This window comes from Actinomadura craniellae, from assembly GCF_003289645.1.
Lineage (GTDB): Bacteria > Actinomycetota > Actinomycetes > Streptosporangiales > Streptosporangiaceae > Actinomadura_D > Actinomadura_D craniellae.
Genome location: NZ_QLYX01000009.1, coordinates 109710 through 165911, shown reverse-complemented (window position 1 = coordinate 165911; position 56202 = coordinate 109710). Strand labels below are relative to the sequence as shown.

Annotated in this window: 52 protein-coding genes and 1 pseudogene (2 of these 53 running past the window's edge); 21 read left to right on the top strand and 32 right to left on the bottom strand. The window is 73.2% G+C overall.

Annotated features, from left to right (window positions below):
• Positions 1–144, top strand: partial view of a M28 family metallopeptidase gene (locus DPM19_RS20265; RefSeq protein WP_233510521.1) — the final stretch only. It extends 1365 nt beyond the left edge of the window; the window shows 144 of its 1509 coding nt (coding positions 1366–1509); its start codon lies off the left edge, out of view; its stop codon occupies positions 142–144.
• Positions 145–189: 45 nt separating this feature from the next.
• On the opposite strand, the gene DPM19_RS20260 is transcribed toward DPM19_RS20265, so the two are convergent.
• Together DPM19_RS20260 and DPM19_RS20255 are read right to left on the bottom strand one after the other, a co-directional pair.
• Complete coding sequence (locus DPM19_RS20260; protein ID WP_111869526.1) at positions 190–750, bottom strand: HdeD family acid-resistance protein; 561 nt, start codon at positions 748–750, stop codon at positions 190–192.
• Positions 751–804: 54 nt separating this feature from the next.
• The gene (locus tag DPM19_RS20255) at positions 805–2454 is read right to left on the bottom strand and encodes an AMP-binding protein (RefSeq protein WP_111869525.1); all 1650 of its coding nucleotides are present in this window, start codon (positions 2452–2454) and stop codon (positions 805–807) included.
• Positions 2455–3106: 652 nt separating this feature from the next.
• Between DPM19_RS20255 and DPM19_RS35360 the strand changes: the two genes are divergently transcribed.
• Together DPM19_RS35360 and DPM19_RS20235 are read left to right on the top strand one after the other, a co-directional pair.
• Positions 3107–4513: a DUF6801 domain-containing protein gene (locus tag DPM19_RS35360; protein ID WP_158566839.1), complete on the top strand. Its 1407-nt coding sequence runs from the start codon at positions 3107–3109 to the stop codon at positions 4511–4513.
• A gap of 185 nt (positions 4514–4698) precedes the next feature.
• Positions 4699–5556 carry a patatin-like phospholipase family protein gene (locus tag DPM19_RS20235; RefSeq protein WP_111869522.1) on the top strand — a complete coding sequence of 286 codons (858 nt, stop codon included), beginning with the start codon at positions 4699–4701 and terminating at the stop codon, positions 5554–5556.
• Positions 5557–5604: 48 nt separating this feature from the next.
• Here the strand turns inward: DPM19_RS20235 and DPM19_RS20230 are convergent, their stop codons facing one another.
• The 12 genes from DPM19_RS20230 to DPM19_RS20175 form a co-directional block, all read right to left on the bottom strand.
• Entirely contained in the window at positions 5605–6222 is a 618-nt protein-coding gene (locus tag DPM19_RS20230) for a class F sortase (protein ID WP_233510520.1), read from the bottom strand.
• A gap of 35 nt (positions 6223–6257) precedes the next feature.
• Positions 6258–6788: a hypothetical protein gene (locus tag DPM19_RS20225; protein ID WP_146778926.1), complete on the bottom strand. Its 531-nt coding sequence runs from the start codon at positions 6786–6788 to the stop codon at positions 6258–6260.
• 121 nt (positions 6789–6909) lie between these two features.
• Entirely contained in the window at positions 6910–7569 is a 660-nt protein-coding gene (locus DPM19_RS20220) for a response regulator transcription factor (RefSeq protein WP_111869519.1), read from the bottom strand.
• Entirely contained in the window at positions 7566–8930 is a 1365-nt protein-coding gene (locus tag DPM19_RS20215; protein ID WP_199485190.1) for a sensor histidine kinase, read from the bottom strand. Before DPM19_RS20215 ends, DPM19_RS20220 begins: the two co-directional genes overlap by 4 nt.
• Before the next feature lie 9 nt (positions 8931–8939).
• Positions 8940–9245: a hypothetical protein gene (locus DPM19_RS20210; RefSeq protein WP_111869518.1), complete on the bottom strand. Its 306-nt coding sequence runs from the start codon at positions 9243–9245 to the stop codon at positions 8940–8942.
• Positions 9246–9329: 84 nt separating this feature from the next.
• Positions 9330–10766 (bottom strand): ATP-binding protein, encoded by a 1437-nt coding sequence (locus tag DPM19_RS20205; protein ID WP_199485189.1) that lies wholly within the window; start codon positions 10764–10766, stop codon positions 9330–9332.
• The gene (locus DPM19_RS36970; RefSeq protein ID WP_111869658.1) at positions 10763–12421 is read right to left on the bottom strand and encodes an FAD-dependent oxidoreductase; all 1659 of its coding nucleotides are present in this window, start codon (positions 12419–12421) and stop codon (positions 10763–10765) included. The genes DPM19_RS20205 and DPM19_RS36970 overlap by 4 nt, the downstream gene beginning before the upstream one ends.
• A gap of 128 nt (positions 12422–12549) precedes the next feature.
• The gene (locus DPM19_RS20195) at positions 12550–13401 is read right to left on the bottom strand and encodes a universal stress protein (protein WP_111869517.1); all 852 of its coding nucleotides are present in this window, start codon (positions 13399–13401) and stop codon (positions 12550–12552) included.
• Positions 13402–13471: 70 nt separating this feature from the next.
• The gene (locus tag DPM19_RS20190; protein ID WP_111869516.1) at positions 13472–15853 is read right to left on the bottom strand and encodes a phosphoketolase family protein; all 2382 of its coding nucleotides are present in this window, start codon (positions 15851–15853) and stop codon (positions 13472–13474) included.
• A 71-nt stretch (positions 15854–15924) separates the two neighbouring features.
• Complete coding sequence (locus tag DPM19_RS20185) at positions 15925–16872, bottom strand: Acg family FMN-binding oxidoreductase (RefSeq protein ID WP_233510519.1); 948 nt, start codon at positions 16870–16872, stop codon at positions 15925–15927.
• Between the two features lie 111 nt (positions 16873–16983).
• Positions 16984–17253, bottom strand: coding sequence for a hypothetical protein (locus tag DPM19_RS20180; RefSeq protein ID WP_146778925.1), 270 nt, complete (start codon positions 17251–17253; stop codon positions 16984–16986).
• A gap of 67 nt (positions 17254–17320) precedes the next feature.
• Entirely contained in the window at positions 17321–18004 is a 684-nt protein-coding gene (locus DPM19_RS20175; protein ID WP_111869514.1) for a nitroreductase family protein, read from the bottom strand.
• Between the two features lie 95 nt (positions 18005–18099).
• Between DPM19_RS20175 and DPM19_RS20170 the strand changes: the two genes are divergently transcribed.
• The 3 genes and pseudogenes from DPM19_RS20170 (at position 18100) to DPM19_RS37115 (ending at position 26182) form a co-directional block, all read left to right on the top strand.
• Entirely contained in the window at positions 18100–19803 is a 1704-nt protein-coding gene (locus DPM19_RS20170) for a proline--tRNA ligase (protein WP_111869513.1), read from the top strand.
• Between the two features lie 196 nt (positions 19804–19999).
• A pseudogene (locus DPM19_RS37120) lies at positions 20000–20950 on the top strand (Clp protease N-terminal domain-containing protein); the annotation flags it as partial.
• On the top strand, positions 20927–26182 hold the full coding sequence (locus tag DPM19_RS37115; protein WP_456049249.1) for a Clp protease N-terminal domain-containing protein: 5256 nt from the start codon (positions 20927–20929) through the stop codon (positions 26180–26182). The pseudogene DPM19_RS37120 and the gene DPM19_RS37115, both read left to right, overlap by 24 nt.
• A gap of 3 nt (positions 26183–26185) precedes the next feature.
• Here the strand turns inward: DPM19_RS37115 and DPM19_RS20160 are convergent, their stop codons facing one another.
• Complete coding sequence (locus DPM19_RS20160; protein WP_111869511.1) at positions 26186–27262, bottom strand: LLM class flavin-dependent oxidoreductase; 1077 nt, start codon at positions 27260–27262, stop codon at positions 26186–26188.
• A 140-nt stretch (positions 27263–27402) separates the two neighbouring features.
• Between DPM19_RS20160 and DPM19_RS20155 the strand changes: the two genes are divergently transcribed.
• Complete coding sequence (locus tag DPM19_RS20155) at positions 27403–28254, top strand: enoyl-CoA hydratase (RefSeq protein ID WP_111869510.1); 852 nt, start codon at positions 27403–27405, stop codon at positions 28252–28254.
• 21 nt (positions 28255–28275) lie between these two features.
• On the opposite strand, the gene DPM19_RS20150 is transcribed toward DPM19_RS20155, so the two are convergent.
• Complete coding sequence (locus DPM19_RS20150; RefSeq protein ID WP_111869509.1) at positions 28276–29838, bottom strand: FadD3 family acyl-CoA ligase; 1563 nt, start codon at positions 29836–29838, stop codon at positions 28276–28278.
• A 109-nt stretch (positions 29839–29947) separates the two neighbouring features.
• On the opposite strand from DPM19_RS20150, the gene DPM19_RS20145 reads away from it, so the two are divergent.
• A complete protein-coding gene (locus DPM19_RS20145; protein WP_158566838.1) occupies positions 29948–31027 on the top strand; it encodes a winged helix DNA-binding domain-containing protein in 1080 nt (359 codons plus the stop codon).
• A 99-nt stretch (positions 31028–31126) separates the two neighbouring features.
• The gene (locus DPM19_RS20140; RefSeq protein ID WP_111869507.1) at positions 31127–31924 is read left to right on the top strand and encodes an SDR family oxidoreductase; all 798 of its coding nucleotides are present in this window, start codon (positions 31127–31129) and stop codon (positions 31922–31924) included.
• A gap of 117 nt (positions 31925–32041) precedes the next feature.
• Here the strand turns inward: DPM19_RS20140 and DPM19_RS20135 are convergent, their stop codons facing one another.
• The 8 genes from DPM19_RS20135 to DPM19_RS20100 form a co-directional block, all read right to left on the bottom strand.
• Complete coding sequence (locus DPM19_RS20135; RefSeq protein ID WP_111869506.1) at positions 32042–32851, bottom strand: MaoC/PaaZ C-terminal domain-containing protein; 810 nt, start codon at positions 32849–32851, stop codon at positions 32042–32044.
• Between the two features lie 97 nt (positions 32852–32948).
• Positions 32949–33374 (bottom strand): MaoC family dehydratase, encoded by a 426-nt coding sequence (locus DPM19_RS20130; RefSeq protein ID WP_111869505.1) that lies wholly within the window; start codon positions 33372–33374, stop codon positions 32949–32951.
• Positions 33371–34465, bottom strand: a complete 1095-nt coding sequence (locus tag DPM19_RS20125; RefSeq protein ID WP_111869504.1) for an acyl-CoA dehydrogenase family protein — start codon at positions 34463–34465, stop codon at positions 33371–33373. The genes DPM19_RS20130 and DPM19_RS20125 overlap by 4 nt, the downstream gene beginning before the upstream one ends.
• Positions 34465–34995: an FAS1-like dehydratase domain-containing protein gene (locus DPM19_RS20120; RefSeq protein ID WP_111869503.1), complete on the bottom strand. Its 531-nt coding sequence runs from the start codon at positions 34993–34995 to the stop codon at positions 34465–34467. The genes DPM19_RS20125 and DPM19_RS20120 overlap by 1 nt, the downstream gene beginning before the upstream one ends.
• Positions 34992–36155: an acyl-CoA dehydrogenase family protein gene (locus tag DPM19_RS20115; protein ID WP_111869502.1), complete on the bottom strand. Its 1164-nt coding sequence runs from the start codon at positions 36153–36155 to the stop codon at positions 34992–34994. The genes DPM19_RS20120 and DPM19_RS20115 overlap by 4 nt, the downstream gene beginning before the upstream one ends.
• 29 nt (positions 36156–36184) lie before the next feature.
• Positions 36185–37840 carry an AMP-binding protein gene (locus tag DPM19_RS20110; RefSeq protein WP_111869501.1) on the bottom strand — a complete coding sequence of 552 codons (1656 nt, stop codon included), beginning with the start codon at positions 37838–37840 and terminating at the stop codon, positions 36185–36187.
• Between the two features lie 15 nt (positions 37841–37855).
• Positions 37856–39037 (bottom strand): NADH:flavin oxidoreductase, encoded by a 1182-nt coding sequence (locus DPM19_RS20105; protein ID WP_111869500.1) that lies wholly within the window; start codon positions 39035–39037, stop codon positions 37856–37858.
• 95 nt (positions 39038–39132) lie between these two features.
• A complete protein-coding gene (locus DPM19_RS20100; RefSeq protein WP_111869499.1) occupies positions 39133–39894 on the bottom strand; it encodes an SDR family NAD(P)-dependent oxidoreductase in 762 nt (253 codons plus the stop codon).
• A gap of 163 nt (positions 39895–40057) precedes the next feature.
• On the opposite strand from DPM19_RS20100, the gene DPM19_RS20095 reads away from it, so the two are divergent.
• From DPM19_RS20095 to DPM19_RS20085, 3 genes are all read left to right on the top strand, one after another.
• Complete coding sequence (locus DPM19_RS20095) at positions 40058–41707, top strand: class I adenylate-forming enzyme family protein (RefSeq protein WP_111869498.1); 1650 nt, start codon at positions 40058–40060, stop codon at positions 41705–41707.
• A gap of 105 nt (positions 41708–41812) precedes the next feature.
• Positions 41813–42742: a 3-oxoacyl-ACP reductase gene (locus DPM19_RS20090; protein WP_111869497.1), complete on the top strand. Its 930-nt coding sequence runs from the start codon at positions 41813–41815 to the stop codon at positions 42740–42742.
• A 140-nt stretch (positions 42743–42882) separates the two neighbouring features.
• On the top strand, positions 42883–44115 hold the full coding sequence (locus DPM19_RS20085) for a lipase family protein (RefSeq protein WP_111869496.1): 1233 nt from the start codon (positions 42883–42885) through the stop codon (positions 44113–44115).
• Between the two features lie 114 nt (positions 44116–44229).
• Here DPM19_RS20085 and DPM19_RS20080 read toward each other — a convergent pair whose 3' ends face one another.
• Positions 44230–44757, bottom strand: coding sequence for a hemerythrin domain-containing protein (locus DPM19_RS20080; RefSeq protein ID WP_111869495.1), 528 nt, complete (start codon positions 44755–44757; stop codon positions 44230–44232).
• Between the two features lie 367 nt (positions 44758–45124).
• Here DPM19_RS20080 and DPM19_RS20075 point away from each other — a divergent pair, with 367 nt between their 5' ends.
• The 4 genes from DPM19_RS20075 (at position 45125) to DPM19_RS20060 (ending at position 47161) form a co-directional block, all read left to right on the top strand.
• Positions 45125–45574: a MarR family winged helix-turn-helix transcriptional regulator gene (locus tag DPM19_RS20075; protein ID WP_111869494.1), complete on the top strand. Its 450-nt coding sequence runs from the start codon at positions 45125–45127 to the stop codon at positions 45572–45574.
• Between the two features lie 15 nt (positions 45575–45589).
• The gene (locus DPM19_RS20070) at positions 45590–46447 is read left to right on the top strand and encodes a haloalkane dehalogenase (RefSeq protein WP_111869493.1); all 858 of its coding nucleotides are present in this window, start codon (positions 45590–45592) and stop codon (positions 46445–46447) included.
• A gap of 139 nt (positions 46448–46586) precedes the next feature.
• Positions 46587–46826 carry a hypervirulence associated TUDOR domain-containing protein gene (locus tag DPM19_RS20065; RefSeq protein WP_111869492.1) on the top strand — a complete coding sequence of 80 codons (240 nt, stop codon included), beginning with the start codon at positions 46587–46589 and terminating at the stop codon, positions 46824–46826.
• 2 nt (positions 46827–46828) lie between these two features.
• Positions 46829–47161: a DUF3140 domain-containing protein gene (locus DPM19_RS20060; protein WP_111869491.1), complete on the top strand. Its 333-nt coding sequence runs from the start codon at positions 46829–46831 to the stop codon at positions 47159–47161.
• 9 nt (positions 47162–47170) lie between these two features.
• Here DPM19_RS20060 and DPM19_RS20055 read toward each other — a convergent pair whose 3' ends face one another.
• A complete protein-coding gene (locus DPM19_RS20055; protein WP_111869490.1) occupies positions 47171–47779 on the bottom strand; it encodes a TetR family transcriptional regulator in 609 nt (202 codons plus the stop codon).
• Between the two features lie 110 nt (positions 47780–47889).
• On the bottom strand, positions 47890–49056 hold the full coding sequence (hsaA, locus tag DPM19_RS20050) for a 3-hydroxy-9,10-secoandrosta-1,3,5(10)-triene-9,17-dione monooxygenase oxygenase subunit (RefSeq protein WP_111869489.1): 1167 nt from the start codon (positions 49054–49056) through the stop codon (positions 47890–47892).
• 158 nt (positions 49057–49214) lie between these two features.
• Here hsaA and DPM19_RS20045 point away from each other — a divergent pair, with 158 nt between their 5' ends.
• Together DPM19_RS20045 and DPM19_RS20040 are read left to right on the top strand one after the other, a co-directional pair.
• Positions 49215–50375, top strand: a complete 1161-nt coding sequence (locus tag DPM19_RS20045) for a Rieske 2Fe-2S domain-containing protein (protein WP_233510518.1) — start codon at positions 49215–49217, stop codon at positions 50373–50375.
• A 20-nt stretch (positions 50376–50395) separates the two neighbouring features.
• On the top strand, positions 50396–50674 hold the full coding sequence (locus DPM19_RS20040; protein WP_199485187.1) for a ferredoxin: 279 nt from the start codon (positions 50396–50398) through the stop codon (positions 50672–50674).
• 109 nt (positions 50675–50783) lie between these two features.
• On the opposite strand, the gene DPM19_RS20035 is transcribed toward DPM19_RS20040, so the two are convergent.
• From DPM19_RS20035 to DPM19_RS35355, 3 genes are all read right to left on the bottom strand, one after another.
• A complete protein-coding gene (locus DPM19_RS20035; protein ID WP_111869487.1) occupies positions 50784–51095 on the bottom strand; it encodes a hypothetical protein in 312 nt (103 codons plus the stop codon).
• Between the two features lie 501 nt (positions 51096–51596).
• Positions 51597–52052 (bottom strand): ATP-binding protein, encoded by a 456-nt coding sequence (locus tag DPM19_RS20025; RefSeq protein WP_158566837.1) that lies wholly within the window; start codon positions 52050–52052, stop codon positions 51597–51599.
• Complete coding sequence (locus DPM19_RS35355) at positions 52049–52333, bottom strand: hypothetical protein (RefSeq protein ID WP_158566836.1); 285 nt, start codon at positions 52331–52333, stop codon at positions 52049–52051. Before DPM19_RS35355 ends, DPM19_RS20025 begins: the two co-directional genes overlap by 4 nt.
• A 153-nt stretch (positions 52334–52486) precedes the next feature.
• On the opposite strand from DPM19_RS35355, the gene DPM19_RS20020 reads away from it, so the two are divergent.
• From DPM19_RS20020 to DPM19_RS20010, 3 genes are all read left to right on the top strand, one after another.
• Positions 52487–53284, top strand: a complete 798-nt coding sequence (locus tag DPM19_RS20020; RefSeq protein WP_111869655.1) for a helix-turn-helix domain-containing protein — start codon at positions 52487–52489, stop codon at positions 53282–53284.
• Complete coding sequence (locus tag DPM19_RS20015; RefSeq protein ID WP_111869484.1) at positions 53275–53463, top strand: DUF397 domain-containing protein; 189 nt, start codon at positions 53275–53277, stop codon at positions 53461–53463. The genes DPM19_RS20020 and DPM19_RS20015 overlap by 10 nt, the downstream gene beginning before the upstream one ends.
• Before the next feature lie 88 nt (positions 53464–53551).
• Positions 53552–53758 (top strand): DUF397 domain-containing protein, encoded by a 207-nt coding sequence (locus DPM19_RS20010; RefSeq protein WP_111869483.1) that lies wholly within the window; start codon positions 53552–53554, stop codon positions 53756–53758.
• Positions 53759–54404: 646 nt separating this feature from the next.
• Here the strand turns inward: DPM19_RS20010 and DPM19_RS20005 are convergent.
• Together DPM19_RS20005 and DPM19_RS20000 are read right to left on the bottom strand one after the other, a co-directional pair.
• Entirely contained in the window at positions 54405–55571 is a 1167-nt protein-coding gene (locus tag DPM19_RS20005) for a hypothetical protein (protein ID WP_111869482.1), read from the bottom strand.
• Positions 55572–56192: 621 nt separating this feature from the next.
• Positions 56193–56202, bottom strand: partial view of an FAD-dependent oxidoreductase gene (locus DPM19_RS20000; RefSeq protein WP_111869481.1) — the end only. 1460 nt of this gene lie beyond the right edge of the window; only the last 10 of its 1470 coding nucleotides appear in the window; its start codon lies beyond the right edge, outside the window; the stop codon is at positions 56193–56195.

Genomic DNA, 56202 nt, shown 5'->3' with positions numbered 1-56202 from the left:
ACGCTCGCCAACGTCAACACCACGGCCCTGGACGTGAACGCGGATGCGATCGCCACCGCGACGGTCACCTTCGCCTTCAACACCGCCCAGATCCCGCCCCGCACCACCGGGTCGGGCCGGACGGCCACCACGGCCGCCCGCTGAGCCGAACGGCCATGACCCCGCGTCCGCACCCGTGCGGGCGCGGGGTCACCCGGCGGGCCCGGCCGGACCAACGGTGGACGCGAGCCGGCGTAGCCGGAACGCGCTGGCGAGCAGCACCGCCCCGTACACGATCGAGAAGAAGCCGATCATCCAGACCACCGCGATCGCCCCGCTGACCGGCCAGACGAACAGCAGGAAGCCGAGCAGCACGGAGAGCGCGCCGCCCAGGATCCACAGCCACTCGTCGGTGATCTCCTGGCGCAGGTAGATCCCGGCGGCGATCTCGAAGACGCCGGTGATCACCGCCCAGATGGCGATCAGGAAGAGCAGCACCAGCGCGGTGACGCCCGGCCAGACCAGCGCGAGCACCCCCAGCAGCACCCCCGCCGCCCCGGTGACCGCCAGCCACGGCCGGGACTGCCGGGTCCCGCCACGGATGGCCATGACCAGCGCGAACACCCCGTCGACCAGTGCGTACAGGCCGAACACGATGACCAGCGCCAGCACCGTGATGCCGGGCCAGATCCAGGCGACGAGGCCGAAGAGGATGGCGAGCGCCCCGCGCAGCGCGAGGACCCACCAGTGCCGGCCGAGCTGATCGAACATGGTCGAACGCTTCCCCGCCGCCGGGACGACAACCCCAGCGGGGGGCAAAACCGGTCACTCCACGATCGTGGCGCCCGGCATCCGGCCGGCCTGGAGCAGCTCCCACATGTAGCGGCGGCGGGGCTTGCCGCTGGAGGTCCGCTGGATCAGCCCGCTGCCGACGACGATCGTGACCGCGACATCCTGGCCGAGCCGCCGCCCAAGCACCCGCCGGACGTCGCCGGCCCAGGGCGCGTCGCCGGTCTCGGCGAACAGCGCGATCCCCCGGGAGCCGACACCCGGCACGCTGACGACCACGATGCGGCCCCTGCCCAGCCGGGTGACCTCGGCGATCTTCGACTCCAGGTCCTCCACGTACACGCTGCGGCCGCGGACCTTGATGCTGTCGCCCATCCGGCCGAGTACGAACAGCTGCCCGTCGTGGAAGAACCCGGCGTCGCCGGTGTAGACCTTGCCGTCGATGAAGCGGGTGGACTTGGCCTCGGCCCCGGCGTAGTAACCGGGGCAGCAGGACTCGCCGCCGACGACGATCTCGCCGAGGTGCCCCGCGGGCAGTTCCCGGCCGCCGTCGTCGACGATCGTCACCGGCACGTCGTCCTCGGGGGTGCCGGTGCCGACCACCCAGCCGGTCTTGACGTCCAGCGCCTCCGGGCCCAGCGGGCGCTGCTCCAGGATGCGGACGGGTTCACCGAAGGACAGCGACTCGTTGTCGGGCTGGACGGCGAGCGGGTCGCGGGCCACCTGGTCCATGGTGACCAGCAGGGTGGTCTCGGCCATCCCGAAGGCGGGTTTGAAGGCGTGCCGGGAGAACCCGAACGGCTCCAGCAGCCGGGCGAACTGTTCGAGCGAGCGCGGGTCGATCGGCTCGGCGCCGACCAGCGCGGTCTTCCACCCCGACAGGTCGAGCCCGTCGAGTTGCTCGGGCTTGACCCGGCGCGCGGTGTAGGCGTACGCGAACGGCGGGGCGGCGGTGTGCCGGGCGGTGTCGAAGCACCGGATCCACCGGGCGGGGTTCCGGATGAACTGGTCGGGGCGCATCAGCCGGATGTCGGTCTGCCGGGAGGCCGGGGTGAGGAACGTTCCGATCAGCCCCATGTCGTGGTAGAGCGGCAGCCAGGTGGCGATCTCCTCGCCCTCCTCGAAGCCGGCGCTGCGGGCGATCAGGTCCGCGTTGGCCGCCAGGTTCGGCCAGGTCACCATGACCCCGCGCGGGTCGCCGCTGGAACCGGAGGTGAACTGGAGCAGCGCCAGTTCACCGGCCGGGCGTACCTCGATCTCCTCGTCGGCCTGGCGGGGCAGCCAGGGCCGGTCGGGCAGGCCCGCGGCGGCCAGCGCCCGGGACGTCAGGTCCGCCAGATCCGCGGAGGCGATGGTCAGCTTGGGCCGGGCCTGCCGCAGGATGGCGGCGACGTGCGCCACGTAGTCGTCGCCGTCCTGGAAGAGCGGCGGGGTGATCAGGCAGGTGGTGGCGCCCGCGGCCCAGACCCCGAAGTAGGTCTCGGCGAGGGTGAAGTCGGTGGGCAGGACCATGCAGACGACGTCGCCCGGCTCGATCCCCTCGGCCACCAGCGCTCCGGCGGTGCGGCGCGCGGCCGCGGCCAGGTCGGTGTACTCGCGGAATTCCCAGCCGCCGTCGTCTCCGGCCAGGTGGATTCCGCGGCCCGCCCGTGGCTTGTCGAGCCAGTCCCGCAGTCCAGATGTCATCGCCCGTCCCTTCACCGCCGGCCGGATGTATGCGCGAAGAAGCGTTCACCGCGCGTACGTGACTGATGAGTAACTTCACCAGCGAAGGCGTGACTACGTCAACTGGACGTTTCATACAACAATGGCCAGCGCTTTTGGCCGATTCCGGACAACGGGCCGATCTTCGCAGTGGAACACACGGTACGGACCGGCGCCTTGTCACAGCGTTGACAAGGCGCGCCCCGACCACCCCAGACGGCCCGGATCCTTGGCGCCACCGGACGAGAAGCCCCCTGGAATTTGTCACCCGACCGCAATTCATGACACCCGGTCGACACTTCTTGATTCCAACGGTTCTTATCATCGAGTGATAAGAAAAAACACACCCTCCGCACGCTCGTCTAATGTTAGAGCAGAGCCTTGACCCTAGGGATACTGGTGAGTAGTTTACGGCACCGAAACATAGTCGATAGCTCCTCTGACCGGCGGTGATACCGGCCAGTCCATCCGTGCAGGCGATCGCGGTTTCACACCAGCGCACCCACCCAGGCATTTCTGGAACACCACCAGAAGAACCATTCCGGAGGTGACCGCAATTTTCTGGAAGTGGCTGCGGCACTGGCACCGGCCGTGATGCGCCAGGACCCCGGTTCCGTAACACGAGAGGTAAACGGTGAGAACCAAGACAGGCAAGATCAAAACTGCCCTGGTGGCGGCCGCCGCCGCCGGGCTCACGGCGGGCGGGATCGGCGTACTCGGTGCCGGTACCGCTGCGGCCGACCCGGTGTCGCTGACGCTGAACTACACCTGCCCGTTCCCGCTGATCGGAGTGCAGCAGGTGACGGTGAAGATCGACTCGGACTTCCCGACGTCGATCCCCGTCGGTCAGGCCACCCCGGCGATCGTGATCAACACGTCGTCGACGGTGCCCGAGACCGCCACCCAGGGCCTGACGCTGGTCGGCGCCAAGACCGTCGAGGGCAGCGCCCTGGCCGACTCGCAGGTGGCCGCCCCCGGCATCACCCTGCCGGTCAAGGTCCCGGCCCCGATCCCCTCCACCCCCGTCCCCGCCTCCGGTGCCTTCCAGGTGCCGGCCACCGGCAACGCCCCCAGCCTGACCTTCACCCAGCCGGGCACCGCCACGGTCACCGTGGGCAACATCCTGCTGACGCTGGCCCCCAAGGACGCCAACGGCAACCTGACCGGTCTCGGCGAGTTCGAGTCGCAGTGCACCCTGGTCCCCGGCCAGAACACCACGCTCGCCACCTTCGAGATCACCGGCGGGGACCCCAGCCCGACCACGAGCCCGAGCCCGAGCGAAAGCCCCAGCCCGAGCGAAAGCCCCACCCCCAGTGAGAGCCCCAGCCCGAGCGAAAGCCCCACGCCCAGTGAGAGCCCGAGCCCGAGCGAGAGCCCGACTCCGAGCGAAAGCCCGAGCCCGAGCGAAAGCCCCACTCCGAGCGAGAGCCCCACGCCCAGTGAGAGCCCCACTCCGAGTGAAAGCCCCAGCCCGAGCGAGAGCCCGACCCCCAGTGAGAGCCCGAGCCCGACGGCCAGCCCGACGAACCCGGGCACCGTCGACTACGGGTACACCCTGGACGGGACGACGACCATCAAGAAGCTGAAGAGCTCGCTGCCGGTCTCCGGTTCGATCGACGCCAAGCTCACCCTGGCCACCGGCAAGTTCACCGCCGACCTGGCGCTCGACCCGACCTCGGGCAGCTTCAAGGTCTTCGGGTTCCTGCCCGCCACGGCCGACGTCGCCTTCGCCCAGAAGGGCAAGACCACCGGCACCCTCAAGGACGGTGCGCTGACCTCGAAGTCCAAGACCACGGTCAAGCTGACCTCGGTCAAGGTGTTCGGGCTCGGCATCGCCGGCGGCGAGAAGTGCCAGACCGTCACCCCGGCGGACATCACGCTGAAGTCCGGCGCTGGCTTCGACCCGCTGGGCGGCGGCACCCTGTCCGGTAAGTACGCGCTGCCCGGTCTCAAGGGCTGCGGCTTCCTGGGCGGCCTCGTCAGCCTGCTGACGTCCGGCCCCGGCAACACCCTCTCGGTGAAGCTCACGCCCAAGGACTAGGGCACGGCCTCCCGTGCACAGATCGGCCCCCGCCGCGCTCCGCGGCGGGGGCCGTTCGACTTCCGGGCACCGTCGAGGTCCGGCTCGCGCCCTTGCACCAGGGGCTGCGCGGGGAGGTGCCGTCCAGCGGCGCGGACCGGCGTGATGCCATGGGGGAAGCACGATCTCGACGGAAGGGAACGGGAATGGCGGAGAAAGTCGGACGCGCGCTGGTCCTCGGCGGCGGCGGGATCGCCGGCATCGCGTGGGAGGCCGGGCTGATCGCCGGGCTGCAGGCGGCCGGGACGGACCTCACCACCGCCGATCTGTTCGTCGGCACGTCCGCCGGTTCGGTGGTCAGCACCTTCCTCTCCCAGGGCGCCGACCTGGAGGAGACGATCGAGGGCATCGCGGCCGACTCCGACACCGCGCCGACCCAGGCCGAAGAGGTCGACATGAACACGGTGATGGAGACGTTCGCGGTCCTGTTCGACCCCTCCCTCGACCCGCAGGAGGCGCGGGCCAGGGTCGGCCGGATCGCGCTGGAGACGCGGACCGCGGCGAACGCCCCCGCACGGCTGACCGAGATCGGGCGGCGGCTGCCCAGCCACGAGTGGCCCGACCGGCGGTTGCTGATCACCGCGGTGGACGCCGCGGACGGCGCCTTCGTCATCTGGGAGAAGTCCTCGGGCGTCCCCCTGCCCCTGGCCGTGGCGTCGAGCTGCGCGGTGCCCACGGTGTTCCCTCCGGTGGAGATCGGCGGGCGGCACTACATGGACGGCGGAATCCGCGCGACCACCAACGCCGACCTGGCCCGGGGGGCCACCGCCGTCGTCGTGTTCGACCCCCTCGCCCACCTGCTGCCGCGCACCACCCTGAAGCGGGAGATCGCCGAGCTCGGCGGCGTCCCGGTGGTCGCGATCGGCCCCGACCAGGCGACCGTCGAGGTGTTCGGCGTCAACGTCATGAACCCGGCGCTGTGGCGGCCCGCCTTCCGGGCCGGGCAGGCCCAGGCCGAGTCGGTGGCCCCCCGGGTCGCGGAGGTCTGGGAGACCTCGCGGTGACCCGGCGCCCGCCCGCGGCGGGGCGGGCGCCGGGAGCCGCCCGGGAACTCAGGTCGCCCGGGCGAAGACGATGATGTTGTCGCGGTAGCTGCGGCGGGAGCGGTCGAACGATCCGCCGCAGGTGATGAGGCGGAGTTCGGCGTTTCCCGTGGCGCCGTAGACCGCCTCGTTCGGGATCCGGTTCTTGGGGTGGCGGGCGAGCCGCCGCACCGTGAACTCAACCGTGCCGCCGCGGTGGTCGACCAGGATCCGGTCCCCCGCCCGCAGTTCACGCAGCCGGTAGAAGACCGCCGGCCCCGAGTGCGAGTCGACATGTCCGGCGATCACTGCGGTGCCCTGCTCGCCGGGTTCGGGCCCGGCCTGGTTCCAGCCCGTCTCGGTGAATCCCTTGGGCGCCACCAGGGTGCCGTTCCGGTCCAGCGGGAGCGGGACGACCGGGGCCGAGACCCGGATGGCCGGGATGCGCACCCGGACCGGGTCGGGGACCTGGGCGTCCGCGGCGGGGGCCCGCGAGCGGGCCGGGGAAGGGGCCTGGGAGGGAGCCGAGGTCGCGGGCGCGGCGGACCGGGCCGGCGGCTCGCCGGCCGGGCGGGCGGCCGGAGCGGGGTCGGCGCACGCGGCGCCGGTGAGCGCGAGGCCGAGGACGGCCGCGAGGGCAGGGCCCACGCGACCGCCTCGTCCCGAGGGGAACGGGGTCATCGTCAGCCGTTCCCGGCCCGGACCCGCCGGAGGGCGATCCCGCCGCCGACGACCAGCAGCAGGCCGCCGCCCGTCACCAGCAGCGGTAGCGCCAGGCCCGGTCCGCCGTCCCGTGCGGTGCCGCCCAGGCCGGTGCCGACCCCGCCCCGCGGACGGTCGTCATCGTCGTCGACGACCGTCCCGCCGAAACCTGCGCCGACCCCGCCGCGGGGCTTGTCGTCGTCATCGTCGACCACACCGCCCAGACCGGTCTGGATACCGCCGCGGGGCAGGTCGTCGTCGCCGCGGGGCTTGGCCGGGGGCTTGGCCGCGGGGGGCTTGGCGGCCGGGGGCTTGGCCCCGCCGCGGGGCTTGTCGTCGTCGTCATCGTCGTCGTCATCGTCGTCATCGTCATCGTCGTCGTCGGCATGGGCGGCCGACACGAGGACGGGGGCACCCGCCGGTCCCGGCGAGCCCGCGACGACGACACCCGCCGCGGACATCCCGAGGGCCAGTGCGAGCGCGAACAGCACCCGCTGGAGCAGCAAAGTCAACGCAACCTCCCTGGTGACCGCCCCGCGGCCGGTCCGCGGTGCGATGTCTCCAGGCTGTCGGTGCGGCGTGGCGCCACCATGAGGCCCGGATGAGAGGGCTCACATCCGGCATTTCCGGATATCAGGCCCGCATCCGGTAGCCGGTGCCGCGTACCGTCTCGATCCGGGCGGCGCCGAGCTTGCGGCGCAGGTAGCGCACGTACACGTCCACCACGTTGGAGCCCGGGTCGAAGTCGAACCCCCACACGTGGCCGAGCAGTTGCTCGCGGGTGAGGACGCGGTCGGGGTTCCGGCAAAAAAACTCGGCCAGCGCGAACTCCCGGGCCGACAGGTCCACCGTCCGGTCGCGCACCCGGGCCCGCCGGGTGCGCAGGTCCAGCGAGAGGTCACCGACCTTCAGCACGGTCGCCTCGGGCACCCGCTCCGGGCGCAGCCGCAGCCGCACCCGGGCCAGCAGTTCCTCGAACGCGAACGGCTTGGCGATGTAGTCGTCGGCGCCGCCCTCCAGCCCGGCGACGGTGTCGGCGACGCTGTCGCGGGCGGTGAGGATGATCACAGGCATCGTCACCCGTGCCTCGCGCAACTGCCGCAACACCGTGAACCCGTCGCGGACGGGCAGCCCCAGGTCGAGCACCAGCAGGTCGAACTCCCCCGTCCGGGCCAGCTCGTAGGCCAGCGCCCCATCGGCCGCCACCGTCGTCACGAAGCCGTGCCGGCGCAGCCCCTTGTCCAGGAAGGAGGCGATCCGCGTCTCGTCCTCGGCGATCAGGATCCGGTTCACTCCGCCCTCCAGGGCACCCGCAGGAAGAGTTCGAACAGCGCCCCGCCGCCCGGGGCGTCGCGCACCGCGGCCCGGCCGCCGTGCGCCTCGGCGATGGAGCCGACGATGGCCAGCCCGAGCCCGGCACCGGCCGTGTCGCCCCGGGCGAACCGGTCGAAGATCCGTTCCCGTTCGGCCGCCGGGACGCCGGGCCCGCCGTCGCGGACCCACAGCACCACCTCGCCGGCGCGGACGGCCGAGCCCACCGCGATCACGTCCCCGGCGCCGGTGTGCCGGACGGCGTTGGCGATGAGCTGCATCAGCGCCTGGGTGAGCCGCTGCCCGTCGGCGACGACGACGCCCTCGGCCACCTCGTCCAGCCGCCAGGTCCGCTCCCCCAGCGCCCGTGCCTTGGCGAGGACGTCCACGGTGAGGTCGGCCAGGACGACCTGCCCCAGGGCCAGGAACCCCGGCTGCCCGGACCGGGCCAGCAGCATCAGGTCGTCGACCATCCGCTTCATCCGGTCGAGCTCGTCGGTGACCAGGGCGAGCGTCTCCTCCCGGTCGGCGTCGCCCATCAGCTCCAGATGCCCCCGGACCACGGTGATCGGCGTGCGCAGCTCGTGGCCGACGTCGTCGAGGAACTGGCGCTGGGAGGTGAAGGCCCGGTCCAGCCGGTCGAGCATCCGGTTGAAGGTGCCGGCCAGCGCCGCGATGTCGTCGTCGCCGGTGACGGCCAGCCGCCGGGACAGGTCCGAGGAGCCGCCGATCCGCTCGGCCGTCAGCCGCACCAGCCGGACGGGGGCCAGCACCCGGCCGGCGACCAGCCAGCCCGCCAGCCCCGCCACGCACAGGGCCAGGAAAGCCGTCCCGGCCAGCACCATGATCGCGTCATCGACCTCGTCGCGCTGCCGGTCGTAGAAGACCGCGACGACCAGCGCGCCGCGCCGGGAGTCACCGGTGACCCGGACCGGGACGACCGCGTACCGCACCCGGCCCACGGCGCTGTCGGTCCAGCCCGCAACGGGCGTCCGGGCCACGGCGAGCCGGGCCACCAGCGCCCGGTCGTCGTCCAGCCGGGCCGGCGGCTCCACCCCGCTGCGCCGGGCCGCCCGCCCGTCCACCAGGGAGAAGTACGTCTCGTTGCCGTCGGGGACGGTGACCTCGAGATAGCCGGTGAGCAGGTCCGCCACGGTCGGTGCGAACCGGCCGGGGCCGCGGGTGGCGTAGGCGCGCAGCTTCTCGGTCTCGTTCGCCAGCTCCGCGTTGACCCGGTCCTCCAGCCGGGCGAGCAGGATCGACCAGGTCGCCACCCCGGAGACCGACAGCGCCAGCGTCGCCACGAGCATCACCCAGCCGACGATCCGGGCCCGTGCGCTCAACGGGCGCGCTCAGTCGTCATCGCCATCGTCGCCCCCGTCGTCCCCGCCGTCGTCATCGTCCCCGCCCTCCCGGGGCGGCGGCGGCCGGACCGGTCCCGCCGGGGCGGAGGGCGGCCCGGACGGGGTGGGCCGGGCCGAGGGCGGGCCGGTCGGCGCGGCGGTGGGGTCACCGACGGGCCCTGGCGGTCCGGACACCACGACGGACGGGCCCAGCGAAGGGGGTTCGGAGCGCGCCGCCCACACCAGCCCGGCCGTGGCGACCGCGGCGGCGAACACCGCGCCGATCAGGCCGAGCGCGGACAGGCGGGGGATCATCCCCCCACCGTAGGCGGCGCGGGCCGCCGAAGGAACGCGCGCCGGATGAGAGCTCTCTCATCCGGCGGAACGCGAAGCCGCCGGTCAGGGGGCGGGGGCCGCGGCGAGCGGCAGCAGGACGCAGAACGCGGTGGCGCCGGGCGCCGAACGCACCCGGATGTCGCCGTGATGCTTCTTCACCACGATCCGGTAGGAGATGTCCAGCCCCAGCCCGGTACCCTCCCCGACCGGCTTGGTGGTGAAGAAGGGCTCGAAGATGCGTGACCGGATCTCCGGGGCGATGCCCGGCCCGGTGTCGGCCACCTCCACCGTGAGCATGTCGCCGTCCCGCCCGGTGCGCAGCGTCAGGGTCCCCTCGGGGCCCATCGCGCCCAGCGCGTTGTCGATCAGGTTGGTCCACACCTGGTTGAGCTCGGCGGCGTACGCCGGGACCGGCGGCAGCGTCCGGTCGTACTCCCGGACCGTCCGCACCCCGGTGGGGATCTTCCCCTGGAACATGGTCAGCGTGGCGTCGAGCAGGTCGTGCACGTCGATGGTCTGGTGCGGGGCCCGGCCGAGCTGGGAGTACTGCTTGGCCGCCATGACCAGGCTGGAGATCCGGGTCACCGCGTCGTCGATCTCGGTCATCAGCAGCTCGGTGTCGATCGTGTAGGTGAGCCACCGGACGGCGGGTTCCAGGTCCTCCTCGCGCACCGCCTCGCCGATCCCCGCCAGCCAGGACACGTCGACGCCGCCGGCGACCAGGGTGGGGGCGATCTCCCAGCCACCGGTGACGCCGTGGTCGTCGAGCCAGTCGGCGATCTCGTCCTCGGCGTCGGAGGCGGCCAGCGCCGACAGCCGCTCGGTGCCGGCGGTCCGCTTAACGGCCTCGTCCTGCAGTTCCACCAGTCGGTGCAGCTGGCGGCCGTCCAGCCGGCCGTCCGCGATCATGGCGAGCTTGTGGCGCATCCCGGCGACCCGCTCGCGCAGCACCGAGGTGGCCCGGACGGCGGCGGCGGCCGGGTTGTTCAGCTCGTGGGTCAGCCCGGCCGACAACTGGCCCAGCGCGACCAGCCGCTCCCGCTCGCCCGCCAGCGCCTGGTTGTTGCGCATGTTGAGGTACAGGCCCTCCAGCAGGTGGGTGGCCATCGGGAACCAGGTGCGGATCGACTCGCCGACCAGGTCGGCGGGCAGCTCGTACATCTCCACGTCGGTGACCGCGCGCAGCGTGTTGGGGTAGCGCTGCGGGTCCTGGAGGTCGCCGCCGGCGAAGTACCCCTCGGTCAGGCCCGCGTAGACGCCGCGATGGTCGGTACGGACGGTCTCGACGTCGGTGCCGCGCACCCGGATGCTCAGTGAGATCGTGCCGCTCAGCAGGACGTAGAAGCAGGTCGCCGGCTCACCGACGGTGAAGACGTCGGTCTTGGCGGGGATGTTCGTCACCCGGCCGTGCTCGGCCAGCAGGGCGAGCTGGTCGTCGTCGAGCGACTCGAACAGGAAGAGGGTGCGCAGTTCGTCGGGGGTCAGCCGGTCGTCGGTCACTGGGCCTCCAGGTAGCGGTGCACGAGCGAGACCGCCATCGCGCCCTCGCCCACGGCGGAGGCGACCCGTTTCATCGAGGCGGCGCGCACGTCGCCGGCCGCGAAGACCCCGGGCACGCTGCTCTCCAGGTGGTACGGGTCGCGGGGCAACGACCAGCCGGCCGGGCGCCGCCCCTCGACGAGCAGGTCGGAGCCGGTGACGACGAAGCCGCGCGGGTCCCGGGTGACCACCGGGTGGAGCCAGTCGGTCCGCGGCTCGGCGCCGATGAAGACGAACAGCCAGGAGGTCTCGACCGTGTGGGCCTGGCCCGTCCGGGAGTCGCACAGGGTCAGCTCGCGCAGGTGGGTGTCCCCGGCGGCCCCCGCCACCACGGTGTGCGGGTGCACCTCGATGGTCTCGATGTCTTCGATCTGGTCGATCAGGTACTGCGACATCGAGTGGGTCAGCCCGTCGCCGCGGACCAGCAGGTGGACCCGCCGGGCGTACCGGGAGAAGTAGACCGCCGCCTGCCCGGCGGAGTTGGCGCCGCCCACGATGTACACCTCCTGGTCCGCGCAGGACGGCGCCTCGGTGGCCGCCGAGCCGTAGAACACGCCGCGCCCGGTCAGCTCCGCCAGGCCGGGCGCGGTGAGCTTGCGGTAGGAGACGCCGGTGGCCAGCACCACGGAGTGCGAGGAGACGGACGTGCCGTCGGAGAACCGCAGCAGCCGGGCCGACCCGGCGGGTTCCAGCTCGACGACCTCGCGGGCGGTGATCAGTTCGGCGCCGAACTTCAGGGACTGCCGGCGGGCGCGCTCGGCGAGTTGCGCCCCCGAGACCCCGTCGGGGAAGCCCAGGTAGTTCTCGATCCGGCTGCTCTGGCCGGCCTGCCCGCCGGTGGCCCGCTGCTCCACGAGCACCGTGCGCAGCCCTTCGGACGCCGCGTAGACCGCCGCGCCCAGCCCGGCGGGCCCCGCCCCGACGATCACTACGTCGTAGAAGTCGGCCGCGGGAGAGGTGATCAGCCCGACGTGCTGGGCCAGTTCGGCCGCGGACGGCTTGACCAGCGACTTCCCGTCGGGCGTGACGACCAGCGGCACGTCGTCGGGGCCGACCCCGGCGGCGGCGAGCAGCCGGCGGCCCTCCGGCTCGTCGGTGGTCAGCCAGCGGTAGGGCACCAGGTTCCGGGCCAGGAAGTCACGGGTCTTGAAGGACGGCGCGGACCAGCGGTGCCCGACCACCCGGGTCTCGCCCACCGCCGGGTCGGGGGCGGCGAGCCAGGCCTCCAGCAGCGCGTCGAGCACCGGGTAGAGGTTCTCCTCCGGCGGGTTCCACGGCTTGAGCAGGTAGTGGTCGAGGTCGACGAGGTTGATCGCGTCGATGGCCGCGCCGGTGTCGGCGTACGCGGTGAGCAGGACCCTGCGGGCTGCCGGGAACAGGTCCATCGCGGCTTCGAGGAACTCGATGCCGTTCATCTCCGGCATCCGGTGGTCGGCCAGCAGCAGGGCGACGCGCTCGCCGCGCAGCTTGATCTCGCGCAGCGCCTCCAGAGCCGCCCGGCCGGATTCGGCCCGGACCACCCGGTACCGGTCGCCGTACCGGCGCCGCACGTCCCGGGCCACCGCCCGGGAGACGGCCGGATCGTCATCGACGGTCAGGATCGCCGGATTCGCCATGCGGCCCATCAAAACACGCATCACCCCTTCACGAGGGACATGACCTGCATCACCATGACAAACCAGACCATAGCTTGAGAAATGCATGAATGAACCAGGCGATTACCGCGAGCAAGGAAGCACCCGCCTCAGCGATGGACGATCGTGACCGGGCAGGGGGCGTGCTGGAGCACGGTCTGGCTGGTCGAGCCGAGCAGCAGCGGGCGCACATCGCCGGCCCCCCGGGCGCCGACCACCACCATGTCGGCGCCCTCCGCCGCCTCCAGCAGCGCCCGGCGCGGGTCCTTCAGCCACAGCGACGTCCAGACCTCGATCTGCGGGTACTTCTCCCGCCAGGGCGCCACCGCGCGCTGCAACCGGGCGCCCGCCTCCCGTTCCACGAGATCGGCGTCGGCGTACCGGGACAGTTCGGACTCCCCCGCCGTCAACGCCGGCTCCCAGGCGCCGTGCACCGCCTGCACCGCCCAGCCCCGCAGCATCGCCTCCTCGAAGGCGAACGCCAGCGCGGCGTGACCGCCCGCCGAGCCGTCCACGCCGACCACCGCCCGCCCCTCGGCCGGCGCCCGCCCGGGCCGGATGCCGACGACCGGCCGGTCCGCGCGCGAGGCCACCTGGAGGGCGGTCGCGCCCAGCGGAAGCTCCTCCGGGCCGTGCAGCCCGATCACGATGAGCGCGGCGTCCCCGGCGCAGTGCAGCAGCGCCGAGGACGCCGGCCCGGTCAGCAGCCGGCCGCACACCTGCAACCGGGGGGCGACCTCCTCGGCGAGGTAGATCCCGTGTTCCAGGACGTGCCGGCCCATCCGCTCGGAGATCTCGGTGACGTCGGCATGCAGCGGGCCGATTCGGACCGGCCGGTGCCAGGCGTGGCAGACGGACAGCGCGAGCCGCCGCAGCGCCGCCTCCTCGGCGGCCCAGCGCAGCGCCCGCTCGCTCTCCTCGGCGCCGTCGTAGCCGACCAGTACGTGCGAGTACCGGGCCATCTTCCGCCTCCCCGACGAAGTCCCCGAAGCCCCCACAGCGTCCCTTCCCGGCGGGCGGGCGTCGTACCGGCTAGTGGTGCGGCCAGACCCAGTCGCGGATCTCCGGGGAGTCCTCGCCGTGCTCGCGGGTGTAGGCGCGGTGGGCGACCCGGGAGTCGGCCATCCGCTGCCGGACGTGGGCGACCCGGCCGCCCAGCCCCGGAACCCGGTCGATGACGTCCATCACCAGATGGAAACGGTCCAGGTTGTTGAGCATCACCATGTCGAAGGGCGTGGTGGTGGTGCCCTCCTCCTGGTACCCGCGCACGTGCAGGTTCGCGTGGTTGTTCCGCCGGTAGGCGAGCCGGTGGATCAGGTACGGGTAGCCGTGGAAGGCGAAGATGACCGGCCGGTCGGTGGTGAACAGCGCGTCGAACTCCGGGTCGGTGAGGCCGTGCGGGTGCTCGGTGTCGGGTTGCAGCCGCATCAGGTCCACCACGTTGATCACCCGGACGCGCAGTTCGGGGAAGTACTGCCGGAGCAGGTCGGCGGCGGCCAGCGTCTCCAGGGTCGGGACGTCACCGGCGCAGGCGAGCACCACGTCGGGGTCGGCGCCGCCGTCGGTGCTCGCCCACTCCCAGATCCCGATGCCCCGGGTGCAGTGCAGGACCGCTTCGGGCATCGGCAGCCAGTTCAGCGCGGGCTGCTTGCCAGCGACGACCACGTTGATGTAGTCCCGGGAGCGCAGGCAGTGGTCGCCCACCGACAGCAGGGTGTTGGCGTCCGGCGGCAGATAGACCCGGACGATCTCCGGCTTCTTGTTCATGACCACGTCCAGGAAGCCGGGGTCCTGATGGGTGAAACCGTTGTGGTCCTGCCGCCAGACGTGCGAGCTGAGCAGGTAGTTCAGCGAGGCGATGGGCCGCCGCCAGGGCAGGTGCCGGGTGACCTTCAGCCACTTGGCGTGCTGGTTGAACATGCTGTCCACGATGTGGACGAACGCCTCGTAGCTGTTGAACAGGCCGTGCCGGCCGGTCAGCAGGTACCCCTCCAGCCAGCCCTCGCACAGGTGCTCGCTGAGCACCTCCATCACCCTGCCGGCGGGCGCCAGGTGCTCGTCGGTGTCCAGCAGCCTGGCCCGCAGCACCCGGTCGGTGACCTCGAACACCGCGTCCAGCCGGTTGGAGGCGGTCTCGTCCGGCCCCATGATCCGGAAGTTGTGCGGGTTGGCCCGGACGACCTCGCGCAGGTACGCGCCGAGCGCCCGGGTGGGCGAGGTGGACGTGGTGCCCGGCCGCTCGACCTCGATCCCGAAGTCGCGGAAGTCCGGCAGGATCAGTTCGCGCAGCAGCACGCCGCCGTTGGCGTGCGGGTTGGCGCTCATCCGCCGGTCGCCCTGCGGCGCCAGGGCCCGCAGCTCGGCGACCGGACGGCCGCCGGGGTCGAACAGTTCCTCCGGCCGGTACGAGCGCAGCCAGCCCGCCAGCTGCTCCAGGTGGGCGGGGTCGTCACGGACCCCTGGCAGCGGCACCTGGTGCGACCGCCAGGTGCCCTCCACCGGCACGCCGTCGACCTCCCGGGGGCCCGTCCAGCCCTTGGGCGTGCGCAGGACGATCATCGGCCAGCGGGGCCGGTCCGTGGTCGTGCCGCCGGTGCGGGCCGCCGCCTGGATGCCCTCGATGTCGTCGAAGGCCGCATCGAGGGCGGCCGCCATCGCCCGGTGCATCTTGGCGGGGTCGTCCCCGCCGACCAGGTAGGGCCGGTGCCCGTACCCCTCCAGCAGCGAGATCAGCTCGTGCTCGGGGATCCGGGCCAGCACGGTGGCGCTGGCGATCTTGTACCCGTTCAGGTGCAGGATCGGCAGCACCGCCCCGTCGGAGACCGGGTCGAGGAACTTGTTGGAGTGCCAGCTCGCGGCCAGCGGCCCGGTCTCGGCCTCGCCGTCGCCGACGATGCAGGCCACCACCAGGTCGGGGTTGTCGAAGGCCGCCCCGTAGGCGTGCGTCAGGGCGTAGCCGAGCTCGCCGCCCTCGTGGATCGAGCCGGGCGTCTCCGGCGCGACGTGGCTGGGGATCCCGCCCGGGTAGGAGAACTGCCGGAACAGCCGGGCCATGCCCGCGGTGTCCTGGGAGACGTGCGGGTAGATCTCGCTGTAGGTGCCCTCCAGCCAGGCGTTGGCCACCGCGGCCGGGCCGCCGTGCCCGGGCCCCATGATGTAGATCATGTCCTGGTCCCGCGCCGTGATCACCCGGTTCAGGTGCGCGTAGCAGAAGTTCAGCCCGGGGGACGTGCCCCAGTGGCCCAGCAGCCGGGGCTTGACGTGCTCCGGGCGCAGCGGCTCGTGCAGCAGCGGGTTGGCCCGCAGGTAGATCTGGCCCACGGACAGGTAGTTGGCGGCCCGCCAGTAGGCGTCGAGCACCTGGAGTTCCTCCTCGCCGGTGGGCCGGCCGGCGGGAGTGACGGTCTGTGTCATGACGGGATTCCCTCGCGCTGGTGGACGGGACCGTTGCCGCCCTTCCCGGGACGGGGGCGGACAATCACCGGTCAGGGTTCCGGTGCCACGACCTCCTCGGCCGGGCGGCGGGTGCCGGGCGGCGGCCGGTCGGCCACCCCCAGCCGCAGGAGCACCTGGGGATACCGGCCGGCGCAGAACCTGGTCCGGACGAACTCCCGCAGCTCCGGGACCTCCAGCGGCTGGGTGTGGAACGCGGCCGACACCCCCGCCACGGCGGCGCGCAGCAGCACCCGCTGCAGTGCCTGCCCCGCCCGCAGCCAGTCGGCGCGGGCGTCTCCCTCGGTGACGACGAGCGCCACGGTGCCGAGTTCGGCCGTGCCGGTCCCGGGCACGGCGCTCCGGCCTCGGCCCGGGAAGTACGGCTCGACGTTCTCGGGCCCGGCCGGGCCGGGCGGACCGTACGATCGCAGGGCCGCCTCCGCGACGTACCGGGGGTCCAGCCGCTGGACGTGCTCGGCGGCCTGGGTCAGCGCGGCCAGCGCGTCCCGGGTGTGGGAGTCGGCGACCAGCAGGAGCACCGCGCCTTCCTGCCGGGCCTCCACCCGGAGGCGGTCCGGCAGGTCCGGCGGGCCGAGCGGGGCGCGGAAGCCGCCCCGGTGGGAGCGCCGCAGCCGGATCTGCTCGTACATCCGGTCGGTGTCCTCCTCCGACCGGCACGGGCGGCCCGGCGACACATCGGCGAGCAGCGCCGGCCGGTCGGGGTCGGGCAGCAGGTCCACCTCGGGCGTACGGCCCAGCCGGCACAGGGCCACGCGCAGCGTGAGCAGCGCGGCCCCACAGCTGATCACCGCCTCCCGGCCGGTCGGATCGGCCACCGGCATCCGCCGCTCGATGTCCTCGTGCAGGCTGATCCGCGCGCCGTGCAGGCCGAACCACCACGGCTGGGTGTTGAGCACCGACGGAGCCCAGCGGGCGGCGTCGATCGCCTGCCGGGCGACCTGCTCGGCCGCCCCGGCGGGGGACGGCATGAACTCCATGCATCCCCCCTTCCCGGACTCCGGGACGTCATCTGTCGTCCCGGAGTCCGGTCCGGCGGGTGCGGGGTGGGGCGGCGGGAGAAGTCCTCCTGATCGGGGGCCGGGCGGGCCTCAGCGCGCCCGGGGGGCGACCGGGGCCTGCCGGTCGATCTCGCGGGCCAGGACCGTGATCATGTCGTTGACCGCACGCTCGCCGTGCCGCTCACGGAGCGCCGGGAAGACACCCTTGCGGCCCGCCTCGCCCAGCATCCGGGAGAGCAGCGTGTGCGGCACCTGGCGGCCGCCGGCGAACTCGTCGTAGGCCAGCCGCGCGTCCCGTAGCAACTCCGGGTGCGCAGCCGACTCGGTGAGCAGCATGCGCGCAGCGTCCGTGAGGTTCATGCCGGGAGTCTAGGGCCCGTTTCCGGACCGGCCGTGGATTGGCGGCGGCCCCCGGCGAGGCGGGCGCTCAGGGCGCGACGGCCGGCCCGTCGAAGCGGTCGACCGTCGCGAACTCCGCCACCTCGGACCGCCTGAGCCGGGTGGGGCGCCGGACGGGATGGCCGAGGGCCACCACCGCGCCGACGGCGAACTCGTCCGGCACGCCCAGCAGGGTGCGCACTTCCTTCTCCCGCTGCACGAGCATGGTCGTCATCACCCCGCCCAGCCCCGCGTCGTGGGCGGCCAGCAGGAGGCTCCACACGAACGGGTAGATCGAGGCGCCGCCGACGAGGGTGTAGCGGTCGTGGTCCCGGTCCACCGCGGCGAGGGCGCGCAGGTCGGCCAGCACGACCACCAGCGCGGGCACCTCGTGCAGCCGTTCGGCGAAACCCGTCCCGTCGGCCGCGGCCGCGATCGCGGGGGCGCCCGCCAGCGCCGCGCGCTCGGCCTCCCGGTCGGTGAGCGGCGCCCAGGGGACCAGCCCCGCCCGGCCCATCGCCAGGTAGTCGTACCAGCCCGGCAAATACAAATCGCGCAGTTCCCGGCGCAGCCCCGGATCCCGGACGACGATCGCCCGCCAGCCCTGCCGGTTGCCGCCGCTGGGGGCGAACCGGGCGGTGTCCAGGATCTCGTACAGCACCTCGTCGGCCACGGGTTCGCCGGTGAACTCCCGGACGGCTCCGGTGGTGCGCAACGCCTCTTTCAGTTCCATTCCACGCATTGTCGCGCACCCGTGCCGGGCGCTCGCTGCCGGCGCCCTAAACTGCTCACTCTGTTGCCGCCCCACGACATGCGAGGTCACCGCCCATGCGCTGGTCCCAGTTGTACGCGCCGACGCTGCGCGAGGACCCCGCCGACGCGGACGCGGCCAGCCACCGGCTGCTGGTCCGGGCCGGGTTCGTCCGGCAGCTGATGGCCGGGCACTACTCGCTGCTGCCACTGGCCGTCCGGGTGCGGGCGCGGGTGATCGAGGTGATCCGGGAGGAGATGACCCGGATCGGGGCGCAGGAGTTCAGCCTGCCCGCCCTGCACCCGGCGGAGATCTGGCGGCGCAGCGGCCGCTGGGAGGTCATGGGCGAGGAGATGTTCCGGCTCAGGGACCGCCGGGGCGCCGACCTCGCCCTGGGCATGACCCACGAGGAGATCTTCGCGACGCTGGCCCGGGAACTCGGCTCCTACCGGCGGCTGCCGCAGCTGTGGTACCAGTTCCAGACCAAGTTCCGGGACGAGCCCCGGCCGAAGTCCGGGCTGCTGCGGGTCCGGGAGTTCACCATGAAGGACTCCTACAGCTTCGACCTCGCCCCGGAGGGGCTGGACCGGTCGTTCGAGCTGCACCGCGCGGCCTACGAGCGGATCTTCGCCCGGCTCGGCGTCCCGGTGGTCGCGGTGCAGGCGTCCAGCGGCAGCATGGGCGGCAGCGCGTCGGTGGAGTTCATGTGCCCGACGGACGCCGGCGAGGACCTGGTGGTCCGCTGCCCTGCCGGCGACTACGCGGCCAACGTGGAGAAGGCGACCGCCCGCCTCGCGCCGGTCGAGGACGGGCCGGGGCTGCCCGCCCCCGAACGGTTCGACACCCCCGACGCCCGCACCATCGAGGAACTGGCCGTCCAGCACGGGGTGCCCGCCGACCGGCAGATCAAGACCCTGGTGTACGTGGTGGACGGCCGGCTCACGCTGGTGCTGATGCGCGGCGACCACGCCCTGGTCGAGCAGAAGCTCACCGACGCCACCGGGGCCGTCGCGGCGCGTCCGGCGCACCCCGAGGAGATCGTCGAAGCGCTCGGCGCGCGCCCCGGCAGCCTCGGCGCGGTCGGCGTCACCGGCCTGCCCGTGCTGGCCGACGAGGCGCTGCGCGACCGCCACGCCATGACAACGGGCGCCAACACCGACGGCGTGCACCTGCGCGGGGTGGACGTCGCCCGCGACATCGCCGTCGGCCGGTGGGCGGACCTGCGCGAGGTGACGGCGGGCGAGCCCTGCCCGTGCTGCGGCACCCCGCTGGAGGTGGTGCGCGCCGTCGAAGTCGGGCACATCTTCAAGCTCGGCACCCGGTACACCGAGGCCCTGGGGGTGCGGGTGCTCGGCCCGGACGGCGCCGAAGTCGCCCCGATCATGGGCAGCTACGGCATCGGCGTCGAGCGCGCGATGGCCGCGATCGTCGAGACGCACCACGACGACGCCGGCATCGTCTGGCCGGTCGCCGTCGCCCCGTTCGAGGCGGTGGTGGTGCTGCTCAACGCCGACGACGACCAGGTCCGCGGCACCGCCGAGGAGCTCTACGCCGGGCTGGCCGCCGGCGGCGTGGACGTCCTGCTGGACGACCGTGACGAGCGCCCCGGCGCCAAGTTCAAGGACGCCGAGCTCGTCGGCATCCCCTGCCGCGTCACCGTCAGCCGGCGCGGCCTGGCCGCCGGCACGGTCGAGCTCACCGACCGCGCCACCCGCGAGACCGTCACCGTCCCGGTCGCCGAGGCCGCCGACCGCGTCCGCGCCCTGCTGCACCGGCCGTGAGAACGCCGCGTTCGGGAGGCGCCGTTATTCCGGTTTGAAATCCCCCGGAATTCGGATTTCGTGCGGCAGAAAAGCCATTCCACCGCCGTGTGAGTAATTGTGCGCGCATCCGGCGGCGAGCCGGCACCGCGGGCGGTGATCGCGGCTACCGTGTCGGTGGGGCGTTCTGTTTCTCCTGACTTTCTCGGGTGGCGACGTGTTCGAGAGGTTCACCGACCGCGCACGGCGCGTGGTCTCCCTGACCCAGGAGGAAACCAAGGCGCTCGGCCACGGGCTCATGGGCACCGAACACCTCCTGCTGGGGCTGATCCGCGAGGGCGAGGGAATCGCGGCCACCGCCCTGGGAAGCCTGGGCATCGACCTGGAGACCGTGCGCCGGCAGGTCGCGCAGGTCGGCGGCCAAGACCGGCAGAAGGCCTCGGGACACATCCCGTTCACTCCCCGGGCCAAGAAGGTGCTGGAGCTCTCCCCGCGCGAGGCACAGTTGCTCGGCCACAACTACATCGGCACCGAGCACATCCTGCTGGGGTTGCTCCGCGAGGGCGAGGGCGGCGCCGTACAGATCCTGGCGAACCTGGGCTTCCGGCTCGACCAGGTCCGGCAGCAGGTGATGCGTCTGATCTCCGGCAAGCAGGCGACCGGGGCGACGGGCCGCTCGGCCGCAGTCCCCTTCGAGCGGTTCACCGACCGCGCGCGGCGCGCCGTCGTCCTGGCCCAGGAGGAGGCCAGGCCTTTCAATCACGACTACATCGGCACCGAGCACGTCCTCCTGGGCCTGATCCGCGAGGGCGAGGGGGTCGCGGCCAGGGCCCTGGAGAGCCTGGACATCAGCCTGGAGGCCGTGCGCCGGCAGATCGAAGAGATCATCGGCCCGGGGCAGCAGGCGCCCACGGGACACATCCCGTTCACTCCCCGGGCCAAGAAGGTGCTGGAGCTCTCCGTGCACGAGGCACAGCTGCTCGGCCACGACCGCATCGGCACCGAGCACGTCCTGCTGGGCCTGGTCCGCGAGGGCGAGGGCGTGGCCGCCCAGATCCTGGTGAAGCTGGGCGCCGGCCTCGACCGGGTCCGCCAGCAGGTCGTCCGGCTACTCCACGATCACCAGGGCGGGGAGCCGGCCGCGGTGGGCAGGCCGTCGGAATCCTCCGCGCACGCCGGTGGCACGACGACCAGGACGGCGCCCACCGCCGTCTTCCCGCCGCCCGCACCGGCGGCGGATCCCGCCGGGCGGTTCACCGACCGTGCGCTGCACGTGTCCGCCCTGGCCCAGGAGGAGGCCAGGGCTCTCCAGCACAACTACGTCGGCACCGAACACATCCTCCTGGGCCTGATCCGCGAGGGCGAGGGGGTCGCGGCCAGGGCCCTGGAGAGCCTGGACATCGGCCTGGAGGCCGTGCGCCGGCAGGTCAAAGAGATCATCGGCCTGGGGCAGCAGGCGCCCACGGGACACCTCTCGTTCACTCCCCGGGCCAAGAAGCTGGTGGAACTGTCACAGTCGGAAGCGCAACGGCTCGGCCACGGCCACGTCGAACCCGTGCATCTGCTGCTGGGACTGGTCCGCGAGGGCGAGGGCGTGGCCGCCCAGATCCTGGTGCGACTGGGCACCGACCTCGACCGGATCCGCTCGCGAACCCACAGCATGATGTATTGGCACCGGCCCGAGCACGTTCCCGACTGGACAGCCCCGGCCGGGCCGCCCGCCCGGCCGACGGGTGACCTCGTCCAGGCCGCCCGGGAGGGGCGGCTCTGGCCCGTCATCGGACGGCACGACGAGATCGATCAGCTCGTCCTCCAGGCGGGTGCCCCCATCATCCTGGTCGGCGAGCGCGGCACCGGACGGACCGCGGTGGTCGAGGGGCTGGCACACCAGATCGCCGCCGGCCGGGTGTCAGGCGGGGTGTACCGGTTCGCGGCCGGAGAGGCTGCTCCCGGGGCCGGGCGGTGGGACGACGTCCACCGCATCGTCGCCGGTCTCCGCCCCAGCAAAATACTCCGGCTCTTCATCGAGGACGAGATCGAGCACCCCGGCGACGAGGACCCGCCCGACGATCCGGGCCTCCGGCGACTGCTGGACGACGCCCGGGTACGGCTCGTCCGGGCCACCACGCCGGCCGCGTACGAACGGCTCCGGGTGAGCACCGGTCTCGACTCCCGGTTCTTCGTGGTCAAGGTCGCGCCGCCCGACCCCACGCTGGTCGCGGAGATGCTGCGCGCCGCCCGCCCCCGGTACGAGGAGCACCACGGGATCTCGATCACCGACGACGCGCTGACCGCCGCCGCCCGGTTCGCCGACCGCAACCTGCCGGGGTCGGCCTTCGCCCTGCTCGACACGGCCCTCGCGACCGTCCAGCGGGCCCGGTCCACCGCGCCCGGCCCGGACTCCCCGGACCTGGTCACCGAGAATCTGATACTCGAAATCGTCGCGGGGACCCGGGGTGTCCCGGCCGCGGAGCCGGCCTCGCCGGACGCCCCCACCGGCCCGGCGGCGATTCCCGACCGGCCCGCGCCGAACCGCTCGGACTGGGAGAACCCGGCGACCGTGCGGTCCGCCCCCGTGCCGGCGCCGGAGCCCGGTGCCCCGCCCGGCGTCGGCCGGGCGCTCTGCGTCGGGGTGGGCTCCGCCCCCGATCCCGGCCGGGAACTCCCCTATGCGGCGGAACTGGCGGACCGGCTGCGCACCGCGCTGACCGGCCTGGGGTACGAGTGCGCCCCGGCCCCGGAGGCCGAGCCGTCCGCCGCGGCGCTGGGCACGGCGGTGCACGAGCACATCGACGCGGCGGCGCCCGGCGAAGTACTGGTCGTGCACGTGATCGCGCACGGCGAGCGCTCGAACGAGACCGGCAAGCTCTACGTCGTGGGCGCCGACGGCCAGACCCACCGCCTCGCCCAGGTGGAGGACTGGCTGGTGTCGGTGCAGGACGGCGCGCGGACACCGACCCTGTTCCTCCTGGACCTGTGCTACGCGGGTACCGCCGCCCGGCTGCCCTGGCAGGCCCGGGTGGCGGCGGGCGGGGCCCGGGCCTGGGTGATCGCGGCGTGCGCGCCCGACCGGGCGGCCTTCGACGGGCGGCTGACCCGGGCGGCGGCCGACGTGCTCGGGGCGCTGGCGGCGGGCACGCTCGACATCGACCCGTCGCTGGAGCACGCGCCCTTCACCACGATCGCCCGCACCATCGGGCAGGAGGTCAAGCGGCTGGGCGAGGAGTCCGACGGGGACCCGCAGCAGGTCACCGGCAGCCTGATCGACCTCACCTCCGACCTCCCCGAGCAGCCGTTCTTCCGTAACCCCGGCTACGCGCCGAACCCCGCCCGCCGGGCCCGAGCGGAGGTGGACACGGGGGTCGGCCCCTTCCTCGACGACGTCGACGAGGCGCTGGACGCCGCCCACTTCTACGAGCGCGCGGTGGGCCACCGCCGGTTGGGCGACCAGGCGGCCCTGGGGTGCTTCAGCGGGCGCCGCGACGAGCTGCGGAGCCTGGTCCCCTGGATGCACGGCTTCGAACCCGGCGCGATCCGGATGGTGACCGGCAGCCCGGGGGTGGGCAAGTCGGCGCTGCTGGGCGTGCTGGTGTGCGCCGCGCACCCCCGGCTGCGCGCCCCCACCGAAGGGGTGTGGCGGCACGTGGAGATGGCACCGTGGCCGATCGAGCACCTGGCCGCCGTCCACGCCCGGCAGCGGGACCTCGCCGAGATCGCCGCCTCCCTGGCCCGCCAGCTCGGCCTGGACGCCGAGCCGGCGGCGCTGGTCGCGGGCGTCGCGGCACAGGACCGGCCGCCGGTCGTCGTGCTCGACGCGCTCGACGAGGCGATCGGCCCCGCCGAGGTGATGGACGCCCTGCTGCTCCCCCTGGCCCGCGCGGTCCGCCCGGACGGGGAGCCCGCCTGCCGGCTGCTCGTCGGCACCCGCCGCTGGGGGTTCGAGGAACTGCTGCGCGAGGCGGAGCGGGCGGGCGGCCTGCTCGACCTCGACGGGGTGGACCGGACCGTGCTCACCGGCGAGTTGGAGGACTACGTCCAGAAGCTGCTGCGCCCGCACCCGGACTACCGCGACCGGGGCGGGGTCCGCGGGGCGTTCGCCACCGAGGTCGCCCGGACCCTGGGCGCCCCCGTGCCGGCCGGGGAGGAGCGGTGGGGCGAGTTCCTGGTGGCGGGGCTGTACACCCACCACGTCACCACCGCCGCCGGGGACCCGATGCCGTCCCCGGAACGCGCCGCCGAACTCGGCCGCGAGGTGCCCCGCACCCTGCCCGGGGTGTTCGAGCTGGACCTCACCGGCCGCACCGACACCCGGTGGCTGCGCCCGCTGCTCACCGCCCTCGCCTACGCCCGCGGGGAGGGGATGCCCGCCGCGCTGGCCGCCCGCTGCGTCCCCGTCTCCGGCGGGGACGCCCCCACCCGGGGGCAGGTCGCCGCCGCGCTGGACGCCGCCCGTTTCTACCTGCGCCGCTCGACCGACACCGACGGCACCACCCTGTACCGGCTGTTCCACGCGGGGCTCGCCGAGCACCTGCGCGACCGGCGCGAGGCCGGGACGTCCCGGCGGGACGCCGAGGCGGCGCTGCTCGCCGCTTTGCTCGCGCCCCTGGGCGCCGCGGGCGGCGGTCACCGCTGGGATCTGGCCGAGCCCTACCTGCGGCGGCACGCGATCGAGCACGCGATCTCCGCGGGAACACCGGAAACCCTCCTGGACGACGCGGAGTTCCTCATCCACGCCGACCCCGGCCTGCAAGCCCTGCTGGCCGGCGCAGACCTGCCGGCCGCCACCCGCTTCCGGGATCTCGTCGAGACGGTGGACGCGGCCGATCCGCCCGCGCGCCGCGAGGCGCTGGCGCTGGCGCTGGCCCGGGCCGGGCAGTCCGTACTCGCCGAGCGGGTCGCCGCTCCACCGCACGGGCCGCCGCTGCCATGGCGGCCGGTGTGGACCGTGGACCGGCCGTCGTCCGGAGCCGTCCCGGCCGCGGAGTTGACGGCCGTCCCGCTGGCGGAGCCCCGGAACGGAGGGGCCGCCGCGATCGCGCTCGGCGACCTCCGGGGGCGCCCGGTCATGGCCGCCGCGGTGGGCGGCCTGCTCCGGCTGACCGACGTCCGGACGGGGGAACGGCTGGCCTCCTTCTCACCTGGTATCCCGTTCACCCAGGTCGCGATCGGGCGGGTCCGGGGCTGCCCGGCGATCGTCGTCGCCGGATCCGGGCTCGCCGGATGGTGGGACCCGGCGGTCCCCGACCGGCTGAACGGTTACGGGAACGTCCTCGGCCAGCCCACCGCACTGGCGACCGGCGTCCTCGACGACCGCTCCGTCGCGGTCACCGGTGAGTCCGACGGGTCGGTGCGGCTGTGGAACCTGTTCACTCTGATCCCGCTCGGCGAGCCGATCGCCGGCCATGCCGGGCCGGTGACCGCCGCGGCGATCGCCCGGGTGGGCGACCGCGTCCTCGCGATCACCGCGGGCGAGGACGCGATGATCCGGTTCTGGGATCCGGTCACCGGAGCCTCGCAGGGGGCCGGGCTGCAGACCGGTTCGCCGCTGCGGAGCCTGGCCGTGCACGAGGCCGGCGACCGGTCGGCCGTCGCCGGGACCGACGGGCGCGGCGCCCTCCGACTGTGGGATCTCACCTCCGGGGCCGAGGTCGCCGCGCCGCTGGTGAGCGATGTGGGAGCGACCCGCCTGCTCGCGGCGGACCCGAGCCGGGAACGGCTGCTGACGGCCGATCCGGAGGGCCGGGAACGCCTGTGGTGGTGGGGCCCGGCCCGCCGGCTCCCGTCGGTGGCGGTGCTGGAGGGCCCCGGCTGGTACACGGTGGTGACGACGAACGCGTCGTCCCGTGGCGTGGCCCGCGAACTCCGCACCGGCACCGCCCTCCCCTCGCCGGGCCGTGACCACTATGTCGAGGTCCGGCCGGTCGGGGTCGGCGGCCGGGCGCTGGCGGCGCTGCGCCGCAGGGACGGTTCGCGATGGCTGTGGGATCCGGTCCGCCCGGCCCTCGTCCCGGCCGAGGGCTGGGCGGGCGCTCCCGTGACCGAGGCCCCGGTCGGGTCACCCGCCGCCGTGGTCGTCGCGGCGGGGCGGCTGGTCCAGGTGACCGGGGCCGCCGACGGGACGCTGCACCGGCTGGACCTCGCCGCGGGCGACGCGATCGGCGACCCCGTGCCGGGGCACCCGGCCGCGGTCACCGCGCTGTGCGCCGCCGAGTTCGGCGGCCGGAGCGTCGTGGTCTCCGGTGACGCCCTGGGCGGCCTGTGGACCTGGGACGTCGCCACCTGGCGGCGGGCGGACCCGCTCCAGGTGCCCGGTGAGGTGCTCGGTCTGTGGCCGGCCGGGACCGGGTACCTCCTCGTGGACACCCCGGACGAGCTGCTCTGCTTCCGTTACGGGGGCTGACCGCTACCCGGCGCGGGCGGCGCGCAGGGAGGCGTGGGTGGGGGCCTCGGGGACGTGGGCCGGGCGCAGCGCGGCGAACTCCTTGCGCAGCACCGGGATCACCTCCTCGCCGAGGATGTCGAGCTGTTCCAGGACGGTCTTGAGGGGCAGGCCGGCGTGGTCCATCAGGAAGAGCTGCCGCTGGTAGTCGCCGAAGTGCTGGCGGAAGGTGAGGGTCTTGTCGATCACCTGCTGCGGGCTGCCGACGGTGAGCGGGGTCTGCTCGGTGAACTCCTCCAGCGACGGGCCGCCCCCGTACACCGGGGCGTTGTCGAAGTAGGGGCGGAACTCCTTGACCGCGTCCTGGGAGTTCTTCCGCATGAACACCTGCCCGCCCAGGCCGACGATCGCCTGGTCGGCCGAGCCGTGCCCGTAGTGCTCGAAGCGCCGGCGATACAGCTCGATCAGGCGCATGAAGTGCTCTTTGGGCCAGAAGATGTGGTTCGCGAAGAACCCGTCGCCGTAGTAGGCGGCCTGTTCGGCGATTTCGGGGCTGCGGATGGAGCCGTGCCAGACGAACGGCGGGATGCCGTCCAGGGGGCGGGGTGTGGCGGTGAAGGACTGGAGCGGGGTGCGGAAACGGCCTTCCCAATCCACGACGTCCTCGCGCCACAGCCGGTGCAGCAGGGCGTAGTTCTCGACGGCGAGGGGGATGCCGTTGCGGATGTCCTGCCCGAACCAGGGGTAGACGGGTCCGGTGTTGCCGCGGCCCATCATCAGGTCCACCCGGCCGTCGGCCAGGTGTTGCAGCATCGCGTAGTCCTCGGCGATCTTCACCGGGTCGTTGGTGGTGATCAGCGTGGTGGCGGTGCTCAGGACGAGCCGTTCCGTGCGGGCCGCGATGTACCCGAGCATGGTGGTCGGTGAGGACGGCACGAACGGCGGGTTGTGGTGCTCGCCGGTGGCGAAGACGTCCAGGCCCACCTCCTCGGCCTTCAGCGCGATCGTCACCATCGCCTTGATGCGCTCGGCCTCGGTCGGCGTGCGGCCGTTCGTCGGGTCGGGGGTGACGTCCCCGACCGTGAAGACCCCGAACTGCATGTGTCGTCCCCCTGGCAAGTAGTGGAAATTTCAACTATCTAACCAGCATAGAGGGGCGCCCATTCCCCGGCCCGGCGCCTTCCCGGCGGCGCGCGGGTGGGTTACCCTACCAAACACTTGTTAGAAAAAGAGGAGTCCCCATGAGCGTGGTGCAGTACGAGCGGCGCGGGCCCGTGGCGGTGGTCACCATGAACCGCCCGGAGTACCGCAACGCGCAGAACTCCGCGATGACCTACGCACTGGACGAGGCCTTCTACCGGGCCGCGGCCGACGACGAGGTCAAGGTGATCGTGCTGGCCGGCGCCGGCAAGCACTTCTCCGCCGGGCACGACATCGGCACCCCCGGCCGGGACGCCGACATCTCCTTCGACCGCAGGGCCGGCCTGTGGTGGGACCACGTGGGCAAGGCCGGCGCCGAGAGCCGCTTCGCCCGCGAGTCCGAGGTGTACCTGGGCATGTGCCGGCGGTGGCGGGAGGTCCCCAAGCCGATGGTCGCGATGGTGCAGGGCGCGTGCATCGCCGGCGGGCTGATGCTCGCCTGGATCTGCGACCTGATCGTCGCCTCCGACGACGCCTTCTTCGCCGACCCGGTGGTCCGGATGGGCATCCCCGGCGTGGAGTACTTCGCCCACCCCTGGGCGATGCCCCCGCGGATCGCCAAGGAGTTCCTCTACACCGGCGACCGGATGCCCGCCGAACGCGCCTACCAGGTCGGCATGATCAACCGGGTGGTCCCGCGCGCCGACCTGGAGACCGAGACCCTGGCGCTGGCCGAGCGCATCGCGACCATGCCGCGGATGGGCCTCGCCCTCACCAAGAAGGCCGTCAACCAGGCCGAGGACCTCCAGGGCATGCAGACCGGCATGGACGCGGTCTTCGGCCTGCACCACCTCGCCCACGCCCACAACGCCGAGACCTCCACCGACTCCCTGGCCGGCATGGACCCCAAGAGCATGAAGTCCGCCGCCGAAAAACCCACCCCCACCTCCTGAACCAGCCCGCCCGCGCACGGGTCAGCGGGACGGGAGCTCGGTCTTCTGGACCTTGCCCATGGCGTTCCTCGGCAGACCCTCCACGAAGACGACCTCGCGGGGGACCTTGAAGTTCGCCAGGCGGGCGCGGCAGTGCTCGATCAGTGTCTCGACCGTCGCCTTCGTGTCCGGGTGCAGCACCACGTACGCGCGGCCGACCTCGCCCAGCCGGGGGTCGGGGACGCCGATGACGGCCGCTTCGGCGACCGAATCGTGCCGGGCGAGGGTGTCCTCGACCTCGGCGGGGTAGACGTTGAAGCCGCCGACGACGTACATGTCCTTGGAGCGGCCGGTGATGGTCAGGTTGCCGCGGGCGTCGAGCCGGCCGCGGTCTCCGGTCACCAGCCAGCCGTCGCGGACCGCCTCGGCCGTGGCCGCCGGGTCGTCGAGGTAGCCGAGCATCACGTTGTAGCCGCGGACCAGGACCTCGCCGTCCTCCCCCGCCGGGACCGGGTCGCCCCAGGCGTCCACCACCGCGACCTCGACCCCCTCGATGGGGCGGCCGGAGGTGGTCGCCACGGTCTCGTCGTCGTCCTCCAGCGAGCAGGAGGTGACCGTGCCGCAGGACTCGGTGAGGCCGTAGGCGGTGACCACCTGCGGGAACAGTTCGGCCCGGGTGCGGCGCACCAGTTCCACGGGGACGGTGGCGGCGCCGGTCACCGCCAGGCGCAGCGAGGACAGGTCGAACCGGGCGCGTTCGGGGGCGTCGAGCATCGAGGTGTAGAGGGTGGGCGGGCCGGGCAGCACGGTGATCCGCTCGGCCTCCACCAGGCGCATGGTCTCGGCGGGCTCGAACACCCGCTGGAGCACCATGGTCGCCCCCTGGAGCAGGCAGGCGAGCACCCCGGCCTTGTAGCCGAAGGAGTGGAACAGCGGGTTGACGATCAGGTAGCGGTCGCCGCGGGACAGGCCGGTCCGGCCGCACCAGGCCGCGAAGGTCCGGACGTCCTGCTCGTGGGTGCACAGCACGCCCTTGGGGCGGCCGGTGGTGCCGGAGGTGAACAGCACGTCCGCGACGTCCCCGGGGGTCACCGCCGCCCAGCGGGCCGCGGCCCGCTCCGCGGGGACGCGCTCGCCCGTGGCGAGGAAGTCCGCCCAGCCCGTCGTGCCGGGGACGGCCGCGTCGTCGTAGGCGACCACGGTCTCCAGCGCCGGCGGGCGCCCCTCCCCCTCGTCGAGCATGGCGAGGTAGTCGTTGCCGAGGAAACCGTCCTCGACGAAGAGGGCGCGCACGCCGCCGCGGGCGAGCACCCAGCGGGCCTCGTCGCCCTTGTACCGGGTGTTGATCGGGACCAGGGCCGCTCCGGCGCCGACCGCGCCCAGCGCGGTCACCACCCACCGGTGCCCGTTCGGCGCCCAGATCGAGATCCGGTCCCCGGGCGCGACGCCGAGCGCGGCGAAGGACCGCGCCGCCGCCCGGACCCGGTCGTGCAGTTCGGCGTAGGTCAGCCGGACCGGGCCGTCCACCACGGCCTCCAGGTCCGGGAACTCGCGGGCGGCCCGCTCCAGCAGGCCGGGGATCGTCAACGCGTCGCTGGTGGTCATGAGCTCTCCTGGCCGCCGGTCGGTGCCGCCATGGTGCCGCCGGGGATGCCGGACCGCACCCGCCCGTCCCGGTGATCGGTACCTGCCGGAGGGCTGGGACCCTGGGCCGGTGACCGATGACGCCCACGCCCTCCGGGTACGCGCCCAGCTCCTGCACCGCCCCGCATCGGGCGGCGTCACCGAGACGGTCCGGCGGCTGCTCGCCGTGCAGGCGCAGGACATCGCCGCGTTCCCGATCGCCCTGCACGCCCGGATGCCGGCGGTCACCGCCGCCGATCTCCGGGCCGCCCGCGACGAGCGGTCGGTGGTCCGGATCTGGGGGCCGCGCGGCACCATCCACCTGATCGCCGCCGCGGACCTGCCGTGGCTGTTCCCGCTGATCCGCTCCGGTCCTGTGGACTCGCTGCGGCGGTTGGGGCAGTTGGGCGTCCGGATCGGCGAGGCCGAGGCCGTGCGGGCGGTGGACCGGGCGCTGGCCGGGCAGGGCCCGCTGACCAAGGCGGAACTGGGCGAGCGGCTGGCCGCCGGGGGGCTGCCCGCCGAAGGGCAGGCGATCGTGCATCTGGCGGTGCTCGCGGCCCGGGCGGGGTTGCTCGTCTTCGGCCCCGACCGCTCCAACCGGCCGACGTACGTGCACGCCGCCGACTGGCTCGGCTCGCCCGTCCCCGTCGAGACCGACCGGGAGCGGGCCCTGGCCGAGCTGGCCCGCCGCTACCTGCGCGCACACGCCCCCGCCGGGCCGCGCGACCTGGCCGCCTGGTCGGGGCTGCCGCTGCGGGACGCCGAGACCGGCTGGCGGGCGATCGCCGCGGAGCTCACCGAGGTCTCCCCGGGGCTGTGGACGGCCGGTGCCGACGCGGCGGACCCGGTCGCCGAGCCGGTGGTCCGGCTGCTGCCGATCTGGGACGAGTACCTGCTGGGGTGGGCGTCCACCCTGGCGTGGGCGGCCCCCGCGTCCTACCGGCCGGTGATCCATTCGAGCCGTCCGGTGCTGCTCGCCGACGGGCGGGTGGCGGCCACCTGGCGGCCCCGGCGCACCGCCGGCCGGCTGGAGATCACCGTGCGGCCGCTCGCCCCGCTCGCCGACCAGATCAGCGACCTGCTCGCCCGCGAGGCCGACGGCCTGGGCCGTTTCCTCGGGCTGCGCACCGAACTGGCGGTCGGGCCGCCGGACCCGGCGGGCGGCTGAGCCCCGATCCCGGTGATCGGTACTCGCCGCCCGCCGACGGGGCGCCCGTCCCTACCCTCCGAGGGGTCTGACCGAACCGCTCCAGGGAGGAACGCGGCGATGGACTTCAGCGGCCGGGCGGTGCTGATCACCGGTGGGACCAAGGGCATCGGGTTTGTGATCGCCGAACGGTTCCTGGCCGCGGGGGCCGAGGTGGCCGTCGGCGGGCGCAACGAGCCGCAGGTCCTGCCCGCCGCCGGCGGGCGGACGGCGCACTTCGTCCCGGCCGACATCCGGGACGCCACGGCCGCGGCCGGGTTGGTGGCGGAGGCGGCCGACCGGCTCGGCCGGCTGGACGTGCTCGTCAACAACGCCGGCGGCTCGCCCGACGCGGACGCGGCAACGGTCTCGCCCCGGTTCGTGGAGCGGATCGTGGCGCTGAACCTGCTCGCCCCGTTCTACGTGGCGCAGCCCGCCAACGCGGTGATGCAGGAGCAGGAGACCGGCGGCTCGATCATCAACATCGGCAGCGTCTCCGCGCACGACCCGCAGCCGGGCACCGCGGCGTACACCGCCGCCAAGGCGGGGCTGCTGGCCCTCACCCGGGCGCTGGCGCTGGAGTGGTCGCCCCGGGTGCGGGTCAACCACGTCACCGTCGGGCTGATCCGCACCGAGGCCGCGGCGCACGTCTACGGCGCGGACGGGGGCGCGGCCGTCGCCGGGCTGATCCCGATGGGCCGGATGGCGGTGCCCGACGACGTGGCGAACACCTGCCTCTACCTGGCGAGCGACCTGGCGTCCTACGTCACCGGGGCCGACCTCGCCGTGCACGGCGGGGGCGAGGTTCCCGCCCGGTACGTCGCGACGCACCTCGATCAGGGGCAGGTCTCGGAGCACGACGGGAACCGCTCGCCCTGACGGGTTCGCGGGCTTTCACCCGGCCGGCCGGGCCGACGCCCCGGAACCTTCCCGCATCCATGGATCACGACGCCGGAGGGACGCCCTCGGACCGCCGGGGAACCCGCCCCGCCCCATTTACGGCGAACCCGCCGGGTGGAAGCGGAGCCGGCCGCCGGAGATCACCGGGCCGCCGTCCGCGGCGGCCTCGAACCTGATCGCGTCCCCGTCGGCCCAACCGTCCGTGCGGAGCCGGTCGCCGGGGAACACCGGGGCGGCGAACCTGCCTTCCAGTTCGGCGAGGTCGGCCGGGTGGGCGCCCGCGGCCGCGGCCAGCGGCAGGGTCAGCGCGGCCAGGGTGCACAGGCCGTGCATGAAGGGGCGGGGCATCCCGGTCTCCTTCGCCGCCGCAGGGTCGATGTGCATGGCGTGCCGGTCGCCGAGCAGACGGTAGAGCGCGGCCTGCTCGGTCGAGGTGTCCAGCCGCAGCTCGTGGCCGGGCCGCTCCGCCGGACGCCTCGGGGCGGACGGGCCCCGGTCGCCGCCGAAGCCGCCGCGGCCGGGGGCGAACAGCACCCAGGTGGCGGTGAAGTGGTCGCTGTCCACCTCGACCTCGAAGACCGCGGCGGCGCCCTTGTCCCACACCTCCGCGACCCGCGCCGCCATCGTCAGCTCGCCGGACCTCGGCAGCGGGGCGTGCACCCGCAGCCGCTGCGCGCCGTGCACCGCGGTGCGGGGGTCGAAGGCGCCCAGCGCGCCGAGGGCGTCGGGGGCCCACTGCGCCCGGGTGAGCGCGAACGTGGGCAGCACCCGCAGCCGCTCCTCGTACACCAGGTCCAGGTCGGTGGCCCGGGCGCCGACCGCGAGCGCGTACAGGATCGCGTCCCGCTCGTCGTAGCCGACGGTGCGCTCGCCCAGGTCGCGGCCCTGCCAGTCGCCCGCGTTCATCGGTCACCGGCCAGGCGGCCGGCCGGCCCGGGCCGGTCCACCCATCGCCCGGCAAGGCGGGCGCCCCGGGCCGGCTCCGGGAAGCCGCCGGGCGCGTTCATGCCTCACCGGCCCCGGGAAGCTCGACGACGACGGTGCCGGTGACGTGGTCGCCGAGGCCGTTGGCGCCGCGCACGGAGATCTCCACCCGGCCGTCGCCGTGCTTGGCGGACACAGTGCCGGTCAGCACCATGGTGTCGCCGGGGTGGTTGGGGGCGCCGAGCCGGATCTTGATCGACCGGACGACCGCGGCGGGGCCGGCCCAGCCGGTGACGTACCGGTCGACCAGCCCGTTGCTGGTCAGGATGTTCATGAAGATGTCCTTGGAGCCCCGCTCGACGGCCAGGGCGGGGTCGTGGTGGACGTCCTGGTAGTCGCGGCTGGCGATGGCGGTGGCGACGATGAACGTGCGGGTCAGCGGGATCGGCAGCGCCGGCAGGACATCGCCGACCGCCACCTCCGGGTACGTCCTGGTGGGCTTCACGGGGCGCCGCCCCCCGCCAGCGCGTCGCCGAGCCGGGCCAGGTGGGCGCTCGCCCCGCCCAGCGTCCCCGCGAGCTGCTTGCCCCACAGGAAGTACCGGTGGATCGGGTAGTCGACGTCCACGCCGATGCCGCCGTGCAGGTGCTGCACCCGGTGGACGACGTTCAGCCCGCCCTCGGCCGCCCACCACTGGGCGACGGGCACCGACGCGGCGGCGTTCCCGCCGTCCTCGACGTCGGTGACGGCCTGCCACAGGGTGACCCGCAGCGCGTCGATCTCGATGTAGCAGTCGGCGAGCTGGTGCTGCACCGCCTGGAAGGTGCCCAGCGGGCGGCCGAACTGCTCGCGGGCCGCCAGGAAGTCCGCGGCCCGCCGCAGCGCGCCCTGGGCGACGCCGAGCTGGAGCGCGGCCACCGCCACCCGGGCCTGATCGAGGACGCCGCCGAGAGCGCCGCCGACCGCCTGGGCCGGGGCGTCGGTGAGGGTCAGGGTGCCGGCCAGGTCGCGGGCGGTGGTCTCGGCCGGTTCCCAGGCGACGCCGGGGGCGTCGGCGGCGACCAGGAACAGCCCGGGGCCCGCCGGGGCGCGCGCGGAGACCAGCACGCAGGCGGCGCCGGCCGGGGTCGGGACGACCGCCTTGACCCCGGTCAGCCGCCAGCCGTCGCCGTCCGGCCGGGCCGCGCACTCCGGTTCGGCCGCCTCGTGCGGGCCGAACTCCTCCAGCGCCGCGGTCAGCCGAACCGACCCGTCCACCGCCCCGGGGAGCAGGGCGGCGCGCTGTTCCGGCGTGCCGTGCGCGGCGATCGCGAGCGCCGCCACGGTGGCCGGCCAGATCGGGACGGGCGCCACGTGCCGCCCCTGCTCCTCCAGCAGGACGCACAGCGCGCCGAGGCCCAGCCCGGCGCCGCCGTACTCCTCGGGCAGCGCGACGCCCAGCAGGCCCGCCTTGCCCAGCTCGGCCCACAGGTCCCCGTCCATCCGGGTCGCGGAGGTCTCCACCTCCCGGATCCGGGCGGGGTCGGCACGGTCGGTGAAGATCTCGCCGGCCAGCCCGCGGACCGCGTCGAGCTCGTCGTCCAGGGTGAAGTCCATCAGGTGCCCTCCCGCTCGGCCGGACGGAAACGCAGGGTGCGCCAGCGCTGCGCGGCCACCGGCTCGCCGTGCTGGTCGTGGTAGGTCCGCACGGTGGTCACGAAACGGCCCGCGCCCAGTGCGGTCTTCTTCTCCGCGGAGATCGCCTCGACCACCTCGCGCACGCTCACGTGGTCGCCGGGCACCAGCTCGCGGTGGAACTCCAGCTCCGAGTCCGTCGCCACCACCGAGGTGTAGCCGCCCTCGGCGAGCAGGGCGAGCAGCTCGTCCGCGGGGCCGCCCGACCGGTCCGGGGACACCGTGGCGGCGTAGCCGCGCATCGTCCACGCCTGGACCATCGAGGCGGGGGCGACGACGCCGTCCCGCCCGGTGGCGCGGGCCGCCGCGGCGTCGAGGTAGACCGGGTTGGTGTCGCCCATCGCCTCCACCCAGTGCCGGATCATCGGCAGGTTGACCGGGTCCTGGGCGGGCCGCAGCGCGGCCAGCTCGCGGCCGACGAACGCCTGCAGCCGTTCCTCGTAGTCGCTCATGCGCGCCTCGACCGGGGCAGGCCCAGGCCCTGGGTGGCGACCATGTCGCGGAGGACCTCGTTCACGCCGCCGCCGAAGGTGTTCACGATGCCCTGCCGGGACAGCTGCTCGATCTGCCCGGCGAGCACCGCGCCGGGTGACTCGGGGCGGATCCGGCCGGCCGCGCCGAGGACGCCGGTCAGGGTGCGCTGCACGTCGATGTGGGTCTCGGTGCCGTACGCCTTGGCGGCGCCGGCGTCCGCGCCGGACAGGGTGCCCGCCTCGACCGCGCAGGTCATCTTCCAGTTCATCAGGCGCATCGCTTCCAGCCTGGCGTGGCAGCGGGCGAGGTCCCGGCGCACCCACGGCAGCTCGATGGCGCCATTGTCGCGGGCCCACTCCAGGACGTCCTCCCAGAGCCGGATCATGCGCCCGCCGAGCGCGGCCAGGCCGATCCGCTCGTGGTTGAGCTGGGTGGTGATCAGCCCCCAGCCGCCGTTCAGGTCGCCGACGAGGTTGCCGGCGGGCACCCGCACGCCGTCGTAGTAGGTGGCGGTCACCGCCATACCGCCCACGGTCTGGATGGGGCTCCAGGAGAACCCGGGGGCGTCGGTGGGGACGATCAGGATCGAGATGCCCCGGTGCCGGGCGGCGTCGGGGTCGGTCCGGCAGGCGAGCCAGATGTGGTCGGCGGTGTTGGCGCCGCTGGTGAAGATCTTGCTGCCGTCCACCACGAACCCGTCGCCGTCACGGACCGCCCGGGTGGTCAGGGACGCCAGGTCGGTGCCGGCGCCGGGCTCGGTGTAGCCGATCGCGAAGACGATGTCGCCGGACAGGATGCCGGGCAGGAAGTGCCGTTTCTGCTCCGGCGACCCGTATTTCATCAGGGTGGGGCCGACCGTGTTGACGGTGACGAACGGGAACGGCAGCCCGGCCCGCTGGACCTCGTCGAAGAAGATGTACTGGTCGGCGATCGACCGGCCCTGCCCGCCGTACTCGACCGGCCAGCCGATGCCGAGCCAGCCGTCGGCGCCGAACCGCCGCACCACGTCGCGGAAGCCGGGGCCGCCGACCCCGGCCTCGCCCACCCGGCGGCGCTCGTGCTCGGGCAGCAGGCGCGCGAAGTAGGCCCGCAACTCCTCGCGCAGCCGGCGCTGCTCCGCGGTCTCGCGTAGGTCCATGCGCTCTCCTCTCCCCCTCGGTGCGGTGGTCAGGGCAGGAACCGCTGACGCTCGTTGGCGTGGAACTCCGCGCGCAGCGCGGCCTTGTCCGCGGCGGTCATCCGGGTGTACTCCGGCGTGCCGCGGCCGGCCCAGCGGTGGACGTCGTCGCCGGTCCGCCAGCCCACCAGCCGCATCTCCTTCTTGCGCAGCTTGTTGGAGCCGGTGGCCGGCAGGGCGTGCGAGACCCGGACGTAGCGGGGCGCGCCCTTGGGGCCCAGGTCCGCCTGCCCGGCCAGGAAGCCCGGCAGGTCCAGGTCCGCGAAGGCGACGCCTTCGGGGATCTCGATCGCGGCCATCACCTCGTCGCCGGACCGGGGGTCGGGGACGGCGAACACCCCGGCGGCCATGATCTGCGGGTGCCGGCGCAGTACCCGCTCGGTGAGCAGCGCGGAGATGTTCTCCCCGTCCACCCGGATCCAGTCGCCGGACCGGCCGGCGAAGTACAGGTAGCCCGCCGCGTCGAGGTAGCCGAGGTCACCGGTCCAGTACCAGCCGTGCCGGACCCGCTCGGCGTCCGCGGCCGGGTTCTTGTAGTAGCCCTCGAACCGGGCCGCGCCGTGAACGTCGACGATCTCGCCGACGGCCTCCTCGGGGTTGGCGACCCGGCCGTGCTCGTCGAGCACGGCCGGCGGGCAGACCTCCCGGGTCTCCGGATCAACGATCTTGACTCCGGCGTGGGCGGGCCGGCCCAGCGCGCTCGCCGGGCCCTCCGGCGCCAGCTCGACCATGCCCCCGCTCTCGCTGGAGCCGTAGCCCTCGATCAGCCGGCAGCCGAAGCGGCGCAGGAACGCGCGGCGGTCCTCCGGCGACGCCTCGGTGCCGAACGCGTGGGTGAGGGTGGTGCCCACGTCGCCGGGCAGCTCCGGGGTGGCCAGGATGTAGGCGATCGCCTTGCCGACGTAGGTGAAGTACGTGACCCCGTGGTGGCGCACGTCGGACAGGAAACCGGTGGCGGAGAACCGTGGTGTCAGGGCGACGCACGCGCCGGCGGCCAGTGCCGGCGCCCACAGGGCCATCAGCGCGTTGCCGTGGAACAGCGGCATGCAGCAGTAGGCGACGTCCTCGCGCCCGACGTCGAACTTGGCGCTGCCGTAGCGGGCGGTCTGCACGAGCCGGCCCTGGGAGCAGCGGGCCGCCTTGGACGCGCCGGTGGTGCCCGAGGTGAACAGCAGCAGGAACTGCGTCGCCGCCGTGACCGCGGGGTCCCGCACCGGGGTGTCCGGGTGCGCCGCGACCCGGGCGGGGTATCCGGGGTCGTCCACGAGCAGGAAGCGGTCGCGGGCCACCCCGATGTCGAGGTCGGCCAGCAGTTCCAGCCCGGCCCGGTCGGTGACGACAAGCTGGCAGTCGGTGTGCCGGACCTCCTGCTCCAGGTAGGCGCCGCGCCGGGTGGGGTTGATCCCGACGATCGACGCGCCGCTCAGCGCCGCCGCGCCCAGCCAGAAGACGTACTCCGGCACGTTGTCCAGCAGGACCCCGATGTGGAAGGGCCCGCCGGCGCGCAACTCCCGGGCCAGGGCCGCCCGGGCGGCGCTCTCGCGGACCACCTCGTCCCAGGTCCAGACCCGTTCCCGGGTGCGCAGCCCGGGCCGGTCGTCCCCGGTGCGGGCGAGCAGCAGGCCGGCGATCGTCGCGTCGTCCACGTCGGGTCCCGCCCCTCAGCCGGCGGGGACCAGCACGCAGCGGGTGCCCCGGTAGATGGACGGCATGCACTTGTTGCAGTGGATGCACAGGGACGTGACGCCCGCGTCCGCCCGGATCCGGTTGATCAGGTCCGGCTCGCGCAGCAGCGCCCGGGCCATCGCCACGAACTGGAAGCCCTCGCGCATGGCCAGGTCCATCACCGGTTTCCCGGTCACCCCGCCCAGCAGGACGAGCGGCATCCGCACCGCGGCCCGGACCTGCCGGGCGTGCTCCAGCAGGTAGGCGTCCCGGTAGGGGTAGCTGCGCAGCATGCGCCCGCCGAACAGCCGGACGCCGAGCCGGACCGGCCGCGGCATGGCGGCGGCGAACTCGCGCAGCGGGGCGTCCCCCTTGAACAGGTACATCGGGTTGAGCAGGGAGCTTCCGGCGGTGAGTTCCAGGGCGTCCAGGGAGCCGTCGGCCTCCAGCCAGCGGGCCACCTGGATCGCCTCGTCCAGCCAGAACCCGCCGGGCACCCCGTCGTCCATGTTCAGCTTGGCGAGGATCGCGAGCCGGTCGCCCGCCGCGTCGCGCACCGCGCGGGCGATGTCGCGGGCGAACCGGGCCCGGTTCTCCGGCGAGCCGCCGTACTCGTCGGTGCGGTGGTTCAGCCGCGGGCTCAGGAACGCGCTGGCCAGGTAGTTGTGCCCGAGGTGGATCTCGACGGCGTCGAACCCGGCCTCGATCGCCATCGTCGCCGCGTCGGCGTGGGCCTGGACGATCCGGGTGAGGTCGGCGCGGCCGGCCCGCCGGATCAGGGCGCCGGAGAGGGCGCTGAGGCGCCGGCCCGGGCCCAGCGCGGGCAGGCCGGTGGACCGGGGGTTGCCGACCGGGCCGGCGTGCCCGATCTGGGCGGAGATCGCGGCGCCCTCGGCGTGGACGGCCTCGGTCAGCCGCCGCAGGCCGGGCAGCGCCTCGGGGCGCCACAGGATCTGGTGCCGGGTCGTCCGGCCCTCCGGTGCCACGGCGCAGTAGGCCACCGTGGTCATCCCCACCCCGCCGGCCGCGTGCCGGACGTGGAAGTCGATCAGCTCGTCGGTGACCAGGCCCTTGCGGCTCACCCCCTCGAAGGTGGCGGCCTTGATGACGCGGTTGCGCAGGGCGACCGGGCCGAGCCGGGCCGGGGCGAGCACGTCGGGCGGTGCCGGCTGGGTCAAGGAGGTCCTCCGTCCGCGCACCTGGTCGGGGCAGCGTCGAAACTAGTCCGGCAGGCGGTTCCCGGCGGCCGGGAATCCCGCTGACCGGGAGGCCGTCAGTCGAAGTTGGCCTGCCCGCCGTCGAGCGGGACGGTGGCGCCGGTGAGGTACCGCAGGTCGGGGCCGGTGAGCGCCACCACGGCGCGGCCGATGTCCTCCTCGCAGTCGCCGATGTAGCCGAGCGGGATGGTCTTCTGGAACTCCGCGGCCTCCTCGGGGTTCTGCTCGATCCACCACTTCAGCCCGGGGGACAGCGCGTGCGGGGCGATGGAGTTGACCCGGATGCCGTCCGGGCCCCACTCGGCCGCGGCGGCGCGGGTCAGCGACCGGAGCGCCTGCTTGGCGGCGGCGTAGGCGCCGTAGGTGCTGAGGTCCCAGCGGACCATGGCCGACGTCACCAGGTTCACGATGCTGCCGCCGCCGCGCTCCTTCAGGTGCGGGTGGCACGCCTTCATCAGGGCGAACGCCGCGAAGGGGCCGGTCTTGAAGCCCTTCTGGAAGGCGCGGTCGCTCAGCGACAGCAGCGGCCCGAACGCTCCGGCGTAGGCGTTGTTGACCAGGATGTCGATCCCGCCCAGCCGCTGCGCGACCCCGGCCGCCACGCCGGGCGCGCCCTCGAAGTCGGTCACGTCGAACTCGACCGGCTCGGCCCGCCCGCCGCGCTCGCGGATCAGCTCGCAGGTCGTCTCCAGTTTCGCCGGGGTCCGGCCGAGGACGGCCACGGCCGCGCCCTCCCCGGCGAGGGCGAGCGCGATGCCCTGCCCCACTCCCTGGCCCGCCCCGGTCACGATCGCGATCTTCCCGTCGAGACTTCCCACGGCATCCGTCCCTTCCGCTGCGCGGCACACAGTGAAGGTCATCCGGGCCCTTTCCGGACGTGCGGTCCCGGTCACCGGGAACGGCGTCCCGGTGACCGGGAGGCCGCGTGTCGCGCGCCGGCGTGCCTCGCACAATGGGCGCCCCGCGGACGAAAGGCGCCCGATGACCACACCCATGGACCCGAGAGCCGCGGCGGCCGAGATCGTGGCGCCGCTGACCGGCCCCGGTGGCCCGTTCGAGCTGCGCGAGGAGGCGGTCCACGGCGTCCCGATGCAGGTCTTCGCGCACCGCCGGCGGAACCTCGGCGAGCTGCTGGCCGGGTCGGTCGGGTTCGGCGACCGCGACTACCTGGTGAGCGAGGACGAGCGGCTGAGCTTCACCGAACACGCCGCTCAGGTCGCCTCGCTGGCGGCGGCGCTGCGCGAGGAGCACGGCGTCGGGCCGGGCGACCGGATCGCGATCAACGCCGCCAACTCGCCCGCCTGGGTCGTCGCGTTCTGGGCCGCGGTCGCCGTCGGCGCCGTCGCCGTCGGCTACAACGCCTGGTGGTCGCGGCGCGAGGTCGAGTACGCGCTGGGCCACACCACGCCCCGGCTGCTCGTCGCGGACGCCGCCCGGGCCGCGCTGGCCGGGCCCGGTGCCCCGCCCGTGCTGACCCTGGAGGAGGACGTCCCCCGGCTGGCCCGCGCGTACCCCGGCGCGCCCCTGCGGGTGCACGACGCGGCCGAGGACGACCCCGCGGTCATCCTCTACACCAGCGGGACGTCCGGGCGGCCGAAGGGGGCGGTGCACTCGCACCGGAACCTGACGTCCGTGGTGGAGTACCACCGGATGAACGACGCCCTGGCCCAGGCGTTCGGCGACCCGACCGACCCCGCCGACCGGCGGCACCTGATGGCGATGCCGCTGTTCCACATCGCCGCGCTGCACAACCTCGCCGTGCCGCGGCTGGCGACCGGCAGCGCGAACGTCATCTACCAGGGCGCCTTCGACGTGGACCGGGTGCTGCGGCTGATCGAGAAGGAGCGGGTCACCAACTGGGGCGCGGTGCCCACCATGGCGCACCGGCTCATCGAGCACGGCGACCTGTCGGGCTACGACCTGTCCTCGCTGACCAACTTCGCGCTGGCGTCCGCGCCGTCCTCCCCGGCGTTCAAGGAGCGGCTGCGCGCGGCGTTCCCGGCGGCCCGGGCGGCGCTGGTCGACAGCTACGGGCTGACCGAGACCGCCACGGCGGTGACCGTGGCGTCGCCGCTGGACCTGGCCGAGGCGCCCGGCACACTGGGCCGTCCCGTCGCGACCGTCCAGGTGGAGGTCCGCGGGCCGGACGGCGCGACCCTGCCGGAGGGGGTGGAGGGCGAGGTCTGCGCGCGCAGCCCGTTCAACATGCTCGGCTACTGGGACGACCCGGCCGCCACCGAGCGCACGATCCGGGCGGACCGGTGGCTGCACACCGGCGACATCGGCGTGATCGAGCAGGGCCGGCTGCGGCTGACCACCCGGCGCTCCGACCTGATCCTGCGCGGCGGGGAGAACGTCTACCCCGCCGAGATCGAGAACGTCCTGGCCGAGCACCCGGCCGTGCGCGAGTGCATCGTGCTCGGCGTGCCGCACGCCGACCTGGGCCAGGAGGTCATGGCGGTGGTCGTCGTCGCCCCCGGTGCCGCCGTCGCCGAAGAGGAGCTGGCGGCGCACGTCCGGGCGGCGCTGGCCTACTTCAAGGTCCCGTCCCGCTGGCGCGTCACCGCCGACCCGCTGCCGCGCAACGCCACCGGCAAGGTCGTCCGCCGCGAGGTGCCCCTCGGCGGCTGATCCCGGGGCGGGCGGAAACCGCTGAGCGGGACTTCTCCCGACCGGAGAGCGAACGCGTACTAACTTCGGGGCCCTCCGCAGAGACCGCATGCATCGGGAGCACGGATGAGCGCGAACATCAGCCTGGCGGGCCGGACCGCCGTCGTCACCGGGGCGGGCGCCGGACTGGGGCGCAGCGAGGCGCTGGCCCTCGCCGAGCGCGGCGCCAACATCGTCGTCAACGACGTCGGCGCCGCCGCCGAGGAGGTCGCCGCCGAGATCAGGGCGCTCGGCCGGGAGGCCGTCGCGGTGGTCGGGGACGTCGGCGACTGGTCCATGGGCGACCGCCTAGTGCAGGCCGCCGTCGAGACGTTCGGCACCCTGGACATCCTGGTCAACAACGCCGGGGTGCTCCGCGACAAGATGCTGTTCAACCTGACCGAACCCGACTGGGACGACGTCCTCCGCGTGCACCTCAAGGGGCACGCCGCGGTCTCCCGGGCGGCGGCGGTGCACTGGCGGGCGGCGAGCAAGGCGGCCGGCGGCCCGGTCTACGGCCGCGTGATCAACACCTCCTCCGAGGCGTTCCTGTTCGGCGCCGCCGGCCAGCCGAACTACTCGGCCGCCAAGGCGGGCATCGTCGCGCTGACCCTCTCCACCGCGCAGGGCCTGGCCCGGTACGGGGTCCGCGCCAACGCCATCTGCCCGCGCGCCCGCACCGCCATGACCGCGCACGTCTTCGGCGCCGACGACCGGCCCGACGGGGCGCTCGACATCCTGGCGCCCGAGCGGATCGGCACGTTCGTGGGCTACCTGGCCTCCCCCGCCGCCGACGAAATCAGCGGCCAGGTGTTCGTGGTGTACGGCGACATGGTGGCGCTGATGGCCGCCCCCACGGTCGAGCACAAGTTCACCGCCGCGGCCGACGTCTTCTCCGTCGAGGAGTTCGACGCCCAGCTCACCCCGTACTTCAAGGGGCGCGACCCCTACCAGACCTACGCGGCCTACAGCGTCGCCGGGCTGGACACCACCGGCATCCCGAACGGCGCCGGTTGACGCGCTCCTCCTCAACCAAACGCGGAAAAGTGCCGGGAAGTCCTCACCACTTCCGCTATTGAGCAACCGCTCAGCTTCTTTACGTTCGGGTCCCGCGACCGTCACGACGACGGTCCGGGGCCGACGGAAGGGAGCCACAGATGGGAGCCGGCACTCGCCGCCTCGGAATCACCCGGCGGGCACTGCGCGCCGCACTGGTCGTGGGACTCGGCGCCGCGCTGACGACGGCCCTGCCCGGTGGGACCGCCGCGGCGGCCCCGACCCCGGCCGAGGACCCGTTCTACACGCCCCCGTCCCCGCTGCCCGCGGGAAGCCCCGGGGACGTCATCCGCTCGCGGGTGGTGGACAGCAGCATCGACGGCGCGCGCGCCGAGCAGGTGCTCTACCGGTCGGAGTCCGCGACCGGCGCGCCCATCGCGGTGTCGGGCATCGTGCTCACCCCGCAGACCCCGTGGACCGGTTCGGGCAAGCGGCCGCTGGTGTCGTACGCGGTCGGCACCCGCGGGATCGGGGACCAGTGCGCACCCTCCTACACCATCGCCAACGGCGGTGACTACGAGGGCGGGTTCATCGGCGACGCGCTGGAGAAGGGCTGGGCGGTCGCGGTCTCCGACATGGAGGGCCTCGGCACGCCCGGCCAGCACACCTACGAGGTGGGCCGCTCCCAGGGCAAGGCCGTGCTCAACGCGGCCCGGGCCGCCAAGCGGCTGCCCGGCGCCGGCCTCGCCGCCGACACCCCCGTGGGGCTGATGGGCTACTCCCAGGGCGGCACCTCGGCCGGGTGGGCCGCCGAACTCGCCCCCACCTACGCACCCGACCTCAACCTCAAGGGCGTCTCCGCCGGCGGTGTCCCCGCCGACCTGCTGGCGGTCGCCAGGGCGCTCGACGGCGGCCTGTTCGTGGCCTTCGCGCTGATGGCCGCCGTCGGGTACGACGCCGCCTACCCCGACCTGAAACTGGCGGACTACCTCAACGACGAGGGCCGCAAGCTGCTGGACGCGGCCCGGGACGTCTGCCTGGTCAGCGGCGAGGGCATCTCCATGTTCGTCCAGACCGCCTTCAAGCGCACCACCCACTACACCCACACCGACCCGCTCGCCACCAAGGTGTGGCAGGACCGGCTGAACGAGAACAAGCTCGGCTCCACCAAGCCGCCCGTGCCGGTCTTCCAGCCGCACGCCTTCTTCGACGAGATCATCCCCTTCTCCCAGGCCGAGGCCCTGCGCAAGGACTGGTGCCGGCTGGGCGCCAACGTGACCTGGAAGGTCTACTACGTCTCCGAGCACGCCATCGGCATCCTGCGGAGCAGCGGCGACTCGCTCAACTTCCTCAACGACCGCTTCAACGGGGTTCCCGTCCGGGGCAACTGCTGATCCCCGCCTGACCCCGCCGCCCCCCGGCCGGCCGGCCCCTCCCCCCAGGGCCGCCTGGCCGGGGGGACGCGGCTTTCCGGGCCGGGGACGAACTCGTCCCCGGCCCGGCCGGTGTCAGGGAGCGGGCGGGAACGGGATCCCGGCCAGCGCGGGGAGCAGCGACTCCTCCTCGTAGTCGAGGTGCGCCGTCAGTTCCGCCGACAGCCGGTCCAGTTCGGCGCGGAAGCGCCCGGGGTCGGCGGTGCCGAGGTCGGCCAGCAGGGCGACCAGTTCGCGCTGGACGCCCTCGACCGTCCGGTGCTCCTCGCTCAGCCGGTCGAGGGCGCCGCGCAGGTGCGGGTGCCGGTCCGCGAGGAAGGGGAAGACCTGCCCGTCCTCGCCGGTGTGGTGGAACTCCAGGGCCTGGCAGAACGCCAGGCAGTGCTGCCGCAGTTGCAGCCCCAGCGGCACGCCGGGCTCCCGGCCGGTGAAGTACGCGTCGGCCTCGGCGCGCACCTGTTGCAGTTGGGCCCGGAGCCAGGTGTGGACCTCCAGGAGCTTGTCGGCGAGGTTCGCGACCTCGCCGGGGCCGTCCCCGGCCGCGGGACTTTCCTCGCCGGCACGGGACTCTTCGCTGATCGCTTGGTGGAAGGACTCGGACATGCGTGTATCGCTCTCCAGGAGATGTCAGGGATCGGTGCGGTGAACGAACGCGCGCGAACCCCGTCGGAGACGGACGCCGATCGAGCCGGACAGGCAGGGTGAAATACCGGGCACCGCGGAAACGGGGGGCGCGCGGGAGCGCTGGATCAGGCGCGGACCGTGGAGTGTGAACTCATGGCATGGCCCCCTCGGTGAACGGTGCTCGCCAACTCGCCGACCGGCCCACTGCTCTCTGGTCGGCGCCATGCGGCACGCGCCCTCATTACAACCACCCCGTGATCACCTGTCAACGCCCGCGCGACCGATGTGACGGGCACCCCGGACCAAATAGTAGCCATGTACTTAATATCCATGTACAGTAATTTCCATGGCGGACACACCGAAGGGCCCGACGCCGGGCCATCTCGTCTGGCGGCTGGCGAACAAGTGGCGGGTCGCGGTCGACCGCGCACTGGCGCCGCTGGGCATGACCCACGCCCAGTACGTGCTGCTGTCCTCGCTGTACGGCATGCAGCACACCGGGCTGCGCCCCAGCCAGCGCGAACTGGCCGACCACACCGGCCTGGAACCGCTGTACGTGTCCAAGCTGGCCCGCGCCCTGGAGGCGGGCGGACTCATCGAACGCGTCCGCGACCCGGCGGACACCCGCGCGGTGCGGCTCGCGCTCACCGCCCGCGGGCACGAGGCCGTCCGGCCCGCCATCGACACCGTCCAGACGCTGCTGGACCGGCTCCTGGCCCCGCTGGGCGGCCGGGACGACCCGCGGACCGCGGCGTTCGCCCGCGACCTGACGGCCCTGCTGGACAACCCCCTCTGACCGACGGAGACGCACATGCCCGACATCGACGTGCTCGACTCGACCCTCCACCACACCGAAACCGGCACCGGAACGACCTTCGTCTTCCTGCACGGCAACCCCGGCTCCGCGCACCTGTGGCGCAACGTCCTGCCCCGCGTGGGCCCCGGACGGCTGCTCGCACCCGACCTCATCGGGATGGGCCGCTCCGGCAAGCCCGACATCCCCTACCTCTTCGCCGACCACGCCCGCTACCTCGACGCCTGGTTCGACGCCCTCGACCTGGACCAGGTCGTCCTGGTCGGGCACGACTGGGGCGGCGCGCTCGCCTTCGACTGGGCCGCCCGGCACCCCGAACGGGTCCGCGGCCTGGCGTTCCTGGAGGCCATCGTCAAGCCGATGGCCTGGGCGGACCTGTCACCGCAGGCACGCAAACGCTCCGAAACCCTCCGCGCCCCCGGCACCGGCGAGGAGATGGTGCTCGACCAGAACCTCTTCGTCCGCCAGGCGTTCACCGGCGGCGTGCTCACCCCCGTGGACGACGCCGACCTGGAGACCTACCTCGCCCCCTACCCCACCCCCGAGAGCCGCCGCCCCGTCCTCGCCTGGGCCCGCCAGATGCCGCTCGGCGGCGAGCCCGCCGAACTCGTCACCCGCATCGAGGCGTACGACGCGTGGCTCGCGGCCAGCGCGGACGTCCCCAAACTGCTGATGACCTTCGAGGGCTCACCCACCCTGCTCATCGGCGAGCAACTGGCCGCCTGGTGCGCGACCCACATCGCCGCCTTGGAAACCGTCCCCTGCGGCAAGGCCGGCCACCACGCCCCGGAGGACCGCCCCGAGGAGATCGCCACCGCCCTCTCCGCCTGGGCGGACCGGCACCACCTGCGCTGAAGACGGTAGGAGCTGATCCTTCGGCCTCCAGGGCGCCCTTGGCACCTCGAAGGCCGAAGGATCAGCCCGCGGCCGCATCGGAGGGAGACCGCCGGGTAGGGCGGGGGGCGAACCGTCACTTCCGTCGATCGGGGGGATCATGACGAAGCGGCGCAAGGGCCGGGAGGGCGACGACGCCCTGGCTCCGGGGGACGAGGTCACCTGGCGCAGCCACGGCACCGAGGTGCCCGGCACCGTCGAGGAGGAGATCACCGGGCGGACCGAGGCGGCCGGCCGGGAGGTCGCCGCGTCCGAGGAGGACCCGCAGTACCGCGTGCGCAGCGGCAAGAGCGGCAAGGAGGCCGTCCACCGGCCCTCGGCGCTCAGGAAGCGGAGCTGACGATGGCGGGCAGGACCACCGACGTCCAGGCGGCGTTCGACGAGGCGGTCAACATGACGGCCGGGGAACTGGAACGGTGGCTGGACACCGAGGAGTCGCGGAACGCCGGGCGCCGGGAGGACGGCGGCGAGACCATCGGCCACCGCTCCGGCCGCCGGATCGTCGAGCTGCTGCGCGCCAAGCGGTCGGAGCTGACCCCCGACGACATCGCCCACATGCGCAGGGTCGTCGGCTACGTCCACCGCCACCTCGCCCAGCGACCCGCCGGCGACGTCCGCGACACCCGCTGGCGGCACTCCCTGATGAACTGGGGCCACGACCCGCTGAAGGACTGACGCCGGAGGTCAGGCGTTCGACCGGGAGGCGAGCAGCAGCCGGCAGGCGAGCCGGATGTCGCTCTCGGAGCCGCCCATGGAGGCCCGCCCGTTGAGGCCGGACTGCAGCACGCCGTACCAGCACTGCATCAGCAGCCGGACCAGGGTGACGTCCTGCTCGGTGGGCTCGTCCAGCCCGAGCCGTTCCAGCACGATGTCGCGGAAGGTCGCGTCGATCCGGGTGGCGTCGGCGCCCGTGGCGGCGTTGACCGAATTCAACGACTGGAGCATCGCGATCGCCAGCGTGGGCCGGCTCAGCAGTTCCCGGCTGGCGCTCGTCAGCACCTCGCCGACGGCGTCCTCGGGACAGGTGCCGGGCGCCGCCGGCGGGATGTTCACGCGGAACCGGTCGATCTGCTCGGCCATCACGGCGGTGAACAGGTGCGTCTTGGACGGGAAGTACCGGTACAGCGTGCCGATGGCCACTCCGGCGGCCCTCGCCACCTCATGCATCTGCACCCGCTCCAGGCCCTTCTCGGCCCCGATGTGCGCGGCGGCCCGGAGAATCCGCAGGTGGCGGGCCCGCTGATCGGGCGAGCTCGGTTCGGCCGGGGGCCGGCCCTCCGCGATCCTCGGCACGGTAGCTCCCGGGTCGTCTCGATGCCGACTTGACAATACACAGCACCTTGCGTGACTTGACGCGCTCCAGTACCGGTGAGTGGGACCCCCGGTCATCCCCGGGACGGCCCTCAAACGAGGTTGTCCTCCACGGTCAGGCCGAAGGCGCCCTTGCCGTACATGGCCAGGGCCCGTTCCACGTCGTTGGCGACATGGACGCTGCCGGCGTGCGCGTCCCGCCAGGCGCGCTCGATCAGGCTGCCCCGGCGCAGCGAGTTGCCCCCGGCGGTCTTGAACAGGACGTCGATCGCCTCGATCGCCCGCTCGGTGCCGCGGACCTGGTCCCGGCGGACGCGCAGCCGCAGCTCCATCGGGATCGGCTCGTTGCGCGCGGCGTACCCGTACACCTCGCGCACGTTGCGGTCCGTCTGCAGGATCGCGGCGTCGATCTCCGAGGCGGCGCGCGCCACCGCCACCTGGGCGAACTGGTCCTCGGCGAACCGGCCGCCGCCCAGGCTGAGCCGTACCCGGTCGCGCATCGCGGTGACGTAGGAGTCGTAGCAGCCCGCCACCGCACCGATCACGGGGGCGGCGACCGCCGAGGTGAACACCGTGGCGAACGGCATCCGGTACAGCGGGCCGGTGTTCACCTTCTGCCCGGGGCCGCGCAGCTGCGCCAGGTCGTAGTTGCGCATGGTGCGGTGCCCGGGGACGAAGGCGCGCTCCACGACGAGGTCGTTGCTCGCGGTGCCGCGCAGCCCGACCGTGTCCCAGACGTCCTCGATCGCGTAGTCGGAGCGGGGCACCAGCACCGTCATGAAGTCCACCGGCCGGCCCTCCGCGCCCACCACCAGGGCGCCGACCAGCGCCCACCCGGCGTGCTCGCAGCCCGAGGAGAAACTCCACCGGCCCGACAGCTCGTAGCCGCCGGGCACCGGGGCGAGCCGCCCCACCGGCGCGTACGACGACGACACCAGCGTCTCGGGGTCCGCGCCCCACACCTCGTCCTGCGCGGTCTCGGCGAACAGGGCGAGCTGCCAGGGGTGCACGCCGAGCACGGACGTCACCCAGCCGGTGGAGCCGCAGACGCCGGAGATCGCGCGGATCGCCTCGAAGAACCGCACCGGCTCGCTCTCCGCGCCGCCGTACCGTTTGGGGCGCAGCATCCCGAAGACCCCGGCCCCGGCGAGCTCGCGGATCGTCTCGGCCGGCACCCGGCCCTCCTCGTCGGTGGCCCGGGCCCGTTCGGCGATCTTCGGCAGCAGCGTCCGCACCGATTCCAGGACCTCGTCGCTCATGCTCCCGCTCTCCGTGTTCGCGTCGGACCACGATGGTGCGCCCCGGGGCTGGTGTCCGGATCGAGGCATCCCGGCCACTGGGACTCGCCGAGCGGTCCCTGGCCGCGCGAACGTACGTTCCCAAGTTGGGAAAGCCCGGGCTCCGAAGGGTGGTCATCGTGTCCGCAGCCCCATCCGAACACGACGCGGTCCGCGCCATCGAGGCGGCGGCGGCGCCGGCGCGCTTCGCGCGCGGCTGGCACTGCCTCGGGCTCTCCGCGGACTTCCAGGACGGGAAGCCGCACACCGTCCACGCGTTCGGCCAGAAACTCGTCGTCTTCCAGGGCGCGGACGGCGGGCTCAACGTGCTGGACGCCTACTGCCGGCACATGGGCGGCGACCTCTCCCAGGGGACGGTCAAGGGCAACGAGATCGCCTGCCCGTTCCACGACTGGCGGTGGGGCGGCGACGGCCGCTGCAAGAAGATCCCCTACGCCCGCCGCGTCCCGCTGCGGGCCCGCACCGCGGCCTGGCCCACGATGGACCAGGACGGGATGCTGTTCGTCTGGAACGACCCGGAGGGCAACCCGCCGCCCGCCGACGTCACCATCCCCCGCATCGAGGGCGCGTCCAGCGACGAGTGGACCGACTGGCTCTGGTACCAGACCAGGGTCGACAGCAACTGCCGCGAGGTCATCGACAACGTGGTGGACATGGCGCACTTCTTCTACGTGCACTACTCGTTCCCCACGCACTTCAAGAACGTCTTCGAGGGGCACACCGCCTACCAGTACCTGAGCGGCACCGGCCGGGAGGACGCCCGGGCCCCCGCGGAGAAGGGCCAGCCCGCGCTGCTGGGCAACACCTCGGTCGCCGCCTACCACGGGCCGTCGTTCATGATCGACGACCTGACGTACCACTACGAGAACGGCGACCTGAACTCGGTGCTGATCAACTGCCACTACCCCATCGACCAGGACAGCTTCGTCCTGCAGTACGGGATCATCGTCCGCAGGAGCGACTGGATGCAGGGGGACGCGGCCGAGAAGCTCGCCCGCGGCATGGCGCAGTTCATCAAGCTCGGCTTCGAGCAGGACGTGCAGATCTGGAAGAACAAGGCCCGGATCGACAACCCCCTGCTGTGCGAGGAGGACGGCCCGGTCTACCAGCTCCGCCGGTGGTACGAGCAGTTCTACGTGGACGTCGCCGACGTCACCCCGGAGATGGTGGAGCGCTTCGAGTACGAACTCGACACCACCCGCCCGGTCGAGGCGTGGCGCCGGGAGGTCGAGGAGAACCTCGCCCGCCGGGCCGCCGCCGCCCAGCACCGGTCCGGCTGAACGACCCGAGGGAGGACGCGGTGCCGCGGCAGGACGACCGCCTGGTCGACGGCCCCCCGATGCTGCCCGTGCGGTGCCGGCAGTGCGGCGGCGAGGTGCTGGCCCGCAAGTCGGGCTGGTTGCAGACGAGCGTGCAGTGGAACGCGGCCACCCTGGCCGGCTGCCTGGAGCGGCGGGCGGCCCTCCCCGGGCCCGGCCCGAACGGCGGGCTGTTCACCACCTGCACGGCGCTGCGCGAGTCCATCGACCGGGCGGCGCTGGACGGGACGCTGCCCGTCCTGGACGACGACGACCCGTGACCGGCCGTGGACGCCCCGGGCCGCCCGCTCTCGCACGGGCGGCCCGGGGGCGGCCTGCCGGCTCGTCACCACAGGTGCCGGCGGCCACTCCATCCGGCCTAGCCGGCCGTCAGCCCTTCTGGCCGCCCGAGGCCGGAACCTGGCCCGCCCCAGGGGCCGAGGGCACTCCCGACGGCGGGGTCAGGCCGGGCACCGGCGGGAAGCCGTTCGGGAGCTGCCCCGGGAGTGGGCTCTGCCCGTTCCCGTTGAGGTAGCTGAACGGGTCGTCGTCGGGCGTCGTCGGGATGTCGGTCCGCTGGGCGGTCGGCGTACGGCTGGTGCCGGCGTCCGGTAGCGCGGCCCTGGCCACGCCCACGGTCCCCGGTACGAGGACGCCGGCCACGGCGCCGATCACGACGGCCACCGTCTTCTTCGATCGCATGCGCTTCCCCTTTCCTTTCGGTCCCCGCGGCCCCCCGCGGGACCCGGAACACTCTAGCGACTGTTCGCACGCATTTGATTACTCTCAGTCACCACAAAGAGGGCGAACGACTCCAGCCCGATCCACTTTTCGGGCAGGTCAGCGGCACCGATACGGCTCCACGCACCCCCGCGCGGTACCGCCACGGCCCGGCGAGTTCGATGCCCGGTTCCCGGCCGCCCCTTTCGGAATGCACCCGGGCGCCCGTACCGCCGACCCAGCGCAGTATCCGGCAACGTTCACCGGCCCACCCGCATCGCCGTCCGCCTGAGATGTGATCGTGGAGGATCCGAGGTGCCATGGCACCTCGGATCCTCCACGATCACATCCCGGGGCGGGGTCAGACCCGGTGAACGCTGTTGGACACCGCACCAGTCGGCGCGGTGCCCGACACGGGGATGGTGACACCCTCCGCCCGCCGATGCGGCGGCGCGGCCGCTGGGCCGTGCAGGTCCGGGCCGGTCATCTGAGCACCGCCCAGGTGATCTTCCCGCCCTCGTGCCGGGCACAGCCGTACTCGTCGGACATCGCCGCGACGAGGAGCAACCCGCGGCCACCCTCGTCCAGTGCGGCGGCCTCCCTGGGCGTCGGCTCCCCCGGTGCACGGTCGCCGACCTCGATGCGGACCGCCTTGTCGGCAAGGAGCCGCACCAGCAGGGAGAAGGAGCCCTGCTCATCGGCCCTGCGGGTCTCCCGGAGGGTCTCCCGGACCGAGTTCGTCGCCAGCTCAGAGACGATCAGCTCCGCCCGGTCGGCCAGATCGGCCCGGCCGGCCCAGGAGACCTCCCGGATCACGATCCGCCGCGCGATGCTGACGGAAGCATCCCTGGCGGGCAGGTGGACACGGTCGTCGTCCAGGTGGATCGGGTCGGCCCCGCCCTCCGGCAGGCTGGTCGCACGGTCCTTCCGGTCGCTCACGGCCCGGCCTCCGCGGTCTTCTTGTGGACCTCGGCGATGACGGCCGGGGCCACGGACTCCGGGCTGCCGGTGGGGCCGATGGGGTTGCCGTCGGCCCACAGGTACCAGAGCCCACCGCCCCCGGCCGCCGGGCCCTCGCCGCACCTGACAACAACCCGCTTACCGGTGCCACCCACCCGCAGCCCGGAACCCTGCGGGTCATGAAAAACGGTGGCAAAACACCTTGTATCGGTCTCAATGGCGGCCTTGAGCCGCCACAGGAACTGATCCTTTTCGTTCATCGACGCCTCGCAATAGTCGTGCGTTTGTTTGGCGTCATCTTCCGCATCAGACGAGGCAGAGTGCCTACAAAACCTCACCGGCTCGATGACTCACGTTGAAAACCATCGCTGTTGGTTGTGGACGGTTGGACAAGGTTGTACGACTATGGGAGTGTGCCCCCCAAGAAACCTCGTAGTAGCTGGTCACCGGCCCTAAAAGCGTTCGGAAACGCTCTCCGCAAGTTCCGCGAGGAACTGGGATGGACGCAGGAACAAGTCGGGGCGAAGGTACCCATAAGCGGCAGCTATATAGGTCAAGTCGAGCTTGGTAAGACCAGATGTCGACGTGAGGTGGCCCTGTCGCTCGACGCCATCCTGGGAGCGAAGGGCGTCCTCGTCACGCTCTGGGACGACCTGGTTATGGACGCCGCCTACCCGACCTGGTTCGACTGGCCGACGATCGAAGCCCAAGCAGCCCATCTCCAGACCTACCAATGCCTCGTTGTATACGGCCTCCTCCAAACCCCCGAATACGCCAGGGCCCTGCTGGGCGATGAGGAATCCGTCCACGCCAGAATGGCCCGGCAGGAGATCCTGACGCGGGACGACCCTTCACCCCCTCGGCTCACGGTGATCATGTACGAAGGAGTCCTGCACAACCTGGTCGGCAGCAAGGAGATCATGAGAGAGCAGCTCGCCAAACTGCTTGATGCCATGTCCTCGCGAGTAGTGATTCAGATCGTGCCGACTCGGATCCCCTTGGCCGGAACTGCCGGGTCGTTCGTCATTGCGACGCTCAGGGATACGACCAAGGTCGCGTACGCAGAAACCGCTGCCAGGGGGTTTACTTTGGGAGACCCCGAGGACGTTCTGTCCCTGGAAGAGTCCTTCGACGACATCAGGGCGGCGGCGCTCCCCTCGGATATGAGCGCCGATCTCATACGGAAGGTGATGGAAGAACGATGGACGTGACGTGGCGCAAGAGCAGCCGTAGCGCCGCTAACGGCGGAGACTGTGTCGAACTGGCCGACCTCGGCTCCGAGATCGGTATCCGCGACAGCAAGAACCCGGACGCCGGCCACCTGACCGTAAACCGCTCGGTTGTCCAGGCCCTGGTCCAGCAGGTGAAGGCCGGAGACCTGGACCTCTGACCTGGCGGCAAGCCCCCGTTCCGGCGCTGGCCGGGACGGGGGCCTCTTCGTACAGTGGCGGCAACGCCATTGATCGGAGGAGACCACCATGCCCGAGACCGACACCCCCGCCGACCGCTGGCGCAAGAGCACCTACAGCTCTGGCAACGGCGGAGAATGCGTCGAGCTGGCCGCCTTGGGGAGCATGGTGGGTATCCGGGACAGCAAGGAGCCGGACGGCCCGCGACTGTCCGTAGACCGCCCGGTGTTCCGCCACCTGGTCCAGCAGGTGAAGGCCGGAGACCTGGACCTCTAACCTGGCTCAGCGGTGAGGCCCCGTTCCGTCCCTCCAGGGATGATCTGCGGCGCGGCCCAGTGGCCGGCGGCCGCCAAGGACGTGGAGTTGCTATCCCTCCAGGGATGATCTGCGGCCCGCGACCAGTGAAAGCGACCAGCTCGTGACCACGCTGTTGCTATCCCTCCAGGGATGATCTGCGGCCCGGGGGTAAAGTCCCAGGTCGAGCGCTGGTTCAGCGGGCCGCTGGAGCTGATTTTTGCAGCAGTCCGGCGGTAGTGCATCATCGCAGGTCAAAGTGGTGCGGTTTCGGGTCTCCAGCGAGCGATGGCACGCAGTCGTCAACCGTCAGGGCGGTGCCGGTAGTGGCTGCGTGGTGCGTTGCCTCCAGGATGTGCAGCGCCGACCACACACTCACAGATCCTTCAGGGTTCGAGGCGCCAGGGCGCCCTGAAAGCTGAAGGATCTGTGAGTGTGTGGGGCGCAACCGTTGCGGTAGCTGCGGGGAGGCTGCCGGCCTCGCTTTGAGACAGGACCTAGCGGTGGGGTCCGCGTTCCGGCGCTGGCCGGGGACGGGGCTCCGGGGATGGCCTGGGGCCGTACCGTGCCCCACCGCCGGGGGGGGTGAGGCGGTGGGGCGGTGGGGCACGGAGCGTTGCTGGCCGGTTCAGCCGATGTTCGGGCCGGCGATCGGGGTGTAGCCGCCGAAGGGGCCGAAGGTCGCGCCGGTGTTGGGCCTGATGTTGAAGGCGAGGGCGCCGTCGGGCTGGCGGGCCAGCAGGTACTGGGTGAACGGTCCTCCGTTGGGTGCCTGGGAGAAGGCGGCCGGGTTACTGGTCACCGGGCCCTCCACGCGCTGGAAGGGGGAGAAGTTGCTCGTGCCGTTGATGTCGCGCTGGCTGGCGTAGATGGCGTTGTCGCTGCCTCGGACGTAGACGAAGTTGAAGCTGGCGGCGGGGTCGCTGGTGGCCGACACGCCGTTCAGCGGCTGCCAGTCGCCGCCGTTGAGCAGCAGTCGGCTGTAGAGACGGTTGTCCTCACCACGGGCGATGATCAGGGAGCTGTTGAACGAGGTGTCGTCGGTGACCGCGATGTTGCTGGTGACCCGCAGGGTGCCCAGCGCCTGGAACCCCGTGACCTCGTTCGGACCGATGTCGAGGCTGTAGACCCGGTTGTCGGTGCCCCGCACGAAGATGCGAACGCCGCGGGCGCTGAGGAACTGGCGGCTGGCGGTGATGTCGCTGGTGATAATCCCGCCCAGGCTGGTCCAGCCGGCCCAGGAGCCGTTGCGGCGGATGTTGGTCCACACCGCCCCTTCGGGGCCCCGGGCGAAGATCCGGATGCTGTTGAGCGGTTCGCCGAGCGGGATGACCGACTCGACCTCGCCGGTGACCGTCAGGCCGGGCACCACCGAGTAGCCGGTGATCGCGCCGGAGGGCGTGACGGTGTTGGTGTAGACCCGGTCGTCGGTTCCCCGGGCGAACATCTCGGTCCCGTTCGCGGTGACCACCGCGGACGGGTCGCCGACGATGATGCCCCCGAGTGACTGGAACGGGGCGAAGCCGGTGCCGGAGCGGGCGCTGTACAGCAGGGCGCCGTCGGTGCCGCGCGCGGCCACCCCCTTGGCCGACTGGGTGGCCCGAGGGTCGTAGGCCACCTGCGGTGTCCTCAGATCGGGCAGGTCCGCGGCGTACGCCGGAACGTGTGCCGGGAGGTGGCCGGACGACGGCGCGACAGCCGCCGCCGCGGGCGAGACCGCGGGCACCAGGCCGACCGCCGCGACTAACGCGGCGACCGCGGTGAGCAGCCTGCGGGACCGAAAGGGGTACTGCATGAGGTGTCCCTCCATTGCGTCGGATGATGACCCTTATTCGCCACGGGACACCGGGCGGATCACAGCACTTTCAAAAGTGCGCGAGTTCACGGGACGTGGAAAGCCGTGCGGAGCCGCGCCGCGGGGGGCGGAGCCTGCGGAGGATCACCTTGGAGCGCCCGGCCGACCCGCCCTGATCGTGACGTGGCGACGGAGGCTTGCGGAGGATCGCCCTTCAAGCGGCGCCGGGAGGCGGCTGGTGGGGCTGTGCCGGGGCGGCTCGTCTTACGGAGGATCACCCTTACAGCGGCGCGGGGAGGCGGCTGGTGGGGCTGTGCCGGGGCGACGGAGCTTGCGGAGGGTCGCCTTTTGAGCGGCGCGGCGTGCCGCTCAGCCGCCGGCGCGGGCGGCGGCGCGGCGTGCCGCTCAGCCGCCGGCGCGGGCGGCGGCGCGGCGTGCCGCTCAGCCGCCGGCGCGGGCGGCGGCGCGGCGTGCCGCTCAGCCGCCGGCGCGGGCGGCGGCGCGGCGTGCCGCTCAGCCGCCGGCGCGGGCGGCGGCGCGGCGTGCCGCTCAGCCGCCGGCGCGGGCGGCGGCGCGGCGTGCCGCTCAGCCGCCGGCGCGGGCGGCGGCGCGGCGTGCCGCTCAGCCGCCG

Excerpts from the sequence above, each read along its gene's own strand:
- DPM19_RS20160 (WP_111869511.1), bottom strand. The coding sequence starts at position 27,262 with ATGCAGTTCGGGGTCTTCACGGTCGGGGACGTCACCCCCGACCCGACG.
- DPM19_RS35355 (WP_158566836.1), bottom strand. The coding sequence starts at position 52,333 with ATGAACGAAAAGGATCAGTTCCTGTGGCGGCTCAAGGCCGCCATTGAG.
- DPM19_RS20065 (WP_111869492.1), top strand. The coding sequence starts at position 46,587 with ATGACGAAGCGGCGCAAGGGCCGGGAGGGCGACGACGCCCTGGCTCCG.
- DPM19_RS20135 (WP_111869506.1), bottom strand. The coding sequence starts at position 32,851 with ATGAACGCGGGCGACTGGCAGGGCCGCGACCTGGGCGAGCGCACCGTC.
- DPM19_RS20170 (WP_111869513.1), top strand. The coding sequence starts at position 18,100 with ATGCGCTGGTCCCAGTTGTACGCGCCGACGCTGCGCGAGGACCCCGCC.
- DPM19_RS20180 (WP_146778925.1), bottom strand. The coding sequence starts at position 17,253 with ATGAACCTCACGGACGCTGCGCGCATGCTGCTCACCGAGTCGGCTGCG.
- DPM19_RS20190 (WP_111869516.1), bottom strand. The coding sequence starts at position 15,853 with ATGACACAGACCGTCACTCCCGCCGGCCGGCCCACCGGCGAGGAGGAA.
- DPM19_RS20060 (WP_111869491.1), top strand. The coding sequence starts at position 46,829 with ATGGCGGGCAGGACCACCGACGTCCAGGCGGCGTTCGACGAGGCGGTC.
- DPM19_RS20125 (WP_111869504.1), bottom strand. The coding sequence starts at position 34,465 with ATGGACTTCACCCTGGACGACGAGCTCGACGCGGTCCGCGGGCTGGCC.
- DPM19_RS20080 (WP_111869495.1), bottom strand. The coding sequence starts at position 44,757 with ATGTCCGAGTCCTTCCACCAAGCGATCAGCGAAGAGTCCCGTGCCGGC.
- DPM19_RS20195 (WP_111869517.1), bottom strand. The coding sequence starts at position 13,401 with ATGGCCCGGTACTCGCACGTACTGGTCGGCTACGACGGCGCCGAGGAG.
- DPM19_RS20115 (WP_111869502.1), bottom strand. The coding sequence starts at position 36,155 with ATGGACCTACGCGAGACCGCGGAGCAGCGCCGGCTGCGCGAGGAGTTG.
- DPM19_RS20085 (WP_111869496.1), top strand. The coding sequence starts at position 42,883 with ATGGGAGCCGGCACTCGCCGCCTCGGAATCACCCGGCGGGCACTGCGC.
- DPM19_RS20150 (WP_111869509.1), bottom strand. The coding sequence starts at position 29,838 with ATGACCACCAGCGACGCGTTGACGATCCCCGGCCTGCTGGAGCGGGCC.
- DPM19_RS20010 (WP_111869483.1), top strand. The coding sequence starts at position 53,552 with ATGCCCGAGACCGACACCCCCGCCGACCGCTGGCGCAAGAGCACCTAC.
- DPM19_RS20255 (WP_111869525.1), bottom strand. The coding sequence starts at position 2,454 with ATGACATCTGGACTGCGGGACTGGCTCGACAAGCCACGGGCGGGCCGC.
- DPM19_RS20185 (WP_233510519.1), bottom strand. The coding sequence starts at position 16,872 with ATGGAGTTCATGCCGTCCCCCGCCGGGGCGGCCGAGCAGGTCGCCCGG.
- DPM19_RS20175 (WP_111869514.1), bottom strand. The coding sequence starts at position 18,004 with ATGGAACTGAAAGAGGCGTTGCGCACCACCGGAGCCGTCCGGGAGTTC.
- DPM19_RS20005 (WP_111869482.1), bottom strand. The coding sequence starts at position 55,571 with ATGCAGTACCCCTTTCGGTCCCGCAGGCTGCTCACCGCGGTCGCCGCG.
- DPM19_RS20095 (WP_111869498.1), top strand. The coding sequence starts at position 40,058 with ATGACCACACCCATGGACCCGAGAGCCGCGGCGGCCGAGATCGTGGCG.
- DPM19_RS20260 (WP_111869526.1), bottom strand. The coding sequence starts at position 750 with ATGTTCGATCAGCTCGGCCGGCACTGGTGGGTCCTCGCGCTGCGCGGG.
- DPM19_RS20210 (WP_111869518.1), bottom strand. The coding sequence starts at position 9,245 with ATGATCCCCCGCCTGTCCGCGCTCGGCCTGATCGGCGCGGTGTTCGCC.
- DPM19_RS20140 (WP_111869507.1), top strand. The coding sequence starts at position 31,127 with ATGGACTTCAGCGGCCGGGCGGTGCTGATCACCGGTGGGACCAAGGGC.
- DPM19_RS20070 (WP_111869493.1), top strand. The coding sequence starts at position 45,590 with ATGCCCGACATCGACGTGCTCGACTCGACCCTCCACCACACCGAAACC.
- hsaA (WP_111869489.1), bottom strand. The coding sequence starts at position 49,056 with ATGAGCGACGAGGTCCTGGAATCGGTGCGGACGCTGCTGCCGAAGATC.
- DPM19_RS36970 (WP_111869658.1), bottom strand. The coding sequence starts at position 12,421 with ATGGCGAATCCGGCGATCCTGACCGTCGATGACGATCCGGCCGTCTCC.
- DPM19_RS20075 (WP_111869494.1), top strand. The coding sequence starts at position 45,125 with ATGGCGGACACACCGAAGGGCCCGACGCCGGGCCATCTCGTCTGGCGG.
- DPM19_RS20035 (WP_111869487.1), bottom strand. The coding sequence starts at position 51,095 with ATGCGATCGAAGAAGACGGTGGCCGTCGTGATCGGCGCCGTGGCCGGC.
- DPM19_RS20120 (WP_111869503.1), bottom strand. The coding sequence starts at position 34,995 with ATGAGCGACTACGAGGAACGGCTGCAGGCGTTCGTCGGCCGCGAGCTG.
- DPM19_RS20235 (WP_111869522.1), top strand. The coding sequence starts at position 4,699 with ATGGCGGAGAAAGTCGGACGCGCGCTGGTCCTCGGCGGCGGCGGGATC.
- DPM19_RS20015 (WP_111869484.1), top strand. The coding sequence starts at position 53,275 with ATGGACGTGACGTGGCGCAAGAGCAGCCGTAGCGCCGCTAACGGCGGA.
- DPM19_RS20155 (WP_111869510.1), top strand. The coding sequence starts at position 27,403 with ATGAGCGTGGTGCAGTACGAGCGGCGCGGGCCCGTGGCGGTGGTCACC.
- DPM19_RS20090 (WP_111869497.1), top strand. The coding sequence starts at position 41,813 with ATGAGCGCGAACATCAGCCTGGCGGGCCGGACCGCCGTCGTCACCGGG.